The 55,301-nt window shown below is 63.9% G+C and carries 58 protein-coding genes and 2 tRNA genes (2 of these 60 running past the window's edge); 22 read left to right on the forward strand and 38 right to left on the reverse strand.

The annotated features are described in order from the left end of the window. Window positions 1–551, forward strand: the 3' portion of a protein-coding gene (gene aglM, locus SG26_RS10305; RefSeq protein ID WP_014039468.1) for a UDP-glucose 6-dehydrogenase AglM. Its footprint begins 757 nt before the window's first position; only the last 551 of its 1,308 coding nucleotides appear in the window; its start codon lies off the left edge, out of view; it ends in the stop codon at window positions 549–551. Window positions 552–556: 5 nt separating this feature from the next. Here aglM and SG26_RS10310 read toward each other — a convergent pair whose 3' ends face one another. From SG26_RS10310 to SG26_RS10340, 7 genes are all read right to left on the reverse strand, one after another. Beyond that, the gene (locus SG26_RS10310) at window positions 557–1,051 is read right to left on the reverse strand and encodes a hypothetical protein (RefSeq protein ID WP_050037524.1); all 495 of its coding nucleotides are present in this window, start codon (window positions 1,049–1,051) and stop codon (window positions 557–559) included. Continuing rightward, entirely contained in the window at window positions 1,044–1,517 is a 474-nt protein-coding gene (locus SG26_RS10315) for a hypothetical protein (RefSeq protein ID WP_050037525.1), read from the reverse strand. Before SG26_RS10315 ends, SG26_RS10310 begins: the two co-directional genes overlap by 8 nt. A 69-nt stretch (window positions 1,518–1,586) precedes the next feature. Continuing rightward, window positions 1,587–3,920 carry an STT3 domain-containing protein gene (locus SG26_RS10320; protein ID WP_050037526.1) on the reverse strand — a complete coding sequence of 778 codons (2,334 nt, stop codon included), beginning with the start codon at window positions 3,918–3,920 and terminating at the stop codon, window positions 1,587–1,589. Between the two features lie 48 nt (window positions 3,921–3,968). After that, window positions 3,969–4,964 (reverse strand): NAD(P)-dependent oxidoreductase, encoded by a 996-nt coding sequence (locus tag SG26_RS10325; RefSeq protein WP_014039472.1) that lies wholly within the window; start codon window positions 4,962–4,964, stop codon window positions 3,969–3,971. Further along, entirely contained in the window at window positions 4,957–5,889 is a 933-nt protein-coding gene (locus tag SG26_RS10330; RefSeq protein WP_050037527.1) for an NAD(P)-dependent oxidoreductase, read from the reverse strand. The genes SG26_RS10325 and SG26_RS10330 overlap by 8 nt, the downstream gene beginning before the upstream one ends. Window positions 5,890–5,891: 2 nt before the next feature. Further along, entirely contained in the window at window positions 5,892–7,064 is a 1,173-nt protein-coding gene (locus SG26_RS10335; RefSeq protein WP_050037528.1) for an NAD-dependent epimerase/dehydratase family protein, read from the reverse strand. Window positions 7,065–7,187: 123 nt separating this feature from the next. Beyond that, the gene (locus tag SG26_RS10340; RefSeq protein WP_014039475.1) at window positions 7,188–7,649 is read right to left on the reverse strand and encodes a GDP-mannose mannosyl hydrolase; all 462 of its coding nucleotides are present in this window, start codon (window positions 7,647–7,649) and stop codon (window positions 7,188–7,190) included. Window positions 7,650–7,745: 96 nt separating this feature from the next. On the opposite strand from SG26_RS10340, the gene SG26_RS10345 reads away from it, so the two are divergent. Then, a tRNA-Pro gene (locus SG26_RS10345) sits at window positions 7,746–7,818 on the forward strand. 193 nt (window positions 7,819–8,011) lie between these two features. Here the strand turns inward: SG26_RS10345 and SG26_RS10350 are convergent. Then, a complete protein-coding gene (locus SG26_RS10350; protein WP_050037529.1) occupies window positions 8,012–9,532 on the reverse strand; it encodes a hypothetical protein in 1,521 nt (506 codons plus the stop codon). A gap of 122 nt (window positions 9,533–9,654) precedes the next feature. Here SG26_RS10350 and trmY point away from each other — a divergent pair, with 122 nt between their 5' ends. Then, a complete protein-coding gene (gene trmY, locus SG26_RS10355; RefSeq protein ID WP_050037530.1) occupies window positions 9,655–10,251 on the forward strand; it encodes a tRNA (pseudouridine(54)-N(1))-methyltransferase TrmY in 597 nt (198 codons plus the stop codon). A 127-nt stretch (window positions 10,252–10,378) separates the two neighbouring features. Continuing rightward, window positions 10,379–12,475, forward strand: a complete 2,097-nt coding sequence (locus SG26_RS10360; protein ID WP_050037531.1) for a hypothetical protein — start codon at window positions 10,379–10,381, stop codon at window positions 12,473–12,475. 15 nt (window positions 12,476–12,490) lie between these two features. Here SG26_RS10360 and SG26_RS21955 read toward each other — a convergent pair whose 3' ends face one another. Continuing rightward, entirely contained in the window at window positions 12,491–12,616 is a 126-nt protein-coding gene (locus tag SG26_RS21955; protein ID WP_255355512.1) for a hypothetical protein, read from the reverse strand. A gap of 94 nt (window positions 12,617–12,710) precedes the next feature. Between SG26_RS21955 and SG26_RS10365 the strand changes: the two genes are divergently transcribed. From SG26_RS10365 to tgtA, 3 genes are all read left to right on the forward strand, one after another. Further along, window positions 12,711–13,256, forward strand: coding sequence for an NUDIX hydrolase (locus SG26_RS10365; protein ID WP_050037532.1), 546 nt, complete (start codon window positions 12,711–12,713; stop codon window positions 13,254–13,256). Window positions 13,257–13,300: 44 nt separating this feature from the next. Then, window positions 13,301–13,558, forward strand: coding sequence for a hypothetical protein (locus SG26_RS10370; protein WP_050037533.1), 258 nt, complete (start codon window positions 13,301–13,303; stop codon window positions 13,556–13,558). 111 nt (window positions 13,559–13,669) lie between these two features. Next, on the forward strand, window positions 13,670–15,142 hold the full coding sequence (gene tgtA, locus SG26_RS10375; RefSeq protein WP_014039481.1) for a tRNA guanosine(15) transglycosylase TgtA: 1,473 nt from the start codon (window positions 13,670–13,672) through the stop codon (window positions 15,140–15,142). Window positions 15,143–15,169: 27 nt separating this feature from the next. Here the strand turns inward: tgtA and SG26_RS10380 are convergent, their stop codons facing one another. Together SG26_RS10380 and SG26_RS10385 are read right to left on the reverse strand one after the other, a co-directional pair. Then, a complete protein-coding gene (locus SG26_RS10380; RefSeq protein WP_014039482.1) occupies window positions 15,170–16,045 on the reverse strand; it encodes an NAD(P)-dependent oxidoreductase in 876 nt (291 codons plus the stop codon). A gap of 75 nt (window positions 16,046–16,120) precedes the next feature. Further along, window positions 16,121–17,266, reverse strand: a complete 1,146-nt coding sequence (locus SG26_RS10385; RefSeq protein WP_174878662.1) for an alginate lyase family protein — start codon at window positions 17,264–17,266, stop codon at window positions 16,121–16,123. A gap of 372 nt (window positions 17,267–17,638) precedes the next feature. On the opposite strand from SG26_RS10385, the gene arcS reads away from it, so the two are divergent. From arcS to SG26_RS10400, 3 genes are all read left to right on the forward strand, one after another. After that, complete coding sequence (gene arcS, locus SG26_RS10390) at window positions 17,639–19,426, forward strand: archaeosine synthase subunit alpha (RefSeq protein WP_014039484.1); 1,788 nt, start codon at window positions 17,639–17,641, stop codon at window positions 19,424–19,426. 62 nt (window positions 19,427–19,488) lie between these two features. Beyond that, on the forward strand, window positions 19,489–19,896 hold the full coding sequence (locus tag SG26_RS10395) for a VanZ family protein (RefSeq protein ID WP_014039485.1): 408 nt from the start codon (window positions 19,489–19,491) through the stop codon (window positions 19,894–19,896). Window positions 19,897–19,934: 38 nt separating this feature from the next. Continuing rightward, window positions 19,935–21,011, forward strand: coding sequence for an archaeosine biosynthesis radical SAM protein RaSEA (locus tag SG26_RS10400; protein ID WP_014039486.1), 1,077 nt, complete (start codon window positions 19,935–19,937; stop codon window positions 21,009–21,011). A 272-nt stretch (window positions 21,012–21,283) separates the two neighbouring features. On the opposite strand, the gene SG26_RS10405 is transcribed toward SG26_RS10400, so the two are convergent. Next, window positions 21,284–22,012, reverse strand: a complete 729-nt coding sequence (locus tag SG26_RS10405) for a TOBE domain-containing protein (RefSeq protein WP_050037534.1) — start codon at window positions 22,010–22,012, stop codon at window positions 21,284–21,286. A gap of 119 nt (window positions 22,013–22,131) precedes the next feature. Here SG26_RS10405 and SG26_RS10410 point away from each other — a divergent pair, with 119 nt between their 5' ends. Genes SG26_RS10410 through SG26_RS10420 form a run of 3 tightly spaced genes read left to right on the forward strand, consistent with a single transcriptional unit; the run spans window position 22,132 to window position 24,697 of the window. After that, window positions 22,132–23,175 (forward strand): substrate-binding domain-containing protein, encoded by a 1,044-nt coding sequence (locus tag SG26_RS10410; protein WP_014039488.1) that lies wholly within the window; start codon window positions 22,132–22,134, stop codon window positions 23,173–23,175. A gap of 5 nt (window positions 23,176–23,180) precedes the next feature. Continuing rightward, a complete protein-coding gene (locus SG26_RS10415) occupies window positions 23,181–23,885 on the forward strand; it encodes an ABC transporter permease (protein ID WP_014039489.1) in 705 nt (234 codons plus the stop codon). Next, window positions 23,882–24,697 carry a phosphate ABC transporter ATP-binding protein gene (locus SG26_RS10420; protein ID WP_050037535.1) on the forward strand — a complete coding sequence of 272 codons (816 nt, stop codon included), beginning with the start codon at window positions 23,882–23,884 and terminating at the stop codon, window positions 24,695–24,697. The genes SG26_RS10415 and SG26_RS10420 overlap by 4 nt, the downstream gene beginning before the upstream one ends. Before the next feature lie 195 nt (window positions 24,698–24,892). Here SG26_RS10420 and purQ read toward each other — a convergent pair whose 3' ends face one another. From purQ to SG26_RS10435, 3 genes are read right to left on the reverse strand one after another with little or no spacing between them, the layout of a single operon-like run. Continuing rightward, window positions 24,893–25,570, reverse strand: coding sequence for a phosphoribosylformylglycinamidine synthase I (gene purQ / locus SG26_RS10425; RefSeq protein ID WP_050037536.1), 678 nt, complete (start codon window positions 25,568–25,570; stop codon window positions 24,893–24,895). 55 nt (window positions 25,571–25,625) lie between these two features. Beyond that, entirely contained in the window at window positions 25,626–25,880 is a 255-nt protein-coding gene (gene purS / locus SG26_RS10430; protein WP_014039492.1) for a phosphoribosylformylglycinamidine synthase subunit PurS, read from the reverse strand. A 51-nt stretch (window positions 25,881–25,931) separates the two neighbouring features. Further along, on the reverse strand, window positions 25,932–26,324 hold the full coding sequence (locus SG26_RS10435) for a GAF domain-containing protein (protein ID WP_023843121.1): 393 nt from the start codon (window positions 26,322–26,324) through the stop codon (window positions 25,932–25,934). Window positions 26,325–26,469: 145 nt separating this feature from the next. On the opposite strand from SG26_RS10435, the gene SG26_RS10440 reads away from it, so the two are divergent. Continuing rightward, on the forward strand, window positions 26,470–27,453 hold the full coding sequence (locus tag SG26_RS10440; RefSeq protein WP_014039494.1) for a formyltetrahydrofolate deformylase: 984 nt from the start codon (window positions 26,470–26,472) through the stop codon (window positions 27,451–27,453). Window positions 27,454–27,477: 24 nt separating this feature from the next. Here the strand turns inward: SG26_RS10440 and SG26_RS10445 are convergent, their stop codons facing one another. Beyond that, the gene (locus SG26_RS10445; protein WP_014039495.1) at window positions 27,478–28,512 is read right to left on the reverse strand and encodes a phosphoribosylaminoimidazolesuccinocarboxamide synthase; all 1,035 of its coding nucleotides are present in this window, start codon (window positions 28,510–28,512) and stop codon (window positions 27,478–27,480) included. A gap of 151 nt (window positions 28,513–28,663) precedes the next feature. Between SG26_RS10445 and SG26_RS10450 the strand changes: the two genes are divergently transcribed. Together SG26_RS10450 and cofH are read left to right on the forward strand one after the other, a co-directional pair. Further along, the gene (locus tag SG26_RS10450; protein WP_050038269.1) at window positions 28,664–29,680 is read left to right on the forward strand and encodes a sodium:calcium antiporter; all 1,017 of its coding nucleotides are present in this window, start codon (window positions 28,664–28,666) and stop codon (window positions 29,678–29,680) included. Between the two features lie 112 nt (window positions 29,681–29,792). Next, window positions 29,793–31,145 carry a 7,8-didemethyl-8-hydroxy-5-deazariboflavin synthase subunit CofH gene (cofH, locus tag SG26_RS10455; RefSeq protein WP_050037537.1) on the forward strand — a complete coding sequence of 451 codons (1,353 nt, stop codon included), beginning with the start codon at window positions 29,793–29,795 and terminating at the stop codon, window positions 31,143–31,145. 202 nt (window positions 31,146–31,347) lie between these two features. Here cofH and cofG read toward each other — a convergent pair whose 3' ends face one another. The 5 genes from cofG to SG26_RS10480 all read right to left on the reverse strand — a co-directional run bounded on the left by cofG (window position 31,348) and on the right by SG26_RS10480 (window position 36,083). Then, entirely contained in the window at window positions 31,348–32,454 is a 1,107-nt protein-coding gene (gene cofG, locus SG26_RS10460) for a 7,8-didemethyl-8-hydroxy-5-deazariboflavin synthase subunit CofG (protein ID WP_014039498.1), read from the reverse strand. A gap of 33 nt (window positions 32,455–32,487) precedes the next feature. After that, a complete protein-coding gene (gene cofC / locus SG26_RS10465; protein WP_014039499.1) occupies window positions 32,488–33,111 on the reverse strand; it encodes a 2-phospho-L-lactate guanylyltransferase in 624 nt (207 codons plus the stop codon). After that, window positions 33,111–33,887, reverse strand: coding sequence for a hypothetical protein (locus SG26_RS10470; RefSeq protein ID WP_050037538.1), 777 nt, complete (start codon window positions 33,885–33,887; stop codon window positions 33,111–33,113). The genes cofC and SG26_RS10470 overlap by 1 nt, the downstream gene beginning before the upstream one ends. Then, window positions 33,865–35,046 (reverse strand): tubulin/FtsZ family protein, encoded by a 1,182-nt coding sequence (locus SG26_RS10475; RefSeq protein WP_005536054.1) that lies wholly within the window; start codon window positions 35,044–35,046, stop codon window positions 33,865–33,867. The genes SG26_RS10470 and SG26_RS10475 overlap by 23 nt, the downstream gene beginning before the upstream one ends. 137 nt (window positions 35,047–35,183) lie before the next feature. Further along, window positions 35,184–36,083: a complex I NDUFA9 subunit family protein gene (locus SG26_RS10480; RefSeq protein ID WP_050007445.1), complete on the reverse strand. Its 900-nt coding sequence runs from the start codon at window positions 36,081–36,083 to the stop codon at window positions 35,184–35,186. Window positions 36,084–36,222: 139 nt separating this feature from the next. Here SG26_RS10480 and tmk point away from each other — a divergent pair, with 139 nt between their 5' ends. Beyond that, the gene (gene tmk, locus SG26_RS10485; protein ID WP_050037539.1) at window positions 36,223–36,810 is read left to right on the forward strand and encodes a dTMP kinase; all 588 of its coding nucleotides are present in this window, start codon (window positions 36,223–36,225) and stop codon (window positions 36,808–36,810) included. Here tmk and SG26_RS10490 read toward each other — a convergent pair. Together SG26_RS10490 and SG26_RS10495 are read right to left on the reverse strand one after the other, a co-directional pair. After that, on the reverse strand, window positions 36,807–37,127 hold the full coding sequence (locus SG26_RS10490; protein ID WP_014039503.1) for a hypothetical protein: 321 nt from the start codon (window positions 37,125–37,127) through the stop codon (window positions 36,807–36,809). The two genes, tmk and SG26_RS10490, sit on opposite strands and share 4 nt — an antisense overlap. Window positions 37,128–37,179: 52 nt before the next feature. Further along, window positions 37,180–37,410, reverse strand: coding sequence for an Lrp/AsnC family transcriptional regulator (locus SG26_RS10495; RefSeq protein WP_008310913.1), 231 nt, complete (start codon window positions 37,408–37,410; stop codon window positions 37,180–37,182). Window positions 37,411–37,550: 140 nt separating this feature from the next. Between SG26_RS10495 and SG26_RS10500 the strand changes: the two genes are divergently transcribed. Continuing rightward, on the forward strand, window positions 37,551–38,237 hold the full coding sequence (locus SG26_RS10500; RefSeq protein ID WP_050037540.1) for a TrkA family potassium uptake protein: 687 nt from the start codon (window positions 37,551–37,553) through the stop codon (window positions 38,235–38,237). A 2-nt stretch (window positions 38,238–38,239) separates the two neighbouring features. Continuing rightward, window positions 38,240–38,470 carry an Lrp/AsnC family transcriptional regulator gene (locus SG26_RS10505; protein WP_004593869.1) on the forward strand — a complete coding sequence of 77 codons (231 nt, stop codon included), beginning with the start codon at window positions 38,240–38,242 and terminating at the stop codon, window positions 38,468–38,470. Window positions 38,471–38,509: 39 nt separating this feature from the next. On the opposite strand, the gene SG26_RS10510 is transcribed toward SG26_RS10505, so the two are convergent. From SG26_RS10510 to SG26_RS10575, 14 genes are all read right to left on the reverse strand, one after another. Then, the gene (locus SG26_RS10510) at window positions 38,510–39,022 is read right to left on the reverse strand and encodes a DUF5813 family protein (RefSeq protein ID WP_050037541.1); all 513 of its coding nucleotides are present in this window, start codon (window positions 39,020–39,022) and stop codon (window positions 38,510–38,512) included. A gap of 215 nt (window positions 39,023–39,237) precedes the next feature. After that, a tRNA-Leu gene (locus SG26_RS10515) sits at window positions 39,238–39,322 on the reverse strand. A 148-nt stretch (window positions 39,323–39,470) separates the two neighbouring features. Further along, the gene (locus SG26_RS10520) at window positions 39,471–39,995 is read right to left on the reverse strand and encodes a hypothetical protein (RefSeq protein WP_050037542.1); all 525 of its coding nucleotides are present in this window, start codon (window positions 39,993–39,995) and stop codon (window positions 39,471–39,473) included. A 37-nt stretch (window positions 39,996–40,032) separates the two neighbouring features. After that, window positions 40,033–40,440 (reverse strand): hypothetical protein, encoded by a 408-nt coding sequence (locus SG26_RS10525; RefSeq protein ID WP_050037543.1) that lies wholly within the window; start codon window positions 40,438–40,440, stop codon window positions 40,033–40,035. Then, window positions 40,433–41,770, reverse strand: a complete 1,338-nt coding sequence (locus SG26_RS10530) for an ABC transporter ATP-binding protein (protein WP_044951665.1) — start codon at window positions 41,768–41,770, stop codon at window positions 40,433–40,435. The genes SG26_RS10525 and SG26_RS10530 overlap by 8 nt, the downstream gene beginning before the upstream one ends. Further along, window positions 41,763–42,983: an ABC transporter ATP-binding protein gene (locus SG26_RS10535; protein WP_050037544.1), complete on the reverse strand. Its 1,221-nt coding sequence runs from the start codon at window positions 42,981–42,983 to the stop codon at window positions 41,763–41,765. Before SG26_RS10535 ends, SG26_RS10530 begins: the two co-directional genes overlap by 8 nt. Then, window positions 42,980–44,437, reverse strand: coding sequence for an ABC transporter permease (locus SG26_RS10540; RefSeq protein WP_079891631.1), 1,458 nt, complete (start codon window positions 44,435–44,437; stop codon window positions 42,980–42,982). The genes SG26_RS10535 and SG26_RS10540 overlap by 4 nt, the downstream gene beginning before the upstream one ends. Further along, window positions 44,437–45,477 carry an ABC transporter permease gene (locus SG26_RS10545; RefSeq protein WP_014039512.1) on the reverse strand — a complete coding sequence of 347 codons (1,041 nt, stop codon included), beginning with the start codon at window positions 45,475–45,477 and terminating at the stop codon, window positions 44,437–44,439. The genes SG26_RS10540 and SG26_RS10545 overlap by 1 nt, the downstream gene beginning before the upstream one ends. 111 nt (window positions 45,478–45,588) lie before the next feature. Continuing rightward, the gene (locus SG26_RS10550; protein WP_050037545.1) at window positions 45,589–47,439 is read right to left on the reverse strand and encodes an ABC transporter substrate-binding protein; all 1,851 of its coding nucleotides are present in this window, start codon (window positions 47,437–47,439) and stop codon (window positions 45,589–45,591) included. Window positions 47,440–47,707: 268 nt separating this feature from the next. After that, a complete protein-coding gene (locus SG26_RS10555; RefSeq protein WP_014039514.1) occupies window positions 47,708–48,049 on the reverse strand; it encodes a hypothetical protein in 342 nt (113 codons plus the stop codon). 57 nt (window positions 48,050–48,106) lie between these two features. Beyond that, window positions 48,107–48,892: an MOSC domain-containing protein gene (locus tag SG26_RS10560; RefSeq protein ID WP_014039515.1), complete on the reverse strand. Its 786-nt coding sequence runs from the start codon at window positions 48,890–48,892 to the stop codon at window positions 48,107–48,109. A gap of 39 nt (window positions 48,893–48,931) precedes the next feature. After that, entirely contained in the window at window positions 48,932–49,480 is a 549-nt protein-coding gene (locus SG26_RS10565) for a peptidylprolyl isomerase (protein ID WP_014039516.1), read from the reverse strand. A gap of 166 nt (window positions 49,481–49,646) precedes the next feature. Then, window positions 49,647–50,579, reverse strand: a complete 933-nt coding sequence (locus SG26_RS10570; protein ID WP_014039517.1) for an alpha/beta fold hydrolase — start codon at window positions 50,577–50,579, stop codon at window positions 49,647–49,649. A 57-nt stretch (window positions 50,580–50,636) separates the two neighbouring features. Next, window positions 50,637–51,722 (reverse strand): anthranilate phosphoribosyltransferase, encoded by a 1,086-nt coding sequence (locus SG26_RS10575; RefSeq protein ID WP_014039518.1) that lies wholly within the window; start codon window positions 51,720–51,722, stop codon window positions 50,637–50,639. A 109-nt stretch (window positions 51,723–51,831) separates the two neighbouring features. On the opposite strand from SG26_RS10575, the gene SG26_RS10580 reads away from it, so the two are divergent. From SG26_RS10580 to mptA, 3 genes are all read left to right on the forward strand, one after another. Continuing rightward, a complete protein-coding gene (locus tag SG26_RS10580; protein ID WP_014039519.1) occupies window positions 51,832–52,869 on the forward strand; it encodes an AsnC family transcriptional regulator in 1,038 nt (345 codons plus the stop codon). 72 nt (window positions 52,870–52,941) lie between these two features. Beyond that, window positions 52,942–53,541: a response regulator gene (locus tag SG26_RS10585; RefSeq protein WP_023843125.1), complete on the forward strand. Its 600-nt coding sequence runs from the start codon at window positions 52,942–52,944 to the stop codon at window positions 53,539–53,541. Between the two features lie 97 nt (window positions 53,542–53,638). Then, entirely contained in the window at window positions 53,639–54,577 is a 939-nt protein-coding gene (mptA, locus tag SG26_RS10590) for a GTP cyclohydrolase MptA (RefSeq protein WP_050037546.1), read from the forward strand. 210 nt (window positions 54,578–54,787) lie between these two features. Here mptA and SG26_RS10595 read toward each other — a convergent pair whose 3' ends face one another. Continuing rightward, window positions 54,788–55,301: the 3' portion of a TrmB family transcriptional regulator gene (locus tag SG26_RS10595; RefSeq protein WP_008310877.1), read on the reverse strand. The gene runs 293 nt beyond the window's last position; the window shows 514 of its 807 coding nt (coding positions 294–807); its start codon lies beyond the right edge, outside the window; the stop codon is at window positions 54,788–54,790.

Here is a 55,301-nt window from a genome sequence, read left to right on the forward strand (position 1 = left end):
GACTCGACGACCGCATCGGCGAACAGTTCCTCCGGAGCGGGGTGGGATGGGGCGGCAGTTGCTTCCCGAAGGACACGGATGCCATCATCGCCGCGGCACGGGAACAGGGCTACGACCCTGCTGTTCTTTCTGCGGCCGTAGAACTGAACGACGACCAGCCCAAGCGCCTCCTCTCCCTACTTGACGACCACGTCGACGTGTCCGGCAAACGCATCGCCGTTCTCGGCCTGGCGTTCAAACCCGGAACGGACGATATCCGGAACACGCGCGCGGTTCCGGTCATCGAGGGACTCAAAGAACGTGGCGCGGAAATCGTCGCCTACGACCCCGTTGCCACCGAGAATATGCGCGAACGCTATCCCGACATCGAGTACGCCGACTCGGCCGCAACCGCTCTCGCGGGGGCATCAGGCGCTGTTGTCGTCACTGACTGGGACGAGTTCGCAGCGCTCGACGCTGCGTTCGACGAGATGGCAGACTCCGTCGTCGTTGACGGTCGACGCATCATCGAGCGGCGCGACGGCATCACCTACGAAGGATTGACCTGGTAGCGCAGTCAGTTACCTGCCTGTATTTGCCTGTCGATGACGGCTACCGTGCCGGCAGCGAGTAGCGCCACAACGAGCACGGTCGGGTCCGAAGACACGTACAGGCTCGGTGTCGGCGGCCGCCAGTTCGTGAACGGATACAGCCAGGCGCTCGCTCGCCCGTCGGCGTACACTCGCATCCCATCGAGCAGCAGCGACGTGAGGCCGCCGAACGTCACGAGTCCGAACACGCGCCGCCAGTGGCGTCTCTCGAATGCGACGGTGATGACACCGGCCAGTAGCAGAACTCCGCCAAGTGTGGAGAGTGGATCGTACGAAAACGGGAGTCCAAGTATAGATTCGACCGTTTTCTCCTCAAGGACGATTTCTAGTTTTATCAGATCGGGAATCGCCGCACCGCCCATCCCAACGATGACCCAGCGCTGATCGAGCCAGTCGATGCGCCAACTCGCGACCGTCAAAAGGATGTATGGTACGAGCAGGTGAGTCAGCAGGTCAGCCATTGCGTGCCTCCATCGTCCACGTCTCTCGGTCAATTCGCCAATACCGGAAGAACAGGAGCAGGAATCCGAGTGCGCCGACAGCCGAGGCACCGTACTTGTAGAACTCCGCCCACCGACTGCTGTTGACGACTTCGACGCGCTCGGCTGCTATCGTCTGATTCGATTCAAGCGTTCCGTACACCTGAACGACGCCACCGGGTTCGACGGCCGCTTCCGTCCCAGTGACCCTGAGCGTTATTGCCGTCCCGTCGCTTTCGGCCCTGATTGCCATTCCGCCATCGCCGGTCTCTGTCACTGTTCCAAACACCATGAGGTGCTGTCCGACGTACGACTCGTACCCGGTCGAAAGGTCCGCAGCATCTGGATACGGGGACCGCTGCTCTTCTGTAACTGCCGCGTGGACGAACAGTCCACCGAGTATCAGACACAGCACAAGTACGATGACGGCACGAACCCAGACGCGCACACTCTCTGTTCTTTCGGTGGGTACAATGGTCGTTTCGCTTCAGAACCACAGCGTGTCTGTCTCCGAAAATCACTCGATAGTGACGTTGCCGCCGTCGTACACTGTCCGTTCTGTGACTTCGACAGTCGTTTCACTTCCGCTATCGGTCGTCACGGTGTACGTCCCGGGGTTTGCGACGGTAACAGTGAACTCACCGTTGCGGTCGGCTGTCGTCTGGCGCTCGTAGTCGACCTCTCTGTCCGAGACAGCGACTGTCGTTACGACCGAGACGGTCGAATTCGGGGCTGCAGTCCCCCGAATCTCCCCACCGGGAACGACCGCGAACGCCTTGTGGCTCCCGTCTTCGCTCGTGAAGAGCGGCCGGTAGCGGGCCAGTCCGTCCACATCTCCGTTCTGGCTTCCGAAGTGCTGGTGTAGTCGAGCGTACATCGTGCTCGGTTCCTCCAGTTCCATCTCTGTCGTTACGACGTATCCGACTCGACCGGAAATCCGATTGTGGGCCTCGTCGGGGTCCGTCGCTGCGAGAAACGGCCCGTACGTCTGGCGAGCGTAGCCGTAGCTCTGTGACTCGCCGTTGACGAAGTAGTTGTACATACGGTTCTGTCCCCAGCGGCTGAGGACGTAGTTTTCGGGGTATTCGAGCCCGCGATCGGCGGCGTCTGCCTCGATTGCAGTCGCCGCGTCGTATGTCCCGTCCTCGACGAGCACCTGACTCGTCTTCACCGGCACCTGCACCATCCCGAGGGCCCCGAACAACAGGAACAGTACGACCAGCGATGCAACTGCCCGGCTGTCGGGAACGAGTACGTCTCGAAGGTCGCTGTCGCCAGTCGTCAGCACCGGTCGGGCGAGATCGACCCACGAGGCGGCCCAGACGAACGCGAGGCCGGCGAACAGCGCGAGAAACGGGGCCAGTTCCCCGACGAAGCGGACCTGAATCACGGAAAGAGCTAGCAGTACCCAGGCATAGCTACTGGCCACGAGCCAGCCGCTCCGGTCGTTCCGAGCGAGGTCGATGCCCCACACCATCGCCGGGAGTGCCAGGAACAGTGTCAGGCCGAGCAGGAACAGGAAGCCGAAGGCGTCTGCGCTGAACAGTCCGTACGTCTCGGCGATCGCGTCGGACCGAAACAGCGTATCGAGCCGCCTGTCGAACGTGGCCCACTGTTCTGTGAAGCCGAAACGAAAGACGAGGATGGTGACGATGCCAAGCCCGAGATCGACCACAGCCAGTTGTCTGGCAGTGCCACCGAATCGTCTGGCCGCTTCTGCTGTCGCGATGACGACGACAGTGCCCAGCGTCAGCAGTGCTGGCGTGCTAGCGACGAGCGCAGTCTGCCAGCCGGTGACAGTATGAACACTCCAGGCGAGTATCGCGCCGAGGCTAACGCCGGCAAGGACCGGCGCGTTCCTGACCAGTGCCGACCGGTCGTTTGAGCCATCCAGCAGTGTCTGTCCAAGCACCACCAGACAGACCGGCAGGACAAGCAATGGCCCGGCTTCCCACGCAAGTACCTGTCCGGCAATCCCGACACCGATACCGACCGCGGCGATCCACGGCTGTGGTCGACAAAGCGACGTTCGGTTCGTGGCCGTCGTTAGCGCGACCACGAGTGCAAGCGCGGTGAGTCCCAGCCAGGGATAGTCGAAGGCGTGGTGATCTGCGAAACCCAGGCTCGTCCGAAAGGCGTGGCCGGGAATAAATGCCAGGAAGAGGACCGATGCGAGACCGACACGCCGATCGCTGGACACCCGCACCGCGAGTAGATAGAGCAGGACGCCCGTGACGAGTGCCGACACGACCGGATACCAGGCGAGAACGTGGCCAATAACTGCTTTGCTCCCGCCGAAGAGGCTGGCGACCCACCAGAGCGTCGCGATCGTGAGTGGCTCCCCGTTGGTTACTACATCCGGAATCACGGAGAGCGCTCCGAAATCGGCCGCGCCGCCGGCGTTGGCCGCGACCTGTTCGACGTGATACCTGTAGTAATACGGATCGTTACTCGACAAGACGATGTCGTCGCCGCGGTAGATCGACCCGATGACGTACGTTCGGGCGACAAACACGACCGCTAGAGCAGCGACGAGCAGGCCAGTTGCTCGCGCGTCGAAATCAAACCGCAGCGCGTCACCGAGAGCCGTCCCGCTCTCGCTGTCGCTGCCGACCCCGGATTTGCCGTCGAGTGCGGCCCGCACGGCGTCGGGATCAGCGACGCGGTACTCGTCACCGTCTTTCTCGACGATGCCCGCGGAGACGAGTTCACCGAACTGGCCCGAATCGATGGGAATGTCGTCAAACGTCCAGCCGTCCTGTTCGTCGTCGACGGCCAGAACCGCCGCTGTCGCGTCTCGTAGCTCGGGCCGGTCATCGAGTACCGCTCCCGCCCCGGGCGTATCGCTCATGTATCTTCTCTTTCCGGTCTGGCGAATAAATCCATCGGGACTCGCCGTCTACGTGTTTGCCGACTCTAGCGCCGCTCGAATCGCCGATTCTACGTCGTGTTCCGGCGTCCAGCCCAGTACGTCCGTCGTTCGGCCGGTGTCGACCGGGAACGAATCGACGAGCGTCTCGTCGTCGCCACGCGGGTTCTCGACCAGTTCCACGTCGGCATCAATGTCGGCGGCCGAGGCGGCGATATCCTCGACGAGTTTGGCGACGGTGTGAACGCCCGGGTCTTCGTCGCTGGCGATCTCGTATTTCTCGACGCCGGTCTCGCCGCGGTCCAGTTGCTCCAGTAGCCGTTCGCAACTGTCGACGTACGCCCGGGCCACGTCCTTGACGTGAATGAAGTTCCGGGACTGCGTCCCTGGCTCGTAGACGGTCAGCGTCTCGCCGGCGAGCGCGCGGTTCACGAAGAAGTTGATGACAGTCCCCTTTGAGACGGTTTGACCGTCTATCTCGTGACTGCCGTAGAGGTTCGAGATCATGAACTGGTGGGCCGGGAACGTGCCGTCGGCGTACGTCTCGATGTCACGCTCGTTGAGCAGTTTCGTCCGCCCGTACCAGTTCAGCGGGTCTCGGGGGTGGTCGACTGTAATCGGGAACTCCTGTGGGTCGCCGATGACGGCCATCGAGAACGGGAAAATCAGCGCTGCGCCAGTCTTCCGACAGAACCAGGCGACGTTGTCGGTTCCCTGGACGTTGACCTCGTAGGCAAGGTCCTGTTTCTCCTCACAGTCGTCAACTCCCGACACCGCGGCGAGGTGCATCACAACGTCGGCCCCGTCTAGCGCCGCCTCCAGACGGTCTCGGTTCCGGATGTCGACGTGTTCGATGTCGACATCGCCGACTGACCGCACGGTACCGCGATAGAAGTTGTCGATGGCAGTTATCTCCCAGTCGGGGTGGGCCTGCTGTAGCTCGTAGATGACGCGGCTGCCGATGTAGCCCGCACCGCCGGTGACGGCGATGTGAGGTGTGTTGTCTGTGGGTTCTGTCTCAGGCATTGGTGGTGAATTTCTCCGCGAGGTCGCGGACGCCCTCGCGGAGCGTCCACGATGGTTCGAAGCCGGTCCCGCTCAGTCGGTCGAAGTTGACGTGATACGACGGACCGGGATGCTCGTCTTCGAGGTAGGTCACGTCGACTGGAGCGACCTCGTCCGCGACGATGTCTGCAATCTCCGAAATCTGGTAATTCGATTCCATCGACCCGACGTTGTACACCGGTTCGTCCCAGGACTTGGGATCGCACACCGCCTCCGCGTAGGCGCGGGCAGCGTCCTGAACGTGGATGAACGGCCGCCAGTTCGAGCCGTCGCCGTAGACAGTGAGCGGGCGGTCGGTGAGCGCGCGGAACACGAAGTAGTTCACGACGAGGTTGAACCGGATGCCCGGCGAGTGGCCGAAGTTGGTAGCCATTCGCAGGGCGGTGCCAGTCATATCGAACTCCTCGCAGTACTCCTGCAGTAGCGTCTCGGACTGCAGTTTCGTCTCTGCGTAAGGGTTGATGGGATCCGGGTCGACCGTCTCGTCGATGTCGGTGCTGGTCGCGCGGCCGTAGACGTTACACGAAGAGGCGAAGACGACGTGGTCGACGCCGAGTTTGCCGGCCGCGGTCAGGACGTTCTCGGTGCCGTCGTAGTTGATGGCGAACGTCTCGTCGCGGCGTTCGTGGGTGCTCGATGCGCCCGTGATAGCCGCGAGGTGGATGACGCGGTCGACGCCGCGCATGGCGCTCTCCACGTCGCCGTACTCGCGGATATCGCCACGGCGGAACGCGAGGCCGTCGCCGAGCGTCCCCAGCAGCGCCCGCGGCGACCCCGAGGACAGGTCGTCGAAGACGACGATGTCGTCGACGCGGTCGTCCTCTCGGAGCAGTGGAATCAGCGCGCTGCCGATGTAGCCACAGGCCCCGGTGACCAGCACGTCCATCGTCAGTCCTCGCTCAGGACGCCCGGCAGGAACCGGTCCTCGTGGGCTTCGATGGTGTCGGCGTACCGCGTCAGCGTCTCGAAGATGTCGCCGACGCCGTCCTCGAAGGACTGGGACTGGCCGCCGATGAGGTCGTCGTAGCGGTCGTTCTCGATCTCCATCTTGTGGGTCTCGTCCTCGTCGCGGGGGTTCTCGAAGTGCTCGACGTCGACGTCGAGGTCGTACTCGCCGCCCACGTCGGCAATCGTCTCGGCGATTTCGACGATGCTGATGGCGCGCGTGACCTGATTGTACACCGTCAGTCCGTCAGGACGTTCGTCAGGGTCGGTCAGCGCCACTTCAGCCAGCCCTTCGACGGCGTCCTCTAGCGAGATGAACGGCTTGCGCTGTTCGCCCTTGCCGTAGACGGTGACGGGGTAGCCCGCGACGGCCTGCGCACAGAAGCGGTGCGTGACCGTGCCGAAGTAGTAATCGAAGTCGAAGCGGGTCTTGAGCCGGTCGTCCTCGCGGGTCTCCTCGGTCTCTGTCCCGTAGACGATGGCCGTGCGAACGTCCGAAATCGGGATGTCGAACTGCGTGTGGGCCAGGCGCATGTTCTGTGCGTCGAAGCCCTTCGTCGCGTGGTACCAGCTCCCGCCCATGTTGGGGAACGGCACGTCGTCGCGCTCGCTCTGGTTCTCCATCGCCGCACCGCCCTCCGGAATCGGGAACTCCGGCGCGCCGTAGACGCCCGTCGTCGTCGTCTCGACGAAGTGGGTGTCAGTGAGGTCGTGTTCCTCGAGCCCCCACAGGAGGTTCCGCGTCGCCTGGAGGTTGTTGTGCTGGGTGTAGTTCGCCCGCTCGCCGTTGATCTGGGAGTACGGCGCGGAGGGCTGGGCGGCGGTGTGGACGACGACCTCGGGTTCGTGGACCGTCAGCAGTTCGTCGACGAAGGACTTCTCGGCGAGGTCGCCCTCGACGAAGGAGAGGTTCGTCAGCCCGTGGACCTCGCGAGCCGCGTCGAGGCGTTCGTCGATACTGGCGACCGGTGTCGCGCTCGTCGCGCCGACGTCCTCGACCCACTCTCTTCGGGCGAAGTTGTCGACAAGCAGCACTCGGTCGTCCGTTCGGTCCGCGATTCGCAGTGCGGCCGGCCACCCGACGTAGCCGTCGCCGCCAGTGATGAGGATGGTCATAGTTACTCAGTTAGTGAGTAACTGCGACGCGTAATCAATCTTCTGTTCAGTTGCCTGCTAGTCTCGTACAGCCTGACTACTCATGAAACACGTATTCGTCCTCAAAACAGCACTGTTCACCCGCTACTGGGTGATATCGAACTGCTCGAAGTATTCCGTGACGTACTGGTTCGCGTCTGCCGGAACCTCTGTGACGATGCGATACGAGTCGTGCTGGTCGTCGAGTGCTATTTCGGCCCCGTTGTCGGGGACGGCTCGATACACAATTGGTACCGTGTGCCGGGAGTCGACGCCATCAACTGAAGAAACGTCCCAGAAGTGTTCGCTGACACCGAGCTGTTCCGTCGCAACCGATGTGAGGCCAAGCTCCTCTCGGGCGATGCGCGCCGCCGCGTCGTCCAGTCGCTCCCCCTTGCAGAGGCGACTCCCCGGCCAGAACCACTCGCCTTTGGCTGGCTCGTTCTGACGTCGTGTGAGTACGATTCCGTCCTCGTACTCGACGACGAGGTCGACACAGGGCTGGGGCATGTTGTCGAGACAGGTGGCGAACGTCTCCGTCGGAATGCGTTCGTCGTGGCGGTCCATACCTCCCGCTTGCGGGCCGCCGGTGAAACCGCTCCGCTTCTCGCTGTTTCGCAACCGTTAAAACTGCCCCTGTCTTCTATCCGATTGCTATCGCACGGGCCGGTGGGGTAGCCTGGTATCCTTCGGCCTTCGGGTGGCCGTAACCGCGATTCGAATTCGCGCCGGCCCATTTCTATCGCAACGCAATCACGAGGAGCGACAGCGACGAGTGTCCGTTGTGAGGAAATGGCTCCGAGAATTCGAGCAGGGAAGTCGCAGCGCGAACGAAATGAGCGACCGTCTTCCCGTGTTCGACATTCGCGCCGGCCCCATTTTTCGACTTCCTACTGAGGAGCAACAGAACCGTCTCTCCGCATCGACTGTCACCCACCGCTCTGGCCCCGGGTGACTTCGTACGCCTGCCCGCGGAACCGGAACCGCCGACGACTTGTATCGTACCCGAGTACGCCGTCCACAGCATGCTCGTCGGTTTCGACGACGACGCGGCTCACATCGTCGGTCAGGAACGGGATGGCGTTGCGAAGCCCGCCGTCGGACATAGCGAACCGACCGTGTGCCATCACCTGTTCGGCAATGACCCGCTCGCTCGCGTTGTCAGTGCGAGTCAGCGTGAACGTCGCGTCGGCCGGCCGTTCGCCGTCGCCGTGGCGGTCGGTCGTCACCCTAACGGTATCGCCGTCGCGCGCCGTCGGCACGCCGTCAGTCGGGGTCACTGCAGCACGGTCACCGACTAGCGCAACCAGAGCAGCACTCTCGTTCGTCGCGTGGCCGTAGCCAGCAACGATGGCGTACTCGCCGCCGCCGAGATAGCCCTGTGTGAGACCATCACAATGGCAGTCGCCGGTACCACAACCGACAGCTGGTCCGTTAAACGCCCGGAGGCCCCACTGCTCCTGACTGCCCGGTTTTAGGAGCCGACAGTCGGCGGTGTGGGCTGCTGGTGCGACGTGAAACCACTCGCCGTCGACGAGCTTGTAGAGGTCCCAGTGGCCGCATTGCAGTCGCTCGTGGCTGTTGTTGACCATCTCGAAGCCGACTTGCGTATCTAGTTCCGCGCGTTCGGTACTGGGCCGAACAAAGGCTGGGGTCGTCCTGTCGGCGTCGTGGAACCACTGGACGTCGCCGTCGCCGGGAAGCGCCGGAAGCGAGCGGCCGGCGAACCGGGAATCGGTTTCCGGACCGGGACTTCGCGTGTCCCAGACGGAGACCGAGAGGGACCCGGCCTGACCGCGGAACTCGTAGGTGCCGGTCGGCCGCCCGGACTGGCCCGGTTCGCCGACGAGGGCGTACTCCAGCTTGACCCGTTCACCGGGATTTAGCCGGTACGTCTCTGGCATCCACGGGCCGACGTCGTCGACGCGCCAGTATCCCTCGTCTGTTCGGCCGAGTGAGGGCACTTCGTCGGCGAGGTCGTTGTTGTCCGTGGGTGCGAGATGGAGGCGCGCTTCGTGGTCGTAGCCGCTGGGTTGGCGGCTGTGTGTCTGTCCGACTCCTGGAATCCACTTGACCCTGAACGTGTTCTCGAACTCGTTGCTGTTCTGGAGCCAGCCCCGAAGCGTGGCCGGATGGTCGTCGGTCGCCGTCTGGTCGAACCAGAGCCCGACTCGCGCCCTGTCGACGGTGTGGAGCCCTGGCGAACTGAGGGCGTAGGTTCGCGGCCCGGTTTCCAGTTCGATGACGGTCGTCGGATTCTCGGGTCGGGGCGGGTCTCCGCTATCTGTCGGCGTCTCTGTCCCGCTGTCGTTCGCGTCGGTTGGTGACTGTGTCGGGCGTGGTGCGGGCGTTACGTCTGCGGTCTCGTCTGAGCCGAGGGTGCCGAACGAACAGCCGGCGAGTCCGGCCAGCACACCCGGGACCGACGCGAGGAGGGCACGTCTGCGCATAGTCCGCGATTCGTCGCACCCGGTAAACCCTTTCTGGACGCTCAGACGGCGTTTGTAGCGTCTTTCGTATCGGTACTGACAGCAGTCGACGGACGTAAATCGCCGTGGAGTGACGACTCAGTATGCGCCAGTTCGTCATCATCGGCCACGACGCCCCGACGACGCCGGAGTTCTCTCTCGACGACCTGGCCGGCGCGGCCGGCCGGCTCGACGTGCTCTGTCGGTGTGTCACCAGCGCGTTCTTCCTGAGCCACGCCATCCGTGAGGACGTGCGGGTCCACCTGGTTCTGGCGGACGAATACACCGTCACGTTTGCGGGGAGTGACCTCCGGCGGCTGAACCCGGACGAGCGGTCCACGGCGGCGCTGATCCGCAAGGCGCTGGAAGAGCGTGAGGAAGCTATCGGCCACATCCCAGTCGAAACCTCGCCGGGCGTGTCGCTCACGCGACGGGGGTTCGAGGGGACGCTCGACGACGCGGCTCGCCGTGGAACCGTCGTCCAGTTGCACGAGGACGGCGACCCCATCGTCGACGTTGCACCGCCGTCGGACCCGGTGTTCGTCCTCTCGGACCATCACGACTTCCGGGACGAGGAAGCGACGCTGCTGGCCGACCGCGCGGACGAGCGCGTCTCGCTCGGGCCGAAGGCCCTCCACGCTGACCACTCGATCACGGTCGCGCACAACTACCTCGATACGGACGGGTTCGAGCAGTACTGACGGGGCACACTGGGTGACTGCCAGAAGGGTTTTGCTCCGCGGTTCGCTGAATAGTGTATGGATTATTGGGCTCGGAGACAGCGGCCGGTTGCGCTGTCGGACGACGCATCGACGCGACGAGGTATCGATGACTGACCGGGGCGCGCTGTCCCGCCGTGCGGTTCTGCAGACGGTCGCCGGAGCCGGCCTCGCGTCCGTCGCCGGCTGTTCGGCGTTCGAAGGCGGGAGCGACGACGCGGCCTCGACAGTCGAGGGCGAACGGGCCGAAGAACTCGCGCGCCGGTTCGCGCCGACGCTGTACTTCGATCAGGCGGAGCCGTGGTTCCCGACGGACCCGCGTCCGTACACCAGCGAACAGGACGGGGAAACCGTCGTCGACGGGTTCGACGCGTTCAACGGGTATCACGAGCGGATGACTGACGGGGAGCCGCCGGACCCGACGGCGTTCTACAACGTTGTCGAGTACGAGCGCTCGCCACTGGCTGTCGTCCAGTTCTGGTTCTACTCGGCGTTCGACCAGTTCACGACGAACTTCCACTGGCACGACTGGGAGGTCCTGCATGTGTTCGTCGACACGGGGACGGGCGACCCGCAACTGTACGTCGCCAGCTCGCACTCCCGGAAGGTACCCAACAACGAGTTCCTCGACCCCGACCCGGAGATGGTCCCACGCATCCTCTCGGAACTGGGGTCACACTCTAGCGCGCTGTCGGTCAACGACGCTCGCGACCGGTTCACCCGGCTGCCGGAGGGTGACCGGTTCGCGGACATCACGAACAGCGCCGTCGAAACCATCGAAGACCTCGCGGAGATCCCCGTCGCTTACGGGCTCCCGCGCGACGAGGGGTCCCGGCTCCCCTACCTCGTTCCGGAGTACGAGGGCGCGCCGCTGTACGAACACGAGCGGCTCCCGTCGGTCAGCCGCGAGGACCTCATTTCGGAGTCGCTCACGATCCGTTCGTTCGACAGTCTCACCCAACCACCGACGGACCTGCCGACGCGGGAGACGGGGCTCGTCTTCCAGCACACTGACCGCGGCGAGGCCGACCCGGACATCGAGTACGATCTCGTGCCGAGCAGCGAACTGGAGCACATCGCCGATTTCACCGGCCCGCAGTTGAGCTTCGAGTTCGCCGTCCCCCAGTTCGCCGAGGACGTCGTCTCGGGCCACATCACGACGACGGGCGCACCCTGGAACCAGCCGCGATACGAGAACCCCGCCGCGGACATCTCCGAGCCCAACCACCGGGCGGCGCTGGCTGAACGATACGACGCCATCGGGGCACCGGCGGAGATACGGACCGTCGTTGCCAGCCTCTCGGAAGCCGTCTCGAACGACGACGCACCGGAAGACGAGGGACTGACGACCGAGGACACTGCCGTCGAGTCCGTCGCCCTGCTAGAGAGCGACCCCGAGGCCGTCCCGACGTTCGCGGGGCTGGCCGTGGTCCAGGACGTGCCCGAAGGCGACCACCGGTTCACCGTCAACGGGGCCGGCGTCGCACCACACAGCGAGACGGTGTCGGTCCACGACTCGGAGTCGGCTGACGGGCCGACGCGAGCCGGAGTCGATGGAGAACTCCCCCTGGTCGCCCGCGAGAACGCGACCCGCCTCGAAGTCGATCCGTCGGGAGCCGACAGCGACCTCACCGACTTGGCCGTCGAGGACGACTTCGCGGGCCGGCTGTACGACGCCCCGCTCTCGGAGCCCGATGCCGTCTACGTCCACGGCGGCGGCGCGTACACGACGGAAGTCCGGGATAGCGACGACGAGATCGGTGCGTTCCGCGTCAACCCGGACCCCGAAGCCGAGACTGCCGCAACAATCGACGAACCCCGAACTGGAAAGGCGTCGCTGGCGTCGTTCCTCGCCGATATTGCCGAGGAGACGCGGCAGGCGGTCGCCGACCAGGTGGACGACGATGACGGGACAGAGAACGGAAACAGCGGCAGCGGTGGCTCCGAGAACGCTATCCAGGGCCTCGAACGGTCACTCGCCGCTGTCGTCGAGGCCGCCAAGCGGGCGACGGAACGCGCCGAGGCCGGTGACCGCGGGAACGCTGACAAACAACTCCAGGCCGTCGCCGACCGACTCCAGCGCGTCGCGACCAGAATCGAGGACGCCAACGACGACCTTTCGGACCCGCTGTCGAATGCAGCCCGGCGGCGGCTCGACCAGGCCGAGCGGCGGACCGAGCAGGCGCAGGCCGCCGACAAACTGTAAGTTCTTCCCCTGCGCTCAGAGCCCGCCCCAGCGGGCTAGCGCGCCGGCGACGAGCACCAGTCCCCCGGCGATGAACGTTCCGGGGACCGGGAGGACGAACAACACGACACCGAGCAGGAGGCCGAACGTCGATATTCTCATTCCAACTACACATAGCACACCACGTCGTATCCGTCTGGTGCCTGTATATTCGTGGACCCGTGCCGGTTTTGCCAGTGGGGGCCACACTGCCGATATGGACGAGGAACTCACCTGGGAAACGCTCGGTGCCGAAACCGCCTACGCCTGTCCGGGATTCGATGTCGTCCGCGAGGACGTGCGCCTGCCCGACGGAACCGAGGAGGAGTTCGACTACGTGCAACACGGCGAGAGCGTCATCGTGCTCCCGTTTACCGCCGACGGCGACGTGGTCGTCATTGAGGAGTGGCGACAGCCGGTTCGACGGGTCAACCGCGGCCTGCCGGCCGGGACGATGGAGGACGGAGACGACGACCCGACCGTCGCCGCCGCCCGCGAACTCCACGAGGAGACGGGCTACGAGGCCGACACGCTCGACCATCTCTACACGGGCGAACCGGCCAACGGCAACACCGATTACGTATTCCACTACTACGTCGCACGCGGGTGTGCGGCCACGGCCGACCAGGACCTCGACCACAACGAATCGATCCGGGTCGACACTGCTGATTTCGACTCGCTAGTCCAGTCGGTGCGCGACGGGACGCTCCGTGACAGTCGGTCTGCCGTCGGTATCATGTACTATGCCCTGTTCGAGCGCTGAACTGACGACAGTTTGAAAACCTGCGGAGTGGTAACGTCTGACATATGGCCTCGATTGCACTCGGTGAACAGACGGAACGCCGGCTGGATAAACTGCGCGCGGCCGTCCGCCGTCGGACCGGCCGGCCGGTTTCGCGGGCGGAGTTGCTCGAACGGCTTGTCGAGGACGCGTACGGGTCCCGTGACGAGGTGGTCGATATGTTCCGGACGTCACAGGCGTACGTCGCCGACGAGGACTCCGGGACCGTCCACCGACCCGAACGGAAACTGGTTCCCGGCGGGGCGGACCGACCCGACGAATAGCGGCGCTGTGCCGGCCGGCGCGTCGCTCTGTCCACTGCTGCCCCCGATTTCGAACGGTTGCGCTCACGGGGGAACACAACCCTTAGGCGCGCTGACCGACGACGACGTGTAATGACGAATTTCGAGGTCCGCCAGTACGACGCCGCGGGCCGGCTGGGCGAGCTAACGGTGCCACGGGCCGGCGTCACCGTCGAGACGCCGACTATCCTTCCAGTGGTCAACCCACACGTCCAGACGGTCGCGCCGGCGACGCTGGCATCGGAGTTCGGCGCGGAGATCCTCATCACGAACAGCTACATCCTGCATGGCTCTGACGATCTCCGTGAGCCGGTGCTGGAGCAGGGCCTCCACGACTTGCTTGGGTTCGATGGGGCTATCATGACTGACTCGGGGTCCTTCCAGCTCGCCGAATACGGCGACATCGACGTGACTACCGAGGAGATTCTGGAGTTCCAGCACGAAATCGGCTCTGACATCGGGACGCCGGTAGATATCCCGACGCCGCCGGACGTGGACCGCGAGCGGGCGACCGAGGAACTCAACACGACCCAGAAGCGGCTCGAACACGCTGCCACCGTCGACACCGGCGAGATGCTCGTCAGCGCACCGGTTCAGGGTGCGACGTACCCGGACCTACGAGAGCGGGCCGCCGCAGACGCCGTCTCTACCGGACTGGACGTGTTTCCGCTGGGGGCCGTCGTCCCGTTGATGAACGAATACCGCTATGCCGATCTCGCCGACGTCGTCGCGGCCTGCAAGCGCGGGCTGGGGGAGGTCGGCCCGGTCCACCTGTTCGGTGCGGGCCACCCGATGATGTTTGCGATGGCAGCGGCGCTGGGCTGTGACCTGTTCGACTCGGCGGCGTATGCGCTGTACGCTCGCGACGACCGCTATCTCACGGTTCAGGGGACAGAACTGCTGTCCGAACTGACATACTTCCCGTGTCACTGCCCAGTCTGTACCGACCACACGCCGGCAGAACTCGACGCGATGGACGCCGACCAGCGCGAGGAGCTGCTCGCCAGACACAACCTGCATGTCACCTACGGCGAAATCCGGACGGTCAAGCAGGCGATCCGCTCGGGCAATCTCATGGAACTGGTCGACAGTCGCGCCCGCGGCCACCCGGCCATGCTCGACGGCTACCGCGCGCTGCTGGACCACGCTGAGCAACTCGAACGGACTGACCCCGTTTCGAAGGACGCTTTCTTCTACACCTCGAACGAAAGCGCTCGCCGGCCCGAGGTCCGCCGCCATCAGAACCGACTGGAGCGCCTCCCAGTCGAGGGCGACGAGGTGCTGCTGACCGAAGGCAGTTCCAGCGCACAGTACGACGAGACCTGGGGCGTCCGTCCCCCGTTTGGCCCGTATCCGCGCGAACTCGCCGACACATACCCCCTGACCGCGGAGGTCCCTGACCGGACCGACCGGGCGGCCTACGAGGCCGCAGCAGACGGTGTTCGGCGGCTGGTCGAACTCCATCCCGACGTGTCCTTCACGCTGGTCCACGACGACTGGCCGGCGACGGCGCTCGACCGTGTTCCCGACGGCGTCCGCCTGCGCGACTTGCACGCCCGCGACTGACGGCGCAGTTGTCTCGGCCGCTGCCGGTCAGACTGTCGGCACGGCCACGTTCTCGTCGGCCGCCTCGCGCCAGGAACGGGTCGGCTCCCAGCCCAGCAGTTCCGTGGCCTTGGCCGTCGAATACGCCGCAGCGTCTCCTTCGACCGTGCAATCGTCCGGGACAGTACCGTACTGCTCGCGCATGAGTTCGACCAGCGGCCGGCCCAGCGCGTTGTCGGGGCCGACGCAGTTGAACGCCTCGTGGCCCGAAACCTCGCCCGCGAGCGCGGCCTCAACGAGGTCGACCACGTCTCGCACGTCCACGTAGGACCAGTAGTTGCCTGCGCCGGCCGCGAGGTCGTTGACGTACCCCTCGTCCCGACAGGGGTACTCTCCGGGAATCTGTATCCAGGAGGGGCGAATCGACGCCACAGCGATGCCGTCCCGGCGGGCGATTGTCTTCCCGATTTCCTCGGTGACGACCTTCGAGAGCCCGTAGTCGTCCTCCGGCCTAAGCGCGTGCTGTTCCGTAATCGGGAGTTCGTCAGGAACCGGTGTCTCTTCGGCGAAAAAGAAGCCGTACGCGCCATCCGAGGAGCCCTGCACCACGTCAGCGCCGACGCGGCCGGCCGCCGAGAGCACGTTGTGTGCCGCCAGCGTGTTGTTCCGGAACAGGTCTACCCCCGGGTGGTTCCCGGCGACCGGAATCGCCGCCCAGTGGACCACTGCATCCGGGTCGATGGCGGTGAGCGCGTCGAACACGCCCCCGGCGTCCGTCAGGTCAAGCGCTCGGTACCCGACGGCCGGATGCCCCCCATCGTCGGGGAGGCGGCGGTCGAGCACTGTCACGTCATGCGGTCCGGCGAGGCGGTCGACGATCCAGCGCCCGGAACTCCCACGGCCGCCGGTTACGACAACATCCATACCTGCACTGTGGCTGCTGGCATCCAAAGCGTGGTGGTGTGGTTGCGTTTCCGTGACTGGTGTCCGATTGACTCGCTACAGGTCAAGCCGGAACCGCTCACCGTGCGTGAACGTCGTCCAGCCGAGGATGCGCTCGTCGCGATGCGGTCGGTCGGGGTTATCGATTGCCGCCTGCTGGGCCGAGACGTACGTCGGGACGTTCTTCACCGGCTGGCCGCTCTGTTTGAGCGTTTCCAGATAGGTGTCTTTCTCGTAGTACGAGTAGGCCACCTCGTACAGCGAGGACGCAGCCTCCTGCTTTCTGGCGGGGAAGCCGTCGTTGTTGACGAACCGATCAGGGGCTCCCTCGCCCATCGCTTCCCAGGCCTCCGGGTCAGCCACGTACGGTGCGTGGGCGTCAAGAATACGTTCGATGGCACCCCTGTCACCGTCGAACTTCTGGTACTCGTACAGTGTGGGGCCGCTGAGTTTGTCGGCGTAGAGTCGGCTGAGTTCCGCGGCGGTGACCAGTGCCTTCGCCGCGTACAGCGAGTACGCCAGACTCGACGCACGAATAATCTCGTTTTCCAGCAGGCCGTCCTCGCGGAGTTGGTTGAAGCCGGTCTCGCGGTTCCGTTGGATGGCATCACGGAAGCGATCCCAATCCCGGAGATACACTGACCCGGCGGCGTGGGTCATCTCCTGCCAGTTGAAGATGTTCTGTTGCCCCATCTCGGTCGGAATGTTATGACCGACATCGTCTAGGAACGTTCGGACCCACTCCTGCAGGTCGGCCTCCGTGCCGACGCCGTCGTCGGTCCACGCCTCGTGGCCGCGAACGAGTTCCGCGCCCCACCACATTTTCGGGAGCGTAATGAACTGCTCGATGCTGTTCGTTTTCACAGGGGCCATATAGGTCTCCGAGCTCAGGAACCAGTGGTCCAGCAGTTCGACGGCTTTCTCGGCGTATTGATCCGCACCGGTGTACTGGTAGGCGAGGCCAAGATCCCGTATTCTGTCCCCTGTCCTGATGGCGGCAACGTAGTCCTTGCGCGCTCCGGGGTCCTCGGGGCCTTTCGTTTTGAACTCGTGGCCGTCGCCGTTGTCCGTGACGCTCTCGGGATCCGCTGCCATCGCGTCGCGGACATCGTCCATGAAGGCTTCGTGGGCCCCTGTCCACGGGCTGTCTCCGTTCTCGACACGGGACTGTATTGCATCCAGTGTATCGAGATGGACGAACATTGCGGGCCCGCTTTCCACTGTTGACTCGGCGACCTGTTCCGTCGGTGTCGGCTCCGTCTCGTGTGACGCGGCCCTCGCGTCCGAGTCCCCTGAGGAGAGGCCGGTCGAACAGCCCGCCAGCGCTACGGCTGTCCCCGAGAGGGCGAGCAACACGTCTCGTCGTGTCTGTCGCTGCACGAACGGTCAGTCGTCCCCTATAGATTTAGTTAGGGCCCAGCTAATCAGCGGATAGCGACCTGTCCGCGATAATCATGGCCACATAACTGTCGACTGGGACGAAGTATGGAGCGTTTGAACGTACCTTCGGTCGCCACCGAGGCCGGTGCTGGTACAAAGGCAAGATAGTTGGTCGCGCGTGGCTGACGCCATTGCATGACCGACTACTTCGAGATCCACGAGCGCGACAGCGCCGCGCGAGTGGGTGAGTTACGCCTCGCCGACTCCGTGACGACGCCGGCGCTGGTCGACGACGTGGACACAGAAACGCCGGGCGACTGCCGGCACGTCCTCGACGACGCCGGAAGCCGCTGGCCCACCGAGCAAGACGCCCCCGATGGCGACGACTCGCTGCTCACTGTCCTGCCCCACCGCGGACTCCCCGCTGGCACGCCGGACGAAGTCGCCGAGGCCTTCGCCGTCGACTATCCCGACGTGTCGTTCCCGAGCGCGGCCGTCGTCTCGCCCGATACCGCGACCGACCACGGCAGTGACGCCTACGTACTCGCCGGCGCGCCCGGCTACGTCGGGCACGCGTCGGCGTTCGTCGACGCCGTCACGACCGTCCGGGAGGCTATCCCCGCCGACACCGCGCTCTACCTGCCTGGCGTCGCCACGCCGCGAAACGTCGCGACGCTCGTCTACGCCGGCGTGGACCTCGTGGACCCCGACCGCGCCGTCGTCCGCGGGACTGAGGGTCGGTATCTCACGACCGACGAGGCGTATTTCCTCGAAGACCTCGACGAACTCCCGTGTGCCTGTCCAGCCTGCCAGAAACCGCGTGAGCAGTTCGACCGCGAGGACTGCGTCGAACACAACGTCAACGCCCTCGCTGCGGAACTCCGCCGCGTCCGCCGCCGCATCCGTGACGGTAGGCTTCGGGACTACGTCGAGGGACAGGCCAGACAGGACAACTGGCTCACCGCGACGTTCCGGCAACTGGACCAGCGGTACAGCTACCTGGAGGAGCGCACGCCGCTCATCCGGCGGGCCGACCTCTCGGCAGCCAGTGACGACTCGCTGCGCCGCGTCGAAATCCAGCGCTTCGCCGAGCGCGTCACCGACCGCTACGTGCCGCGCTTCGACGACCGCCCGCTTGTGCTGGTCCCCTGCTCCGCGCGCAAACCCTACAGCGACTCCCAGAGCCACAAGCAGTACCACGACGCGATCAAGTGGCGCGCCCACGTCGTCTCGATGACCTCGCCCATCGGCGTCGTGCCCCAGGAACTCGAACTCACCTACCCCGCCCAGCACTACGACTCCGTGGTGACGGGCAACTGGACCGCCACCGAAATCGAGTTCGTCAGCCGCGTGCTTGAACGGTATTTAGAAGGCACCGACTACCCGAAAATTATTGCCCACGTACCCGGCGAAGGCTACCGCGACATCTGCGAGCGCGTGGCCGACTCGCTGGGCCGGGAGTTCACCTACACAGTCACCGACCACCCGACCACGGCGGATTCGCTGGGGAACCTCGCTGCCGAACTGGAAGGCTGGGACCGCTATCCGAAGCGGGAGCGCGAACACAACACCATCCGCGCCGTCGCGGACTACCAGTTCGGCGAGGGCGCGGGCGACGAACTGTTCGACGATCTGTCGACGCAGGGCCGGTATCCGCAACTGCGCGCCGACGACGCCGACGGCGAACAGCTGGCGGCGCTGGCCCAGCAGTACGGGGTCCTCTCGCTGACCACCGCCGGGGCGCGCCGCTGGGTCGAGAGTGACGTTCACACCAAAACGGTCGAAATCGAGCCGTTCGTCCCCCACGGTTCGGTGCTTGCACCGGGAATCACGGACGCAAGCGACGATATCCGCGTCGGTGACGACGTGGTGATTCAGGGCGACGCGGCCTTCGGTGTTGGCCGCGCCCAGATGAGCGGCCCGGAAATGCAGTCCTCGACGCGGGGCATCGCCGTCCAGATGCGCCATACCGAAGAGCAGTAGCACCACTGACCGACGCTGCATCTGACCGTCCGACTTATCTGCCGAACGGGAGAACCGCCAGTATGGACTGGTCGGGATCCCGCCGCTACCTGCCCGCTGTCGGGTTTTCGCTGTTATTACTCGTCACCTCGCTTCTCCCGGTTCCTGAAGGGGCGGGCGAGCAGGTCCCAGCACTCCTCGGTTTTAGGCTGGACAAGTGGGTTCACGCGGCGAGTTACGGGCTACTGGCGGCACTGCTCGCGTGGGGTCGACAGGCCCGCGATGTGACCACAGTTGTGGCACTCGTGACCGTCTCCGTCTGCTACGGGGCGGGAGTCGAACTGCTACAGGGGCTCGTCCCGTCACGCGGTGTGAGCGGTACTGACTTCGTGGCCAACGCTGTCGGGGCCGTTTTGGCCGGACTGGCGTGGCTCGTGGCCCACCGCTCCGGCGCACTTTCGGACCGAACCGACCCACGATCCCGGCAGTAACGAAGCGGCTTTACGCGCTCATCGGCTACCTCGCCGCAATGAGCAAGCCCAGTCCCGAAGTCTACGAGGAGGGCAAGGGCATGGACGCCCACAACTCCGTGATGCGTGACATCAGGTCGCGCAACGACTCGACCTACGACCCTCGTGAGCCGACCCGCGTGTGGCTCGACGAGGACAACACGCCGGACGGCGTCTACCAGAGCCTGACCATCATCCTGAACACCGGCGGCTGCCGGTGGGCGCGTGCCGGCGGCTGTACGATGTGTGGCTACGTCGCCGAAAGCGTCGAGGGCGGCAGCGTCGCCCACGAGGACCTCATGGCCCAGATCCAGCACTGTCTGGACCACGAGAGCGAGAACAGCGACGACAAAAGCGGCCTCATCAAGATCTACACCTCCGGGAGCTTCCTCGACGAGCGCGAGGTGCCGGCGGAGACGCGCCGGGCCATCGCCGAAACCTTCGCGGACCGCGAGCGTATCGTCGTCGAGTCGCTGCCGGACTTCGTCGACGAGGAGACAGTCGGCGACTTCGTCGATGTGGGCCTGGAGACGGACGTAGCCGTCGGCCTCGAGACCGCAACCGACCGCGTGCGCCACGACTGCGTCAACAAGTACTTCGACTTCGCCGACTTCGAGGAAGCCTCCGAGGCGGCGCAGGCGGCCGGCGCTGGCGTCAAGGCGTATCTGCTGATGAAACCGCCGTTCCTCTCGGAAGCCGAGGCCGTCGAGGACATGAAGCGGTCCGTACGGCGCTGTGCGGCCGTCGAGGGCTGTCACACTGTGTCGATGAACCCCTGTAACGTCCAGCGCTACACGATGGTCGAGGAACTGTACCACGACGGCGGCTACCGACCGCCGTGGCTCTGGTCGGTCGCCGACGTGCTGGAGGCGACCGCTGACGAGGATGTCATCGTCGTCTCAGACCCCGTCGGCCACGGCAGTGACCGTGGCCCGCACAACTGCGGCGAGTGTGACGACAAGGTCCAGCGCGCTATCAAAGACTTCGACCTCCGGCAGGACCCGTCGGTGTTCGAGCAGGTGAGTTGCGAGTGCGAGGCGACGTGGGACGCCGTCATCGAACGTGAGAAGAGTTACTCGCTTCCGCTCGCTCGATAGGCCCTTCGACCCGGAGAACCCGTGTGACGGCCTGCCGACCAACGTTTATCCGTCTTTCGCGCCTAAGACTGTTCGATATGACCCCGAACGGTGACCAGGACAGGCGCAGTTTCAATACACGCGGGACGGTCGCGGAATGTGACCTGTGTGGCGAACGGCGACAGTGTATCGACGACGATGGGATGGTTGCCTGTAGTGCCTGCCAGTCCGAGCTGCTGCCGTCTAACTGGGGTCTCTGAGGCGTCCCTTCGAAGTCACCGTGTTTCACTCGCTTACGACGACTCATCCGGCCCCGACTGTTCGATAGCGGGAATGACGCCGACGGTCGCGGTTGCCTTGAACGAGGCGACGAGTTCCGCGCCCGTGGTGATGTCGAGTTTGTCGAGGCTCGTATCGGTCACCACCGCCGACAGCGTCGTGTCCGGGTCGACTGCCAATGCGATCAGCGCGATAGAGGCACCTTCGTCGATACGCTCGACGGTGCCCGCAAACTGGTTCCGCGCGCTCGTTCCCGCCGGTTCGGGCGCAGCGGGCGGTGCGTTCAGCGTCACCGTGTCGGCGCGGATGCCGACTTCTACGGTGTCGCCGGCTTCGGCGTCGGTGTCGACGATGGCCCGGACCGTTCCCGGCGGCGTCTCGACGGTCGCCAGTTCGCCGTCGCGGTCCACGATGGTCCCTCGGAGGACCGTCTCCGCTGTCGTCGCCACGCCGTCGAACTCGGCTTGCAGGCGCTGAAAGCGGGCCAGCAGTTGCTCGGCGGTGTCCGTGAGCTCGCTGCCGCCGCCACCGCTGCCGCCGCGACTGCGGTCGACTAGCGGGCCGAAGGCGTCCTCCAGTTCGACGATTCGGCGCTGGGCGTGGGCGTAGGACCGGCCGAGCGCGTCAGCAGCGGCGTTCAGCGACCCGTGGGCGGCGACCGCCTGCAAGAGCGTCCGGTCGCGGGCAGTCAGCGCCACGTCGCCCTGCCCCAGTTGCACTTCGACGTCCGCGGTCGCGTCCATACCGCCACATGACCGTGCCGTCACAAAGGCGTTGCCGCGCGGAACCTATGAGCCCGCTGAGGCCAGTGTGACAGACATCACCATCAACAATTAAGAACCCTGCCGCCGTCGTTGTGTCCATGTCGATGCAACGCCGACGCTTCCTCGCATCACTTGGTGCCGCCTCCGTCGTCGGACTCGCTGGTTGCGCCGGCGAGAGCAACACCAGCGAATCAACGGCGGCACAGACAGACGGTGGAGGGAACGGACAGTCCGGTGGGTCGCAGACTGGCTCGGGCCAGATCGGTGACGGCGAACTGGTCCTTGCCACAACGACGAGTACCTACGACACGGGGCTTCTCGACGCACTCCATCCCGTGTTTGAGGAGAACTACGGCGTGACGATGAAGACCATCCCGAAGGGGACCGGCGCGAGTCTCCGGACGGCACGGGATGGCGACGCCGACGTGATCCTCGTCCACGCCCGCAACGCCGAGGACAAGTTCATGCAGGACGGCTTCGGCGTCAACCGCCGGGACGTGATGTTCAACGACTTCGTCATCGTCGGCCCGGAGGACGATCCGGCGGGCATCAACGGGATGGGTAGCGCCACCGAGGCGTTCACCACCATCGCCGAGAGCGAGTCGACGTTCGTCTCGCGGGGCGACGATTCCGGGACGAACAAGAAGGAACTCATCATCTGGGATGAGGCCGGCACGGACCCAAGCGGCGAGTGGTATCGCGCTGTCGGCAAGGGGATGGGCGATACACTTGTGCAGGCGAGCCAGACCGGTGCGTACACGCTCGCCGACCGCGGGACCTACCTCTCGATGCAAACAGAAATCGACCTCGTGATTCACGTTCAGGGACCATTGAAGGACGGCCCGGTCATCCTCAAGAACCCCTACGGCGTGATGGCGGTCAATCCCGCGAAATACGACGACGTGAACTACGAGGCGGCGATGGCCTACATCGGCTTCCTGACGAGCCCGACCGGCCAGTCGATGATCGCCGACTACACCGCCAACGGCTCGCAGTTGTTCTTCCCCAACGCCATCGCCGAGGAGCCGAACTTCGGCCAGTACGTCCCGCAGGGGTACACGGCACAGCAGGCCAGCAGCCTCTCACCGCGCGACAAGGAGTATCTCTACTGGGTCGACGAGCAGGTGCCGGCGGACTACTGACCCCGATGATTCCACTGCAAGCACAGCTCCCGGACGGCGGCTGGACGTACGTCGTGAGCATCGTCACCGTCTCGCTGTACGTCAGCTTGACTGCTGTCGGCCTGAGCACGCTGTTTAGCCTGCCCGTCGCGCTGGGTATCGGCTTCACCGATTTCCGCGGGAAGCGGTTGGTCACAGCCGTCGTCAACACCGGCATGGGGTTCCCGAGCGTCGTCGTCGGGCTAGTCGTCCTCATCCTTCTGTCAAACAGCGGCCCGCTGGGGAGCCTCGACCTCGCGTTCACCCCGCGGGCGATGATACTCTCCCAGTTCATCCTCGCGACGCCGGTCCTGCTGAGCGTCAGCCTCTCGGCGGTCGAGGGCGTCGACCAGTCGGTCCGCGACGCGGCCTACGCGATGGGCGGAACCAGAGTCGACGTTGGGCTGGCGGTCATCAAGGAGGCCCGTTTCGGCATCGTTACCGCCATTCTTGCCGGGTTCGGCCGGGCCATCAGCGAGGTCGGATCGATACTCATCGTCGGCGGCAACATCGTCTACAGCGACGGACAGTCCTACACTCGGACACTGACGACGGCGATAACAGTCGAGGCACGGCAGGGGCGCTACGAGGTCGGTCTGGTTCTCGGCGTAATACTCCTCGCGCTCGTGCTGGCCGTCAACGGACTGGGATCGTGGCTCAGGAATCAGGGCCGGGGTGAGCGCTCGGTATGACGCTCTCCGTGACCGAGGTAAATGCTGGGTTCGGCGGCTCGACCGTCTTCCAGAACGTCTCGCTGGCGGTCGAACCGGGGGAAGTCGTCACCGTCGTCGGTCCCTCCGGCACCGGCAAGACGACGCTGCTGCGCCTGCTTGCGACCTTTCGCCGACCCGACGATGGAACGGTCGCATGGGACGGCGACGATATCTGGGCGATGGCCGACGACGAACGATTGAGTATCCGCCGGCAGGTGAGTATGGTGTTTCAGGAGCCGAGCCTCTTCAACGCGCCCGTCCATCGGAACGTCTCCTACGGCCTGCGCGTCAGAGAACCCTGGCGAGCCCGAGTTCGCCGGAGTCTCGGCGAACTCGTCGGCTCGTCACGGCCCGCCGATACCGTTATGGCCGCGCTCGAAACGGTCGGACTTGCGGAATCGGTCGACCAGAACGCGCTCTCGCTGTCCGGCGGCGAGGCCCAGCGTGTCGCGTTCGCGCGGGCACTCGCCGTTGACCCGGCGGTCATGCTGCTGGACGAACCCACATCGAACCTCGACCCGTACAACACGGCGCTGCTGGAAAACGCTATCGAGCGGGCGCGGGACCGCGGCGTCGGCGTCGTCGTCGCCACCCACGACATGCACCAGGCGAAACGCATCTCGGACCACATGGCCTTCCTTCACGACGGCGAACTGGTCGAGACCGGCCCGCCCGAGCAGTTGTTCGAGGACCCAACCGACGCCCGGACGGCACGGTTCCTCGACGGCGAACTGCTCGTCGGTGACCGGGAAGGGTCGCGTGTACCGCAGCCGCCGGCAGCGGACCCATAACTGGCGATTTCACTTACACTCCGGTAAGCGTGCGCTTATACGGCTTGACCCACAAAGCTGGACTAGGGACCGCCGGACTATGTCACACGCTCCGCTGGTCCCTTCCCCTTTGAAACGATCTCCGTAGCGGTGCGACTACGCGTCCGGTTCAGATCTTCTGTGAAACCACCGCAATGAAAGCCGAAGCTGCCGGTGTTACTCGGCGAAGCCCGTGAGCACGCCCTGGCCATCGGTCCGGGCCAGGTCCGAAAGCGTCGCCCGCTCGGGATGGGGCATCATGACGGCGACGTGGTCGTCCTCACCGGTGACGCCGGCCACACTGTGTTTCGAGCCGTTCGGGTTCGCCTCGGGGGACACATTGCCGTCCTCGTCGCAGTACTTGAACAGGATACGGTCTTCGGCTTCGAGTTCGTCCAAGCGGTCGTCGGAGATTTCATAGCGACCCTCGCCGTGGGCGATGGGGAGTTCGACGACCTCGCCGTCCTCGTACTGGCTGGTCCAGGGCGTGTCGGCGTTCTCGACGCGCAGGTGGACGTGTTCACACTGGAACCGGGCGCTCTCGTTGGTCGTGAACGCGCCGGGGGTCAGCGACGACTCACAGCCGATCTGTGCGCCGTTACAGATGCCAAGCACTGGCGTGCCTTCGCTCGCTGCCTCACGAACTTCGGCCATGATGGGCGAGCGGGCGGCCATCGCACCGGCACGGAGGTAATCGCCGTAGGAGAAACCGCCGGGGAGGACGACGCCGTCGACATCCTCGGGGAGGCCGTCCTCGTGCCAGACGAGTTCAGCGTCGAAGCCGAGCGACTCCAGAGCCTGCACGGAGTCGCGGTCGCAGTTCGAGCCGCCGAACTGGATGACGGCGATGGTCACGCGGGCCCCCTCCGTGAGACAGTACTGACCATTGCCGTCAGTTTCGAGGCGATGGTCATTCTGCCTGTGCCACCTCGATGTCGTAGTCGTGGATGGTGGGGTTCGCCAGGAGCCGCTCGGCCATCTCCTCGGCGCGCTCGGCCGCGTCCTCGGCGCTGTCGGCGTCGAGGTCCAGCTCGAACACGTCCGCCGAGCGGAGGTCGTTCAGGTCGAAACCGAGGCGTTCTAGGGAGCGCTGTGTCGTCTCGGCTTCGGGGTCGAGGACGCCCCGCTTGAGCCGGACGGTGACGGTCGCGGTAAAGGCAGTCATTACTGGCAAGCGAGCGGGCAGCGGAGAAAACGCTTGTGTTCTCCCGGCAGGTCACGTCCCGGCGCTGACCGGCGTCCAGTCGGACGGCTGGTCGGTCAGCCCTTTGACCCGGATGTCGAGGTCGCCCGCGTCAGCGTGCAGATACCGGTGGGGACTCGCGTGTAGCCGCTGGCGTACGTCGAGATCGGTCCGAGTGTAGCGCCGCGGCTCGCCGTCGGTACAGTACACTGCGCCGATAGCCCGCCCCTCCTTGTCCGTGATTCGCACGCCGGCGTAAGACCTGCTGTCGAGCCGTTTCAGTGCGTCAACTTCGGCGAAGCGAGGGTCCTCGTGGGTGGCCTCGGCGACCATCGCCTCGCCCGAGAGAATCGTGTGGGTGCAGATGGAGTCCTCGCGGGAGCGCGTCGACCGTCTCCACACGCTCGTCGGAATCCGGCTGGGCACAGAGTACGGTCGGCGAATCACTCATCACGGCCATATATACACGGAGCGACACACAAAGCGTTGGTGTCCACGCTAGGTGGAAAACGAAGGCTTTTGCCGAGGGACTGCCGACTCTGGGTCAAATGAATCACGACGCTGTCCGGAGGTGGGAATCGTGACGCGCGGTCTGACCGAGATTACGGTCGTCGGCGAGGACGATACGGGCCTCATCGCCGAAGTGACCTCGCTCCTGTTCGAGCGCAGCATCAACATCGAGGACCTCGACCAGGCCGTTCGGGAGGGCGTCTTCCGGATGACCATGCGCGTCGACACGTCCGAGATGGTGACGACGGAGGAGAAGCTCCGCGAGGACCTCACCGAACTCGGCGACGAACTCGGCGTCGACGTGCAGGTCCGGTTCCCGTCCGACCGCGAGACCCAGACCATCGCCGTCCTCGTGACGAAGGAGTCCCACTGTCTAGAGGCGCTATTCGAGGCCTGGGCCAACGGCGACCTCGGGGCCGACATCGAGGTGGTCATCGGGAACCACGACGACCTCGAACCGCTGGCGGCCAAGTACGACGTCCCGTTCCACGACATCGGCGACGAGAAGGGGACGCCGGACGAGGACCAACTGCTCGACCTGCTCGCGCAGTACGACGCCGACCTCATCGCGCTGGCCCGGTATATGCGCATCCTCTCGCCGGACGTCGTCTTCCGCTACGAGAGCCGCATCATCAACGTCCACCCGAGCCTGCTGCCCGCCTTCCCCGGCGCGTCGGCGTACATGCAGGCCATCGAGGAGGGCGTCCGCATCGCCGGCGTCACCGCCCATTACGTGACGACGGACCTGGACCAAGGGCCGATCATCACCCAGCGCGCGTTCAACGTCCCCGACGACGCCACCGAAGAGGAACTCCAGCAGATCGGCCAGCCGCTGGAAGCCGAAGCGCTCATCGAGGCCATCAAACTCCACCTCAACGACGAGGTGAACGTCCACCGTGGCCGGACGAAGCTTCGGGACCCCGAGGAGACCTCGGCCCAACTCGGCGCACCGGAGAAACTCGACCAGCTGAACCCCGACCGTCCCATCGACGGCCTCGGCGAGTTCGTCGCCGAGGACGACGGTGAGATCGAGGCTGACGACTGAAAACGCGCTGTACTTTCAAACAGCTCAGAGTTCGCCAGCGGCGCTAACGGCTTCGTCGAGCGACGGCGCGTCGAACACGTCGCCACCAATGTAGGCGTTCGTGCCGGCACAGTAGAGGTCGCGAGCGACCTGGATTACGTCCTCATCGAGCGGTTCTGGCGACTCCGCACAGAGCGATTTCCAGTCGGCGACGCTCTCCGCGTCGGCCTGCTCTTTGGCCTCGCTCACGGCTTCGACCCACTCGGGCTGGGTGCGCTTGTGGTACTGTCGGATGACCTCCTTCGAGACCTGCTGGCCCCCGTAGGAGAAGCGGTTCTCGTCGAACGTGCCGACCACGTCGGCCACGCGTATCTCCCCGTCGTAGTACAGGCACTCGATTTTCCCGTCCTCGTGGACCAGATCGGCCTCGGCGGCCTGCTGGGTGACGATGTGGTTGACCGCCCGAGCCAGTTCTTCGAGGCGGTCGATGCTGGCCGTGCCGGCGATCCGGTCGGCTGCCTCCCGGTCGAGATACCGGTCCTGCTCTTCGTATTTCGTCGAGAACTCCACGATGGGCTCGTCGAGGTCGACGACCTCTTCGGGCCAGGTGTCGTAGTCGAGCCCGTGGTCGGCGGGCTCGGTCCGGGACCGTAGCGACGACCCGACGCCGACGCGGTTCCGGAAGACGATCTCCAGGGGAATGAGGTAGTTCTCGTCGGCAGCCCCGTGGTATGCGTCGTAGTCGTAGCGCCCGTCCTCGAAGGGGAGGTCCGGGACCTGCGTGAGTTCGATGACCATCTCCTCGGGGGCGGCGTCGGCCGACAGCGCCTCGCCGAGGTCCAGCACCTCGTCGCTGTCGGGGAGCCTGACGCCCTCGTAGTGTGTCGGGACGTGGTTCTCCTCCAGCAGTTGGAAGTTGTACGCGCCCATCGTACACAGCGACGCGCCCTTGTCGGGGATCCGGTCCGGCATCTTGCCCCAGTCGAACACGGAGTAGTCGTCCGTGAACACGAACGCGCCGCGGCCGAGGTCTTCGGCCGTCGCCGGTTCGTCCACGCGGAATTCCTTGACGCTCGTCATTGTGCCCGCCTTTCGGGCCGGGGACAAAGACGTTTCTCATACTGTCGGCTGTAACTATTGTGAGATGTTCGCGGTGGCGAAATTCGTCACAGACAGTATCACTCGCGCTCGGAAGGCAACGTTTTCCGTCGGGCTGTCGACTGACCTCCTGATGGCTACCAGTCTGTTGGTCGAGGCTGCGATCATCGTCGCCGCGACGGCAGCGATCTGGAAAGGGAGCGACTGGCTCGAATCCGCGAGCGAACGGCTCGCGACGTACTACGGCCTCCCGGAAGTCGTTCAGGGCGCAATCATCGTCGCCGTCGGATCGAGCTTCCCGGAGGTCGCGGCGGTCGTGCTCTCGGCGCTGGACGGGTCGATGTCTCTCGGTGTGGGCGCAATCGTCGGCTCGGCGATTTTCAATATTCTCATCATCCCCGCAGTCGCGGGCATCGCCACGGACGACGAACTCGAATCGAGTCGGACGCTCGTCTACAAGGAGGCGCAGTTCTACATGCTCGCCGTCTCAGTCCTGCTCATCACGATGGCGCTCGCGGTCATCTACTATCCCGGCGAGGCGACGCTCACGGGCGTCATCACGCGGCCGCTGGCGGCGATTCCGCTCGCGCTCTACGGCCTGTACGTCTTCATCCAGTACCAGGACACGGCCGACCACGACCCGGGGGAAGACTGGACCGCCGGTATCTCTGTCGGGCGGCAGTGGCTCTTTCTCTTGCTCGGCCTCGCGGTTATTCTCGTGGCGGTGGAGAGCTTGGTCCACTCCGTCAAAGTCATCGGCCGGGCCGCCGGCGTGCAGGAGTTTCTGCTCGGCGTGACGATTCTGGCGGCGGCGACGAGTCTCCCCGACACGCTCGTCAGTGTCAGAGCGGCCCGCGACGACCGCGGAGTCACGTCGCTCGCGAACGTCCTCGGCTCGAACACGTTCGACCTGCTCGTCGCCATCCCGCTCGGCGTCTTCATCGCCGGCGCGTGGACCGTCGATTTCGCGATGGCCGTGCCGATGTTCGGTGTCCTGACCGGGGCGACGATTCTCCTGTTCACCGCCCTCCGGACCGACCTCGTGTTGAGCGAACTCGAATCCTATGCGCTGCTCGGCGCCTACGCGGTATTCGTCGCCTGGATCGTCATCGAGACTGCGGGCTGGGTCGGCGGCGTATTGCCGACCTGATCTCTCTTCCGGAACTGCAGCCGCTTGCGTCCCGAAACACGGGGACCTGTCGACCTTGTGGACCATGTGCGTACCCATACGTTTTTGACCGTTCTTTCCCTCCTGTCCAGCAATGCCGGACGTCCCAGAGACCGTCGGTACGCCGGACGGCTCCGTCGAGTTCGAGCACCGTCCGACGACTGCCCAGTCGTTCGAGAACGCGCTCGCCAAGGCGAGAAACGGGACGCGACTGACAGTCGACGACGCAGTCGAACTCCTCACGACGGGCACCGACCGGGACGGCATCGACCACTACCGGAAAGAGCAGGTACTCGAAGCGGCTGACCGACGCCGGGCGGAGGTCGTCGGAGACGAGGTCACCTTCGTCGCGAACCTCAACAACAACGTCACGACGGCCTGTAACACCGGCTGTCTGTTCTGTAACTTCAAGGACCGCTCCGAGCAGTTCCGCAGCGACTACCAGGAGGACCACGGCGGCTTCACGAAGACGCCGAGTGAATCCCGCGAAATCGTACGGGACGCCCTCGACCGCGGCATCTACGAGGTCTGTTCGGTATCGGGGCTCCATCCCGCGCTCGCGCTGGACGACGAGCACCGGGAGATACTGGAGACGAGCGACCGCGGCGACCTGAACTACCGATCGCCCGACAAGTACGAGAAAGACCCGGCCACCTACTGTGAACAGATTCGGGCGATGAACGTCGGCGACGTCCACCTCCACTCGATGACGCCGGAGGAAGCCTATCACGCCCGCCGCGGCACCGACTGGTCCTACAAGGAGGTGTACGGTCGCCTCCAAGACGCTGGCCTCGACAGCGTGCCCGGTACCGCCGCCGAGATTCTCGTTGACGAGGTCCGGGACGTCATCTGTCCGGGCAAGATCGGGACCGACGAGTGGCTCGAAGCGATGGAGGCGGCCGCGTCGGTCGGCCTCGACATGACCTCGACGATGATGTACGGCCACGTCGAGAACGAGCGCCACCGCGCGCTGCACCTGCAGCGCATCCGCGACCTGCAGGACCGGACCGGCGCGATCACGGAGTTCGTCCCGCTGTCCTTTGTCCACGAGGAGACGCCGCTGTACGAGCGCGGGATGGTCGACGGCGGCGCGTCCATCGACGAGGACGAACTGCTGATCGCCGTCTCACGGCTCTTCCTCGACAACGTCGACCACATCCAGTCCTCGTGGGTCAAATACGGCGACACGCAAGGGCTGAAGATGCTCACCTGCGGCGCGGACGATTTCATGGGAACCATCCTCTCCGAGGAGATCACCAAGCGCGCCGGCGGCGACTACGGCGAGTTCCGGTCGTTCCAGGAGTACGCCGACATGATCACCGCCATCGGCCGGACACCGGTCGAGCGGTCGACGGACTACGAACAGCGCCGCGTCATCGACCCCGACGCCGACGTGCTCGGCCCGCAACTCGGGCCACAGGCTGACGGAACGCCGTTGCTCGACTGAAGTAGTGGACCACGGCTGGGCACTGGCCGTGGTCGACGTGGTAGAGTATTCTGCCTGGCACTGCTGTCAGAGGCACGTCCAGGCATGATATGTATTGGTGTGCCAGTACATGTGTAGCTACGGCCTAGTCGACTAGGTGAGTAGTGTCCAGGATCCGTTCTGACCGTGACGGCTGTTCATGCGCAGAGGCCAGTGGGCGGGATCACACGCTCGCCGGATTCACGCCACGGTCCAGTATCGACCGGAACCGTTCGCCGTCGTCGTCCTCAGCCTCGATAGCCGCCTCGATGGGCTCCGAGAGCCAGCCGTCATCGACGAACCGGTCGTAGACGGGCAGCCGCTCTGTCAGGGGCACCTCGGCGGCGTCGGCGACGGCCGTCAGTTCCTGCAGCGCGGGCCACTCGTACTCGGGGTTGATGTGGTCCACAGTCACTGGGGAGACGCCGCCCAGGTCGTCGATACCGCAGTCGGTCAGGTCCCGGGCGGGCGCGAGGTTCGGCGGAACCTGTACCGACACCTCCTCGGGAAGCGCTGCGCGAGCCATCGCCGTTACCCGGCGCATCGTCGCCAGGTCGGGAGAGCCGCCCTGCCAGCGCTCGTTCTCGACGACGGGCTGGACGATGACCTCCTGGATGTGGTCGTAGCGCTCGTGCAGTTCACGGATGGCGAGCAGGCTCTCGGCGCGGTGGTGCCAGTCCTCGCCGATGCCGACGAGGATGCCCGTCGTGAACGGCACACCGAGTTCGCCGGCCACGCGGAGGGTGTTCAGCCGCTGGCCGGGGTTTTTCGCCCGCGGACCGCCGTGAGCCTGCACCTCAGTGGTCGTCTCCAGCATGACGCCCATCGAGGCGTTCAGGTCGGCGACGTGGGCCATCTGTTCGCGCGTCTGGTCGCCCGGATTCGCGTGCGGGAGCAACCCCTCTTCCAGGGCGATTTCGCAGGCCTCCCGGAGGTACTCGTGGATGGAGTCGTGGCCCCACTCGGCGAGCTGGTCGTGGACGGCGGTGTAGCGGTCGTCCGGGTCGTCGCCGAAGGTGAACAGGGCCTCGGTACAGCCGGCGTCGGCCCCGCGGCGACAGGTCTCGCGGATCTCCTCGCGGTCCATCAGCTCCGCCTGCCCCGGCGGGTCGTAGTACGTGCAGTAGGTGCAGGTGTATCGGCAGGCGGTCGTCAGCGGCAGGAACACGTTCCGGCAGTAGGACAGCGCCGACGCGGCCTCGACGTCCCCGGGCATCACCGACAGCAGTCGCTCGATGTCGGCGTCCGGGATCTCGATGTCGATATCGTGCGCGTCCGTGCCGGGTATCACGTCCCGGGGTGTGCACCCCACGAACAAAAACCTTCACTCGCGGCTCACGGTGACACGGCCGTCTGTGAGCGACAGACTGAAACCGGCGTCAATGAGCCAGTCCGCGGCCGCGCCGTCGCTGTGTAGCAGCACTTCAGCGAGGTCGCCCGGTTCGTCGATGTCGGTCGCGAGCCGCCGAGAGTCAACTTCGGTAACGCTGGCTCCCACGTCCCGGGCAATCTGCCGGTGGTCACGTATCGACGCGCCGTGGTAGTCGACCCTGAACTCGGGGTGGCGACAGACGAAGGCGTTCGTCCCGCCGCCCAGACCCGGGGCCAGCACGACGTCGGCGTCGGGGGCGAGCAGTCGCTCGATACTTTTCGGCGTTACGAGCGGCAAATCCGCCATCACGACGGCAAGTGCGCCATCGCCGTCAGTCACTATCGACGCGAGCAGGTCGTTGACGAGCGGGTCGAGCCCGCGGTCGTCGACAGTGAGCGGTGCGGCACAGTCGAGCGGTGCCGTCGAGATAACGTCGGGTTCGTGGCCCGCCGCTGTCACTGCGTCGACGACGTCTGCAAGCATCGCTTCGGTAAAATCACGGCGCTCGTCGGGAGAAAGAACGGACGCAAGTCGCGTTTTGGGGTCAGACCCCGAGACGGGGACGACGAGACGCATTACAGCTTGGAGTACTCGTCCTCACTCATCTGGGTGTACGCGTAGTAGCCGCCACCGACCAGCAACAGGAGGACGATGAGTCCGCCGCCGACCAGCAGGAGCGTTCGCTGGGTCTGAGCGCTTTGCTGGGCCTGCTGTGCCTGACTTTCGGCCTCCTCGGCGAGGTCCTGGGCGTTCTGGAAGTTCCCGTTCTCGTAGGAGGAGATAGCGCTACTGACTAGGTCCTCGGCGTCTTCGTCCCCACCGGCTTCGTCGATTGCGGCCTGCGCGTCGTCGATTGCCTGTCTCGCTGACTGGCTCTCTTCAGTGTAGTGACGGGCGGTGTCGTTGCGGAACTCGTCCTCGTTGCTCCCGCTGATACGACTGAGAGAGGCGACCTGATAGTTCTGTGCCGGGTCGTACGTGTAGTTCGAGATGGCCGGCGTCGTGCCGACGAGCTCGACGCGAACCTGGTCCCCGTTATTGTCGATCTCCAGGTCCTGCTCGAAGGACTGGTCGCCGTAGGTTTCCTGGCTCACCTGGCTACCCGCACGCAACACAGTGACCGTCCAGCTAACGTCCTGGAGTTCGGTCGAGCCGGCGAGCGTCCACTCGTTCGGTGCGTCGGTGAACGGGTCGTCAATCGTGTACGTCACCGACACCTCTTCCTCGACGGCTGTCTCGCTCGGGACTCCCTCGGCAGAGACAGAGAACGCACTCGCTGTGCCGGCGGTCGCGAGCAGCGCGACAACACAGAGGAGTGCGGCGGTCTTGTTAGAACAGCGGATCAAGTTCATCTTCGTCGTCTTCGACTAAGTCCTCTAAGTTATCTTCGCTTTGGTTACGGATATCGTCGATATTGTCCTGGGCCTCGATGGCGACCTGCTGGAGTTCCTTGATGCGGGGAACGTTGTGGACGCCGGCCAGCAGGATGGACGCGGCCACTTTCGGGGCGTTGGTCGGATAGTCGCCACCGCGGACCTCCATCGAACCGGTCTGCTCCTCGAGCCACTTCCGGCCGCGCTCTATTCCCTTTCGATTCAGGTGCTCTGGCGGCCCTGCCATCACAAGCAAGGCACGCTCTGCACCTTCAATCTCACAGGGAAGTGTTAGCCGCCCGAGCGCGGCTTTCCGGACGAGCGACGTGATACGGTTCGTCGTGTTCGCCGTGTCCATCCCGTCGTCAGACGAGTCGTCGCCCTTGAACCGCGAGAGCAGGCCGCCGCCGCCGGAGGAGACCTCGACGTCCTCGGAGGCGTAGCCGACGGTGGACACGCCGCCGCCGTCGAGCGTGTTGATGATCTCGGAGGAGTCGACGACGCTTTCGGCGACGTTATCGCCGGCCTCGATCTCGCCGGCACCGAACAGCACGCCGAAGCGCCGGACGATCTCCTCGTTGATGTGGTCGTAGCCGCCCTCGACGGACTCGCCGGTCTGTCGCCAGGCGTCGTTGTCGAACACCATCAGATTGTCCACCTCGCGCACGAACGTCTGGAACGACCGAGCGGCGTTGAGGGTGTAGATGCCACCCTCGTCGCTGCCCGGCAGGACGCCCAGGCCGTACACCGGTTCGGTGTAGATGCGCTTGAGGTGTTTCGCGACGACCGGCGACCCGCCCGACCCCGTCCCGCCGCCGAGACCGGCGACGATGAGGAAGGCGTCGACTTCGTGAACAGGGATGTTGTCGATAGCGCCCTGTACCTCGTCGATGTCCTCTTCGGCGATTTCCGCGCCGAGTTCGTTGTCTGCGCCCACGCCGTGGCCCTTAACGCGGGCCTGGCCGATGAGCACTCGATTCTCTTCCGGAATGTGTTCTAGCCCAAGCAGGTCTGCTTTCGCTGTATTGACCGCAACAGCCGAGCGGACGATTCCCGAGCCGGTCTCCTTGTCGTACTCGAGGAATTTGTCCACAATTTTGCCCCCGGCCTGCCCGAAGCCGATCATCGCCAGTTTCATTATATAGTTCTCCGCTTAAAGGGTCAAAGAGCGATAGCGAGTATAAGTGTTTTGCCCGGATCTCAGCCCTGAAAGCCAGGATTGAAAATCAATACTATCCAACACAACACTCTTTAGGGGATGGCTACTGCCGGCGCTTATCCGCTGAGGTATCCGCTGAGTGTCGTTAGAGAGTCACTACTGACTCCGAACGCGTCGATTTCGTTCGTTGTCGGAGTGTTATCGAATTTGAGTGAGCGGTACTGGTCGGCACCCATCGGGAACCCGACGCTCCCCAGCACAGAGAGACCGACCTTCGCCAGCGGCATCGGGAGCGGGACGATGCTTACCGACGACCCGTCGGCATCATACACCTGATTGGTCACGTCTCTGAGCGTCAGCACTTCCGGCCCACCGATTTCGTAGGTCTCGCCGACGTGTTCTTCGGATTCGATACTGTTGACGAGCATCGGCACGAGGTCACCGACCCAGATGGGCTGGAACTTGGTTTGCTTTCCGCCGCCGGGGAGCGGGTACAGCGGGACGCCCGGCGCGAACATCCCCTTGAGGCGCTTCGTGAAGGAGACGAACTCTCCGCCCTCGCCGAAGACGACCGACGGCCGGAAGATGGTCCAGTCCAGCGAAGACTCCGTAACGACCTGCTCGGCCCGACCCTTCGACCGGATGTAATGCGTGTCGCCATTGGGGTCCGCACCCAGCGCACTCAACTGGACGAACCGGTCGACGTCGTGTTCTTCGGCGGCTTGCACGCTGTTTTCGGTCCCGCCGAGGTGGATGCGTTCGTGCATCTCGTCGCCGCCGTCCGGCTTGAACAGGGGCGACAGTGCGACCAGGAAATACACCGCGTCCTGGCCCTCGAACGCGCTCTCGATGCTGTCGTACTCCGTGACATCCCCGGCAACAGTTTCGACACCGCTGGGAAGCGTCGCATCTTCCGGTGACCGGGACAACGCAGTGACGGTGTGTCCCTGGTCGTCGAGTTCGCGGCACAGGTGTTGCCCGATGAATCCAGTCCCGCCGACGACAAGTACATTCATAGACTCCAGTACGGTCGGTAGAACCGTAAAGGTGGGCGTGTTTGTTCGGCTGACCGGTCCGCAGTCCGGCCACTTGTGTCAGCCTACGGATGCACTGTCCGGTCGGGGCGCTTACGTCCCCCCACACGGATTGTGAGGTATGCTCGTCACGCTCGAAGGATTGGACGGGAGCGGCAAGACGACTGTGTGGGAACGGCTCCAGAGCGACGACACTGTCCCCAGCGAGGCTGTGTTCACGCGCGAACCGACCGACACCTGGTACGGGGACGCCGTCCAGCGCTCTATCGACGACGACGACGCGGACTCGCTGGCCGAACTGTTCCTCTACACGGCCGACCACGCCGCACATCTCTCGAACACGGTCCGACCGGCGCTCAACGAGGACCGACTTGTCGTCTCCGACCGCTACAGCGACTCGCGGTACGCGTATCAGGGTGCGACACTCGAAGCTAGTGAGACGTTCGACGACCCGCTGTCGTACGTCCGGGAGGTCCACGCCCCCTGGACCCGTCCGCCGGACCGGACCGTGTATCTCGACCTCGATCCCGAAACCGCCGCACAGCGCAGCGGCGCGACGAACAAGTTCGAAACTGCTGACTATCTTTCGACGGTTCGTGACAACTACGAGCGACTCATCGACGCCGACCCGGAGCGGTTCGTACGCGTCGACGCGACCGCTGACCCGGACACCGTGTACGAACGCGTCCGAGCGGCGGTTCTCGATTAGTCCATCGACGCCGGCAGTTCGACCTCGTCGGGGGCAGGCATCCAAAAGTAATCGAACGTGATCCCGATAGCGAGCGGAATAACGACCGTCATGAGGATGACAGCCGTCTGACTCCCGAGATCCGCACCGAGTTTGAATACACCGCTCAATACGATGAGGATGACGACCATGACTACCGGACAGAGGAGCAGCGAGTAGACGATACTTCCCCACCGCGTGTGCAAACGGACGCGGAAAAAGCGCGTCATGAGCGCCGTCACAGCACTGTTGACCAGCACGATGACGAGCAGGCCGATAATACCGGCGACACTGACCATGTTCGACGTAGGGCGGCAAGTCCCTTTGCCGTGTCGGAACAACGTGACTCGCTCACTCTAAGCAGATGTACGTGCGCGTGTCAGCGACGCCGTTGAGATCACGGACGTGACCTGCGACCGACTGCATGATATCGTACACCTCCGTCCCGGTCGCTTCGGCGATGATATCGTACTGCCCGGCGACGATGTGTGCTTCGGTGATGCCCTCGGCGTCGCGAACTGCCGCAAGGAGTTCTTCGGATTTCCCGGCAGCGGTCTTGATCATAATGAACGCGCTAACCATGTTGTGGTGTGTCGTGTCATAGCACGAAAAAGCTTCCGTCAGGGGACAACAACGGCTTTGTTGTTTGATATCGTGGTCAAGGCGTCCGGTGGTTCCACCGGGTGGGTACTTTTATTCACCCCCGTCCCATAGGAGCGTGTATGCGATTCGTTATCGTGGGTGCAGGTCGTGTCGGACTGCGGACGGCTCGCGTCCTGCAAGAGAGTGGCCACGAAGTTGTCCTCATCGAGCGCGATGAGAACGCGGTCGAGCGCGCGCGGACGGCTGGCTTCGAGGTGATCGCGGGTGACGGCGCTATCGAGGAGACACTCGGTGGCGCCGACCTCGAAGCCGCCGACGCGCTCGGCGCGCTCACCGGCGACTTGAACGACAACTTCGTCGCCTGTATGATCGCCAAGGAACACGGCTGTCGAACCGTTATGCGCATCGACGAGGACTACCGCGAGGAGATCTACCGACGCTACGCCTCCGACGTCGACGAGGTCATCTACCCCGAACGGCTGGGCGCTATCGCCGCGAAGAACGCGCTGCTGGGCGGGAACATCCGCGCAGTCGCCGACATCGCACAGAACCTCCAGCTCGTGGAGTTCACCATCCAGAAGCAATCGCCGATGGAGGGGTACTCACTGTCGGAGTTGGAGCTTCCGTCGAATTCCCGACTGATGGCGCACGGGAAAGGCGAAGCCCCGCTCGCCATTCCCGACCCGGACGAAACACTGGAGGCCGGTGACCGGGTCGTGATACTGGCCGACTTCGGGACGCTCTCTGACGTTCGTAGTATCGTTGTCGGTGAATCAGAACGCGCGACTGCGCTTGGAGGTGCCTGAACATGGTCATTGCCTACGTGATGGTCAAAGCCCACACTGGTGACGCGGACCGTCTGAAGGATGACATCGAAGCCGTCGACGGCGTTGTCGAGGCCCACATCGTCGCTGGTGACGTCGACTTTATCGCAAAAGTGAACGTGGAGACGCCCGCCGAAGTCAAGGATGTCGCAGCGACACACATCCAGGAAATCCAGGGTGTCGAAACGACACAGACCTATATCGCGATGGACTGAGGCTGGCTGTTACCCTGTTTCCATGCTCGACACGTACAGCTACAGCGGTGTCCCGCCGCGAGACCCCTCGCTCCCGCCGGTACTCGCCGAATCGAGCAGGTCAGCCACGACGCCAACGTAGTCGTAGCCGGGAATGACGCCCTCGACGTACGTCCCTTCGACGTACTCGACGAAGGTCTTGGCAACGTCTGCGGCTTGCCGTTCGCCGCCCATCGTGTACTCGAACGTGACGACGACCTGTTCGCCGTCCTCGACGACGCTGTAATCGTCCAGTTCGACAGATGTCCGGGTCGCTTTCGGCGCGTCCTCGAGCCGCCGCTCCAGCGTCTCGAACCAGCCGTCGATGACGGCGTCACCGACCTCGTCGCTTGTCGCGGCCTGTAGTGTCGGCGCTCTGACCGTCACCTCGTAGGTCGTCCGCCACTTTTCGCCCTCAGTTGCAGTCACGCGGCCGTCGAAGTTCGTCGTCTCGACAGCGTAGCTATCCCCAGCCGAGACGAGCGCATCGTGTCGGTCGAACGCTTCGGCAACGTCATCTGGCACATCAGTCATTACGCCGGTATAGGCCACAGACGTGCAAAAACGCGTCGTGTCCGGTTCGTCTCCGTTCGAATTGCCATCAAAACGGTTCACACGCTCTCACATTGTTCGAGCGGATTCATGTGAGGGATGGGATTCGAACCCGATGCACATCCTCACTTCGTTCGAATTTCCGTGATTCGAATCCCACGATGACATTCGTTGCTCACGGATTGTTCGCAACAGAATGCGAGGGATGGGATTCGAACCCACGGACCCCTACGGGAGCGGGTCTTAAGCCCACCGCCTTTGGCCAAGCTCGGCTACCCTCGCGCAGATTGAACTCTGCGGGGGCTAGTGAATGGTCCTTTCGGTCTCGGACTGCGAGGTGTCCTATCGCGTCCCACCACAGTCAGGTCGGCGGAACTCGATAGCGACCGTGACACACTGGTTCAGCTGTCACTTCTCCTCTGACGTCCGTCTACTCCTCGACCGGGAGCCTGTCGGTCGGAAGGAACTTCGTCCGGTCGGCGTGGTCGAACGTTGCGACCGGCGTCCCGTCCAGTTTCCTGAGCAACGTCTGGAACGTCGCACCGTCGTTCGCGGCGGTAACCGTGTTCCCGGCATCCTGGAGTTTGTACGCGCCAGCGATGAACAGCGAGGCGGCGTCCGGATCGAAGTACTCGACGGCCAGAAACACCTGCTCCCCGACCGTCCGCCGGTACACGTCGTACGCTTCGAGTGGGTTCGATTCGACCAGCCGCGTCACTTCCTCGGCCTTGTTACCCGGAATAACGAACACGAGTTCGAGTCCGTCACCGTCGTCGACTGTCTGCAGGCCCGCGTCCCCGGCCGGGACGACGACGGCCTCGCGGCCGTTAGCGCGCCGCTGGTCAGCCAGCGCCTGTGTCTCTTCCAGCGTCTGTTTCCACGATGCTTTGCGGTCGTCCGAACCGGCGGCAAGCCGTTCGAGGTCGTCTGTCCCTTCGCCACCTGTCTTAACCATATCCTGTCGTTACGCCCGCGGGAGGTAAATGGTGGTGTCACTGGACGCCGAAGACGACCTCCATGCTCAGTGAAAGCCCGAGGACGAACAGACTCGCTACGAATAGCTTCACCGGCGGTGAGAGCCGGTCTTCGGGCGGGGCGAGCGAGTCGAGTGGCGGCACGACGCGGGCCAACACCGACTCGAACGGCGTCCGCTCCCGCGCTGACACGCCGAACGACACGCCGGACTCATCAGACTCGTCGGAATCGAGGGACGGCGCGCGCCACAGGGTGATCGATGCGTAGCCGAACAGCGCGAAGCCGATAAAAAACAGCACGAACTTCACCGTCAGCCAGCCACCGCCACGGAACGGCGAGAGCACGCCACCGATAAGCGTTGCTGTGAGTGTGACGCCGAGGGCGTACCACAGCAGATCGAGTACCTTCCCCGCCAGGTTATCCATCGTGCGTGTCGTAGCCACGGCGACGCAGTTCTTCGCCGGGAGCGTCGTGGTCCGTCGCGTGCCGGTGACAGAAGCTCGTCCGTCTGTCGTCGACATCGTAGTACTGCGGCGTTTCGGTGTCACACCGACTGCCGAACGCTTCCTTGAGGTAGGCCCGTGCAGCGTCGGGGTCTCCATCACTGAGATACGTCACAGCCTGTTCGACGTGCTCCCGCACGTCCGGCGGGAGGTCCACGTCGCTGAACTCCTCCTCGACGATCTCATCCCCGTCGGCCAACGCGGTATCGAACCCGAGCCGTTCCTTGAGCCGCTCACCGATCGACTGTTCCGCGCGGGACCGCTCGCGAATGACATCACGGAACTCTCGAATCCGGTCCCACACTTCGTCGCTAGCGTCTATGTCTTCGGGCCGAATCCGGACGGGGCACCGCGTTGCGAAGGGACACCCCTCCGGCGGGTCCCGTGGACTCGGCGGTGAGCCAGGCAGGGTAATCCGGTCCGCTTGAGCCGTCGGATCCGGTTCCGGAATTGCGGACAGCAGTGCGCGCGTGTAGGGGTTTTCCGGGTTCTGGAACAGCTGTTCCGTCGGCCCGACTTCCATGAGGTTCCCGAGATACATCACCCCGACGCGGTCACAGATGTGCCGGACCACGCTCAGGTCGTGCGCGATGAAGAGGTACGTGAGACCGAACTCCTCCTGAAGTTCCTCCAGCAGATTGAGTATCTGGGCCTGGACGGACACGTCGAGTGCCGACACGGGTTCGTCGAGGACGACGAACTCCGGTTCGAGCGCGAGTGCCCGAGCGATGCCGATACGCTGTCGCTGCCCGCCGGAGAACTGGTGGGGATACCGGTAGTAGTGCTCCGGCATGAGCCCGACCTCGTCGAGCAGTGTCCGTACCTTCTCCCGACGCTCGCGGGCCGTCCCCTGTTCGTGGACGTCCAGCGGCTCGCGGATGATCTCGCCGACAGTCATCCGGTCGTTGAGGCTCGATTCGGGGTCCTGAAACACCATCTGGGCGTTGCGGCGCCACTGCTTGAGGTCGCCGCCGCTGAGTTCGGTTATATCGGTTCCATCGAAGGAGACCGTCCCGGACGTGGCCGTCTCCAGTTGGATGAGCGTCCGACCGAGAGTCGTCTTGCCACAACCGGATTCACCGACCAGCCCGAACGTCTCGCCGCGCGCGATCTCGAAGTTCACGCCGTCGACGGCTTTCACCGGGTCCCCACCGAACAGCCCACCGCCTTCGTAGTACGTCTTCAGGTCCTGCACATCGAGTAACGTCTCGCCGGTCTGGTGTGACACAGTATCGACGATTGACTCACTCATCTGTGTCACCTCCCTCCAGCTGTCCGCCGGTGTCTCCGGCACTGTGGCCGTGGCCACCGTCAGCCCGGGCATCGCTGTCTTCGGACCCGGCCGGGCCGGTATCCTCACCGGCTTTTCGGCGCTCAGCCGGCCAGTCGTCCGCCGACAGCGCTTCGCTTGCCTCGGCGCCCGTCTGGTCTGCGTTCTCTTCGTGGTGTGTCACAGTGTCGTCGGTAGGCATATCTTCGGGATACAGGAGACAGGCGGCGGTGTGGTCTGCTGATTCGCCGACCTCCACATGGGCGGGATGGACCCGCTCACACTCGTCGAAGCCCTTCGGACATCGGCTGACGAACCGGCAGTACGACGCCGATTCGTGTGGCGTCGGCACGTCCCCTTCGATAGTGGGCAGCCGATCCGTACTGGGGTTCCGACCGGGAATACTCTGCAGTAGTCCCTGCGTGTATGGGTGGTGTGGGTTCGCGAACAGTTCCTCTACGGGTGCTTTCTCGACGACTTCGCCGGCGTACATCACGGCGACGCGGTCGGCAACCTCCGCGATGACGCCCATGTCGTGCGTAATGAACATGATACCGATGTCACGCTCCGTCTGAATTTCCTGTAGCAGGTCCAGAATCTGGGCCTGAATGGTGACATCGAGTGCTGTCGTCGGCTCATCACAGATGAGCAGGTCGGGGTCACAGGCTAGTGCCATCGCGATGACGGCTCGCTGGCGCATCCCGCCGGAGAACTCGTGGGGGAACTCGTCGACACGCCGTGCCGCGTCGGGGATACCGACTGCACGCAGCAGTTCGATGGCTTCCGACTTGGCTTCGGTGCCTTCCATACCGCGGTGGAGCTCCAGCGCCTCGATGATCTGGTTCCCGACAGTGTACACCGGGTTGAGCGAGCTCAGCGGGTCCTGAAACACCATCGCGATGTCCCCGCCACGAACTGACCGATACTGCTTTTCGGAAAGCGTCGTCAGCTCTCTCCCGTCTAATCGGATAGACGACTCCTCGCGGATTTCGCCCGGACTGTCGACCAGTCCCATTATCGAGCGTGCGGTGACGCTCTTGCCAGAGCCGGATTCGCCGACGATACCGAGCGTCTCGCCGCGCTCGATGTCGAACGAAACGCCGTCGACAGCGCGGATCTCCTCTCGGTCGCTGTGGAACACGGTTCGGAGGTTGTCAACGGCCAGCAGCGGCTCGCCGTCGTCGGTGTGGCTCATCCGCCACCACCTCCGGCGGCCGCGCCAGTCGCACCGCCTTCGGCACCCTCGCTCTGTGGGTCGATAGCGTCACGAATCCCGTCGCTGAATGCGTTGAAGCCGGTGACAACCAGCGTAATCAGGATACCCGGGATGAGCGAGATGTGCCAGGACTGACTGGCGATGTACTGTTGTCCGATGTTGATCGCCCGCCCCCACTCAGGAGTCGGGGCGGTGATCCCGAGTCCGAGGAACGAGAGTGCAGAGACGGAAATAATCACGCCACCGAGCGTCAGGGAGGCGTAAACCAGGAGATAACCGAGGATATACGGTGCCATATGTTTCCGCATAATCACAGTGGGTCGCTGGCCGTAACTCTTTGCCGCGTCGACCCACTCCTGTTCACCGACCTGTAGTGCAGGGCCACGGACCGCTCGCCACAGCCCCGGCCAGCGTATCAACGCGAACAGGAGGATGAACAGCATGGCCCCGCTGTATAGCTCTGCTATCCAGTGGTTCCTGAACACCACCGTCGCAAGAATCACCAGCAGCAATGCTGGCATTGCCTGGACGGAGTCGCTGGTCAGCACCACGATGAGGTCAGTCACCCCCTTGTAGTAGGCGGTAACTAATGCCAGCGTCGTTGCGATAAAGCCCGCAATCGCCATCGACCCGAGCCCGATGAACAGTGACACCCGTGCGCCGAACGCGAGGAAGGTGAACAGGTCCTTGCCGCTGACGAGCGTTCCGACAGGGTGGAACCGCCCGAAGTCGTCGTAACTCCAGACTCCGACGTTGCTGTCCCCGCTACCGCGGGAAGCGGAACCGAGGTTCGCTTCACCGATGGTAATTGTTTCGACCGTCTCCGTGTCCTCGTCGTAGTACTTCATATCGTGGGAGTACGGTCCCTCGATATTCTCTTCGGCCGTGGTTGGGCCGACAACGGGCGCGAACGCGGCCATCGTGACGAAGAAGACGACGACAGTGAGCCCGAACAGGCCCCAGTAGTGGCTTCGGAGTCGGTCGATGACGTCGTCAGTCGGCGTCCAGTCAGCAGCGCGGTAGTGCCGACGGAAAAGGACGTAGCCGTACCACAGCCAGCCTAGCAACGCTGCAACGTATGCATACACAAGCAGGAAGCGGATGAGCCACGCGTATTTCGGCTCAAGGCCGAGGAAGGTCCCCTGCCAGGCGCTCCCGTCGTAATACCCTCGGTTGGGTACCAGTTCCCGGCTCAACAGATGCGGCAGTTCGCTGAAGAAGGCTGACGCACTGGCGAACGCCTCGGCGCCGGGTGCTCCCGGGAGCAACCCGAGTCCGGCGCCTATCGCGCCAAGCAGCCCATCGAGGTATGTCGGTCCTTCAAGCAGCAACAGGATACAGAGTCCTGCTCCCCACAGTAGTGCCGGTCTGGGGTGTGCCCTGAGTCGGTCCTTCAACGGCTGATCGATGTCATCGGTGAGTTCTGTTTCCATCATCCGTCGTACCCCACACGCGGGTCGATAATCGTGTACGCGAAGTCCTGTACGATATTCAGGCCGACAATAAGGAGGATGAACAGGTACATCAGCGTCCCGACAAGCGGGAGGTCACCCTGCTTTGCCGCCTTGACGAACAGCAGGCCGATACCGTTGATAGAGAAGACAGTCTCGACGAGCACTGATCCGCCGATCAGGATGAACGCTTCCGCAGTGATGACCGGCACGAGCGGAATCAGGGCGTTCCGGAAGATGTGCTTCCACACCAGCACTCGCGGTGAGACGCCTTTGGCCTTGGCCGTTTCGACGTACTTCGAGTTGATTGTCTCAAGGACGGCGGTTCGGCCGATACGCATCTCTGTGCCCATCGACGCGGACCCGAGCACCAGTGCGGGCGGCAGTATCTGTTTTGTCGCTTTCGCCAGATTGGTCCATGCCTGCCCGGGATCAGTTATCAATCTCGTCGGGCTCCTGAGCACGGCGAGGTTCGGAGAGGTCACGACATTGGTCTCCACGATGAAGCTGGTCCAGCTGAACCCGAACAGCTGCTCTGTCTGTGAAAGCACCGTAACCAGAATCACCGCAAGCCAGAAGTTCGGCATCGCTCGCCAGACAATTCCACCGAAGGAGGCGAAGTAGTCAGAGAACGTATTGGGATTCAGGCCGGCGTAGAAGCCGAGTGGAATTCCGATTCCGAGGGCGATCAGGACCGCCCAGAACCCGAGCCAGATCGTCCGTGGGGCATAGCTGATGATGAGGTCGATGGCCGGCGTTCCGGAGTTGACGACCCACGATTGGCCCAGATCAAACAGGAACAGATTACCCATGAAATCGAAGTACTGCTCCCAGAGGGGCTCGTTCAATCCCAATCGTTGCTCGATCTGTCGAATCGCACGCGCATCGCCTTGCGGTCCGAGGATCGCTGCCGCGGGGCTAAGCGGCCCCAGCCGGATGATTGCAAACGTTACTGTCGTCCCGAAAATGATAACGGGGATTGACAGAGCCACACGCTTGAACAGGTATGTGAAGCGGCTCATGGCTTGTCTTGTCTCGGTTGTACGGGTATTTGTGAGTTCATAATCTTTGAGGGCTGCGAACTTGGTACCGTCACCGGGTATGACGGAAACGAAACGCTAGCGGGAGCGGGACTACTCTCTCTCTCCGAGAGACACAGTGTTCATCTTCTGGCGGCTCGGCCCCATCCCAGCCGGCGGGGTAAAGTCGACGTGGTCGTACCAGAACAGCTCCCTCAGTTCGTGATACACCGGCAGCATTGCGACGTCTTCCCAGTTCGCGTTCTCCAGTTTGATGTACGCTTCGTTCCGGGCGGCCTGAGCTTCTTCTGTCGGTGCCGGGTTGTCGCTGAGCGACTGGTATGCCTCCTCTGCCTGCTGTGCGGCGTCGCCGTTCTCCGGCTGCCAGTTGACGTAGGAAATCGGGAAGTCGAGGCTCGTATCGGTCTGTGGCGGGTTCAGCAGCTGGAGGAAGTTGTCCGGGGCGGGCCAGTCGGCGACCCAGCCAAGCGAGTACATCTCTAGCTCGCCGTTGCGGCCACGTTCGAGCAGCGTGTTGAACGGCGCCTGATTGACTTCGAGGTCGATGTAGACGCTCTGAAGCTGGTCCCGGAGGATGCTTGCCGTTTCGCTCCAGACACCGGACTCGTAGATTGTCAGCTCGACGGCGACACGCTCGTTTTCGCCGTAGCCGGCCTCCTCCATCACCGAGCGGGCCTCCCCGAGCTGGCTGTCGTCGTAGCCGTACGGGTACTCGTTTTCGGCGCGGTCGTTGTAGTTCTGGGCACCGCCGGGGAAGATCGACTTCGGCGTGAAATTGTACGCGGGCTCGCCGCGCTGCTTGAAGACCTGCTCGACAACGGTGTGCTGGTTCATCGCGTACGCGACCGCCTGACGGACCGGCTTTGGCACGTTGGCCATGTTAAATCCGAGGTAGAACACACCGATGGTCGACACACCGGAGTAGTTGGCCGTCGCGCCGTTACGCAACTCGCCGTAGGTCCCGATCTGACGGCCTTGGTCGTCTTCTTCCTCGACAGATACCTTCCCGGGGTCGTACTGCGCCGTGGGCAACTCGAAGATGTCGGCATTGCGGTTCATCGCGTAGTTGTAATTGGCCGAGTCGCTCTCGATGACCGAAAAGTGGACGCCGTCGATGCTTGGGCTTTCGCCATAATAGTCGTCGTACGCGCCGACTCTGGCCTCAGTTCCGGAGTCCCACGTATCGAACTCGAAGGGGCCGTTCCCGACAGGGTTCGAACTGGAGAACTCGGCCTGAGTCATCTCGCCGTCGTACCCTTCGATGTCGCCGACCATGCCCTCGGGAACCGGTGAGAAGGAGGAGTACGCGAGCATCTCCAGCGTGGAGGCGAACGGCGCGTCTAGCTGGATTTCGAGCGTCGTTTCGTCAACGGCCGTGACGCCGAGTGTCCCGGGCTCGTACACTTCCTGTTCTTCGCCGTCGACCGTCTCGGTCGTCGTTTCGTGTGTGACGCCCAGCGAGTCCAGAACGAAGTAGGCACGACTGGAGTTGTCAGATGCAGTCAGCCGCTCGAACGCGTAGACGAAGTCACTGGCGGTTACGGTGTCCCCGTTGTGGAACGTCGCGTCCTTCAACTGGAACGTATAGGTCGTGAAGTCGTCGGATACCTCGTAATCCGCAGCCATAAGTCCCTCTACAGCGGGCTGCGCGTCGGGATAGTTCATCAGCGGATCGAACATCTGCTGGATGACGATCCCCGACTGGGTGTCGGTCGCCTCAATCGGGTCCATCGTCGTCATCGTCCCCGTATTGACTCGCCAGAGGTCACCGTCCTCTTTCAGGTCGGTCCCGACATCGCCCCCACTGCTGTCCGTCGAGTCCATACCGTCTCCGGTCCCCGCCTCGTCCTCAGTTCCGTCACTATCACTATCACTTGAACATCCTGCCAGTGCTGCGGCGGCCGCAGCACTGCCCGTCGCTTTCAGAAACGATCGACGCTCCATGCTACTTGAACGTGGCATATTGATACCCAAATTGCCCCCCATAAATAGAAGTTATGTCATACAGTAGCTTGAAATATTAAACTGCTTGCATCAAGAAATTCAGTTTATTATCTATAGTAATCTTACATGATATATCCTGTGGTGGCTGATTTCTGGGGGCGGAGATTCACCCCCGCAGAACCGAGTTCTCGGTGTCGCTGACCGCGCGCACAGGATACCGCCGTGGACTGATAGGTGGCAGTAACGGCTGTCGCTATCAGAAACTGCGCTACCAGTCGACGGAGAGTGACCCGTCGCCGTTCGGGTCTGGGGCGATCTCTTCGTTCGTTCGCCGGTCGATGACGTGGATGATGCCCCGGTCTTTCTTCGCCGGGCAGGCCTCCGCGGCCGCGACATTGTGATCGAGGTCCTCCTCGTCGATGAAGTAAGTCTCGGGCTTGGCGATGCCGGTGTCGAGGTCGAGCGTCCAGTTGCGCGACTTCTCGGCGCACTTGCCCGCGCCGAAGCACTTGTTGGCCTCGAAGATGATCTTGTAGGGCTTCTCCTCGACCGGGGGACCGTCCTGTTCGCCGAACTCGCTCGGGTCGACGTGGTCGTCCGCGTCTGCCATTACGCCCCGTTCGAGGCGGACCGCCTTTCGATTGTCGGTCTCGGCCGCGTTCGCCCGCTACGTCTCATCCGTCGACACGACCTCGACGAGGTCCCCGACGGCGAGGTCCGCACCGCGGTCGCCCTCGGGAACGCGGGCGATGAGCATCAGGGTGTAGAAGTGATCGAAGGCGTCCCGGTCAGCCCACTCCGGAAACGTCTCTCGCCGGCGTTCGATGAACCGCTCCCGGAACTCCGGGGTTTCCCTACCGGTGTCAGGGTCCCGCTGGGGGACGACACAGCGACCGCAAGGTGTCACCCCTTCGAAGCGGACGCCGCCGGCCCGGAAGGCAGGAGCGTCCGTACCGACGAAGCGGTCCTCCCAGAACGCCGGAACGCCGCCGATTTCGACGTTCGCGCGGAGCCGCCGTCGCAGCCCTTCGACGGTCACGTCGTCGAACCACGATGCCACGGTCTCAAGCGTCGCAGTGCTGATGACCGACGGGCCCATCTCCCGCCGGTCGACGTATCCGAGCGTCTCGTCGCGCTCGACGGTCAGGTCCACGTCGAAAAACGCGCTGAGCCATTCGGCTGCTCGGGCGCGGTCATCCGCATCCCGGAGTTCGAACGACACGCTATCGCCGTCAGTGGTGACCGACAGCGTTCCCGTTCCGGTGTCGTAGCTGGTGTCGATGTCGTGGACGCGGTCGGTCCGCTTCCCGTTGACCACGTCGCCGTCGGCGTCGAACATGGCGAACTCGCGGTCGTGCGCCAGCGTCCCGCCCGGGCGGATCGATACAGAGTCGCAGTCCATGCCGTCCAGTGCCTTGACGGGGTAGACGGTGAGTCGCTCGACGTGTGCCACTATCGGTTGCTCGCTCGGAACAACGAAAACGTTGTGTGGTTACCGGTGAATCTCGACGGATTCGAGCAGCATCTCCTCGGTCGGCGCGTCGTTGCGGTCGGTGTCGACGCTGCCGATGGATTCGACGACCTCCATCCCGTCGATGACTTTCCCGAAGACGGCGTGTTTGCCGTCGAGGTGGGGCTGGGCGTCGAGCGTGATGAAGAACTGCGAGCCGTTGGTGTTCGGGCCGCTGTTGGCCATGCTGAGGACGCCCGGGCCGTCGTGACTGAGTTCGTCGTGGAACTCGTCGTCGAAGGAGTAACCAGGGCCGCCGCGGCCGGTGCCGGTCGGGTCGCCCATCTGGATCATGAAGTCCTCGATGATGCGGTGGATGTCGATGTCGGTGTACAGTGGGTCGATGCGCTTCTCGCCGGATTCGGGGTCTTCCCACGCACCGGTCCCCGGACCGACTTCGGTCCCGTCGTAGTCGTCGGCACCCTCGGCCAGGCCGACGAAGTTCTCAACGGTGGTCGGTACGCGCTCGTCGTACAGTTCAACTTCGATCTCGCCCTCTGTCGTGTGGAGGGTCGCAGTCAGGTCACTCATACTCAATCGGAGGGAAGCCCGGCAGAAAAGCTTGCCCACTGACCGAGAGTTCAAGTACCGATACGAGGCCATCGCCGCCATGATCTGAGTAGCCGTCGCGTGGCGGGTCGCGGGAGCCCGACACGTCGCCACGCGAGCGGGAGTGTCGGCTGTTCGCTATTCCGGGCTACGGCAGGTGTGACAGTAGCAGCTTCGACACCTGCTCGGGGGCGTCGAACTGAACCCAGTGGCTCGCCGCCGGGAGCCGCTTGACTCGACAGTCCGGGACCCACTCGTCGAGGTCCTCAGTCAGGGCGAGCGAGAGCGCGTCGTCCTGAACACCCCAGATAAGGAGCGTCGACGCTGTCACCGGCTGGTCGCCGATGCCGCCTGCTGTGAGCGTCAGCTTTGCGTTCCGTCGGCCGAGTGCCCGGTAGTAGTTGACTGCGGCCGTGCGCGCGCCCGGCTGCCCGAGCGCCCGCTTGTACCGCGTCACGTCGGTATCGGTGAAGGCGTCGGGGCGGGTCGGCCCGTCAGCGAGGATGCGCTCCAGCACGGTGCAATCCTTCCAGCGGAGGCTGGCCTCGGGAAGGACGGGAAGCTGAAAGAACAGCACGTACCAGGACCGCAGAACCTGGTCGAACGAGCGGCGGAGCTCTCGCTCGTACGCCGACGGGTGGGGTGCATTCAGGACCGCTAGCTGGTCGACGATATCGGGACGGTCGATGGCGGTCTGCCAGGCGATGACGCCGCCCCAGTCGTGCCCAACAATGTGGGCCTGTTCGCGGTCGAACGCCGAAACGAGACCCGCGACGTCGGCGACCAGCTCGTCGATGTGATACGCCGCGACGCCGTTGGGCTTGTCGGAGTGATTGTACCCCCGGAGGTCCGGCGCGACCACGCGGTAGCCGGCGTCGGCGAGCGCCGGGATCTGGTGTTTCCATGCGTACCAGAACTCCGGAAAGCCGTGCAACAAGACGACGAGGTCGCCGTCCGGCGGCCCAGCGGTCACGGTGTGGAGCCTGATACCGTTGGTGTCGACCAGCTCGTGGACGCCGGGTGTTTCTGATGCGGGTACTGTCCACGCAGTGCTGTCGCGAGCGCTGGCGTGTTGTCCCATTAGAATCACTTCGCCCGCTCGGTAGAAGTGGGTTCCGCTCCGTACCCCGTCGCCGGATTAGAAGGCCCGGAGGTCGTCGAGTATCTCCGCTGCGCTGCCGTCGGCAATCGCTTCACGGGCCTGTTCGAGGCCGTCCTGAATACTGTTGGCGTCCTCGCGGGCGTAAATGCGGAGGGCGGCGTTGAGCGCGACAGCGTCGGCGAAGCCGTCCTCGCGCTCGCCGGCCAGCACGGCCTCGGTTATCGCCGCCGACTCTTCGGCTATGTCGTCGACCTGCAGGTCCTCGCTTTCGATGTCCATTCCGTACTCGCCGGTACGGATTTCGAAGTCCGCGATGTCCTCGTCGTCGGACTCCTCGCCGGTGACGGGCCATTCGGCCACGACCGTCTCGCCGGGGCGAACGTCGTCGTAGCCTTCCATTCCCTGGAAGAACAGGGCACGCTCGACGCTGCTGGTTTCAGATCGTGCGAGCGTTCGGACCATCTTCTTCGCGAAGGCCAGATGGTAGAAGCTGCCGAGATGTACGCTGGCGTTGGCCGGGTTCGCGAGCGTCTCGACGGTGTTGACGAAGGTCCGGACGCCCATGTTGTCGCGGCGCTCGAACAGGGCGTCGATGCCGGGATTGAACGCCGGCTGGTAGTAGAAGCCGAAGCCGACCTCGTCGACCATATCGGCGCTTTCGCTCGGTTCGATCTCCGTTCGGACGCCCAGTTCGTCCAGAACGTGCTTGTAGGCGTCCTGTTTCTGCGTGGGGACGCGGTCGCCGGAGTGAACGACAACGGGCGTGCCCGCGGCGGCGGCGACGACGCCCGCGGCGACGCCAAGAATCGCGGACCGACCTTTGCCGTCGTAGTTGGCCCCGCAGTCGACCGGGTCGGCGTCCGGAGCGGCTGTCTCGACCGATTCCTCGGACATCACGTCGACATAGGCAGCCAGTTCCTCTGGGGTGTTGCGCTTCCAGCGGTTGGCGAGCCAGAACGCGCCGAGCGTCGTGTGGTCGGGTTCGTCGCCGAGGATGCGTCGGAACGCCTCCCGGGCCTGCGTGCGGGACATATCGTCGGCCGATTTGTGACCGGAGCCGACGACTTCCGTCATGAGTCGTTTGAGCGGCCATTCGCCGTACTCCCGGGTCGCTTGCGCCATGGAAACGTGTTCGGGCCAGAGTTCAAAAGCCCCTGCGTTTCGTTCTCAATTTGCGGGAACTGGCTGCGGTCCCGAAAGGGATACACGACTACACTCCTAACCGAATACAATGAGTCTCCAGTCGGGCGAGTGGCGCGAGCAGATCGATGAGGTAGACGCTGCGCTCATCGACGAGTTCCAGAGTGACTTCCCGATTCAGGAACGTCCCTTCGAGGCTGTCGGTGAAGCGCTGGGGGTCTCAGCAGGGACAGCACTTGACCGGGTCAAAACGCTCCGTGATGACGGCATCTTCCGCCGCTTCGGCCCGGTTCTGAACCCGCCGGTCATCGGCTCTTCGACGCTTGCTGCTGTCAGTGCCCCGGAGGATCGGTTCGACGAGGTCGCCGAAATAATCAACGAGTACCGGCAGGTGAACCACAACTACGCTCGCGACCACGAGTGGAACATGTGGTTCGTCGTCACTGCAGGGTCCCGAAAGCGACGCGACGAGATTCTGGCCGAGATCGAGGAGCAAACCGGCTGCTCGGTGCTCGTCCTGCCGATGCTGACAGACTACTACATCGATCTGGAGTTCCCGGTCGTCAATGGGGACCGGTTCGCCCGGGAGAGTCTGGAGACAACTGACGCCAGTGCAACGCGAATAAGCGAGGACGCCGCCGTCGACCTCTCAGAACTGGACCGGCGATTATTGCTCGAAATCCAGAGTGGGTTCCCGCTCGTCGCGACGCCCTACCGGGACGTGGCGGACGCTGTCGATGCCGACGTGTCCGAAGTACTCTCGGCTATCAAGCAACTCCAGCGGACCGGCTGTATCAAGCGCATCGGCTGTGTCGTGAACCACATCGTTACCGGGTTCGACAACAACTGTATGGTCGTCTGGAACGTGCCGGACGACGCCCTCGACGAGCGGGGACAGGCAGTCGGGGAACTCCCCTACGTCACGCTCTGTTATCACCGGCCACGCCGCCCGGAGCAGGACTGGCAGTACAACCTCTTTACCATGATTCACGGGCGCGAAGCGAGCGTGGTCGACCAGAAGATAAACGAACTCGCCACCGAACACCTCCCCTACGAACACGACCGGCTCTACTCGACGGCGACGCTCAAACAGACCGGAGCGCGGTACGACGATATCGTCGGCCAGTAGGGCCTGGATAATAAGGCAGCCAGTTGGGACAGCCGGAATCCTTTTGCAATTCTGTTCTAAACATGCTAGCTAATGACAATGGGTCGGCAAGCGACAATCCTCGTCGTTGACGACGAACCAGCCGTGGCCGACGTGTACGCGGAACAGTTGCGGGACCGGTACACAGTCGAGACGGTATACAGCGGTGAGGCCGCCCTTTCGAAGCTTGATTCCGCAGTCGACGTTGTCTTGTTGGATCGGCGGATGCCGGACCTTTCCGGCGACGAGGTGCTGTCGGCGATCCGTGAGAAACGCTACGATACGCGCGTAGCCATGGTGACCGCGGTAGACCCCGACTTCGACATCATCGAGATGCCTTTCGATGACTACGTCCTCAAACCGGTGTCGAAGGAGGACCTCTTCGGGACAATCGAACAGTTGCTCCTGTACGCCGATTACGAGGAACGCCTGCGTGAGTGCTACTCGCTCACGGCGAAATACGCGGCACTGGAATCGTCGAAACCACAGGCCGTCCTCGATGAGAGCGAGGAGTTCTCCGAACTGAAGGCCGAACTCGCGGAGGTCCGGGCGGAGCTTGACGATATCACCGATTCCTTCGACGCCACTGACTTCGAGTTGCTGTTCCGGGACTTCGAGACGGGCGAATCGATGCCGGACAACACACAGCTCTGACCCGGTTCGGAGCGGGTCGTTTCTACGGTGGCGATGCTCACGGCGACCCGCCCACCCTTTCGAAAGCACTAACCGATTCTCTTCCATAGGAAGGGCAATGAGTCAGCAACTCCCGGACGTGCAGGCGTCGAGTCCGGACGTAACGGTCGGTCTCAATCGCGTCGGTGTGACGGGCGTCGAGAAACTCGTCAAACTGGGGCGTCGTGACCGCGACCCCATCGTACTCATGGCGGAGTTCGAAGTGTTCGTGGATCTGCCGTCTTGGCGCAAGGGGGCCGATATGTCCCGCAATATGGAGGTCATCGACGAGACGCTGGAAACCGCCGTGTCCGAGGAAGCCTATCGGGTCGAGGATGTCTGTGGCGACGCCGCCGAACTTCTGCTGGAGAAACACGACTACACGACGAAGGCGGAGGTCCGGATGGAAGCGGAGTACGTCACCCACGAGTCCACGCCGGCCTCCGGGATGCCGACGCAGTCGACCGCCGATATCATCGCCTCGGCGACGGCGACCGAAGACGGGACGAGCGAGGAGATCGGCGCTCGCGTCACCGGGATGACTGTCTGTCCGTGCTCCCAGGGGATGTCAGCCTCCCGTGCCCGCGAGACGCTCCAGCAACTCGACGTCGACGACGACGTCATCGAGGAGTTCCTCGAAACGAACCCGCAGGCCGGCCACTCACAGCGCGGCCACGCCACGCTCACAGTCCAGAGCGACGGCGCGCCCGAAGTCGACCTGAACGAACTCATCGAAGTCGCCCGCGACTCGATGAGCGCCCGCATCTACAACCTCGCAAAGCGGCCCGACGAGGACCACATGACCTACGAGGCCCACAAGGACGCCAAATTCGTCGAGGACTGCGTTCGTGCGCTCGCCGAGGGCGTCGTCGAGACGTTCCCGGACTTGCCGGACGATGCCGTCGTGACGATGAAACAGTCCAACGACGAGTCCATCCACCAGCACAACGCCCACGCCGAGCGTGTGGCGCAGTTGGGCGATCTGCGGCAGGAAGTTAGCGAGGACAGCGAGGACTGAGCGCAGCGAAGTACTCGGAACGTCGGAGCGGGGAGCATAGCGACCCGCGAGACAGCGGTAGTTTTTGAGCACAGCGAAGTCATCAGGACGTTGAGCGAGGAGCGCGAGACGCAACACGTCTCGGTTACGAACGGCGAAGCCGTAGGCGTAGCGACTCGCGAGATTGCGGTCGCTGTCTGTGACGCTGTTTCTAACTCTCTGCTGACCCAGCTACGGCGGGCCGACCGGCTTCGCTTCGGCCCAGTGTTCTTCAAAGGCCTGGCTGATATCGGCAGTGAAATCGGAGTCCTTCATGTCGATGACGCCGAAGGTTTCCTCGCGGCCGAGAGGGTGTGGGACCTCGATACAGACCTCGACGCCGTCGAGTAGCTCGAACGTGGTCCTGATGTTCGGGCTAGCGCGGGCGCTGTAGTTGTCGTAGTGGAAGAGGCGCTCGTAGTACTCGCGGTTGGCCTCCTCGGGAAGGCTCTCGAACAGATCCGGTCGGACGAGCAGGGACACCTCGACGCCCCGTTCCAGCGCCGCTTCGAGTTCATCGACGATCCGCTCGGTGCCGGAAAGAATGTCCACTTGCCGGGCGGGTGCCGAGCCGACCATGATGATCTCGTCGTCGGCGGCAGCCAGCCGTTCGAGCAACAGGTCAAGCGAGTCGTTGGGGCCGACGGCAGCCGTCCAGAACGGCTCCTCGACGGGGTCTGCCGACTCCAGTTGTGACGAGAGGTCG

The organism is Haloarcula sp. CBA1115, assembly GCF_000827835.1.
Taxonomy (GTDB): domain Archaea; phylum Halobacteriota; class Halobacteria; order Halobacteriales; family Haloarculaceae; genus Haloarcula; species Haloarcula hispanica.

Coding starts and splice junctions, on each gene's coding strand:
- SG26_RS10310 (WP_050037524.1), bottom strand. CDS start 1,051: ATGGCTGACCTGCTGACTCACCTGCTCGTACCATACATCCTTTTGACG.
- SG26_RS10320 (WP_050037526.1), bottom strand. CDS start 3,920: ATGAGCGATACGCCCGGGGCGGGAGCGGTACTCGATGACCGGCCCGAG.
- SG26_RS10325 (WP_014039472.1), bottom strand. CDS start 4,964: ATGCCTGAGACAGAACCCACAGACAACACACCTCACATCGCCGTCACC.
- SG26_RS10330 (WP_050037527.1), bottom strand. CDS start 5,889: ATGGACGTGCTGGTCACCGGGGCCTGTGGCTACATCGGCAGCGCGCTG.
- SG26_RS10335 (WP_050037528.1), bottom strand. CDS start 7,064: ATGACCATCCTCATCACTGGCGGCGACGGCTACGTCGGGTGGCCGGCC.
- SG26_RS10340 (WP_014039475.1), bottom strand. CDS start 7,649: ATGGACCGCCACGACGAACGCATTCCGACGGAGACGTTCGCCACCTGT.
- SG26_RS10350 (WP_050037529.1), bottom strand. CDS start 9,532: ATGCGCAGACGTGCCCTCCTCGCGTCGGTCCCGGGTGTGCTGGCCGGA.
- trmY (WP_050037530.1), top strand. CDS start 9,655: ATGCGCCAGTTCGTCATCATCGGCCACGACGCCCCGACGACGCCGGAG.
- SG26_RS10360 (WP_050037531.1), top strand. CDS start 10,379: ATGACTGACCGGGGCGCGCTGTCCCGCCGTGCGGTTCTGCAGACGGTC.
- SG26_RS21955 (WP_255355512.1), bottom strand. CDS start 12,616: ATGAGAATATCGACGTTCGGCCTCCTGCTCGGTGTCGTGTTGTTCGTC.
- SG26_RS10365 (WP_050037532.1), top strand. CDS start 12,711: ATGGACGAGGAACTCACCTGGGAAACGCTCGGTGCCGAAACCGCCTAC.
- SG26_RS10370 (WP_050037533.1), top strand. CDS start 13,301: ATGGCCTCGATTGCACTCGGTGAACAGACGGAACGCCGGCTGGATAAA.
- tgtA (WP_014039481.1), top strand. CDS start 13,670: ATGACGAATTTCGAGGTCCGCCAGTACGACGCCGCGGGCCGGCTGGGC.
- SG26_RS10380 (WP_014039482.1), bottom strand. CDS start 16,045: ATGGATGTTGTCGTAACCGGCGGCCGTGGGAGTTCCGGGCGCTGGATC.
- SG26_RS10385 (WP_174878662.1), bottom strand. CDS start 17,266: ATGTTCGTCCATCTCGATACACTGGATGCAATACAGTCCCGTGTCGAG.
- arcS (WP_014039484.1), top strand. CDS start 17,639: ATGACCGACTACTTCGAGATCCACGAGCGCGACAGCGCCGCGCGAGTG.
- SG26_RS10395 (WP_014039485.1), top strand. CDS start 19,489: ATGGACTGGTCGGGATCCCGCCGCTACCTGCCCGCTGTCGGGTTTTCG.
- SG26_RS10400 (WP_014039486.1), top strand. CDS start 19,935: ATGAGCAAGCCCAGTCCCGAAGTCTACGAGGAGGGCAAGGGCATGGAC.
- SG26_RS10405 (WP_050037534.1), bottom strand. CDS start 22,012: ATGGACGCGACCGCGGACGTCGAAGTGCAACTGGGGCAGGGCGACGTG.
- SG26_RS10410 (WP_014039488.1), top strand. CDS start 22,132: ATGTCGATGCAACGCCGACGCTTCCTCGCATCACTTGGTGCCGCCTCC.
- SG26_RS10415 (WP_014039489.1), top strand. CDS start 23,181: ATGATTCCACTGCAAGCACAGCTCCCGGACGGCGGCTGGACGTACGTC.
- SG26_RS10420 (WP_050037535.1), top strand. CDS start 23,882: ATGACGCTCTCCGTGACCGAGGTAAATGCTGGGTTCGGCGGCTCGACC.
- purS (WP_014039492.1), bottom strand. CDS start 25,880: ATGACTGCCTTTACCGCGACCGTCACCGTCCGGCTCAAGCGGGGCGTC.
- SG26_RS10445 (WP_014039495.1), bottom strand. CDS start 28,512: ATGACGAGCGTCAAGGAATTCCGCGTGGACGAACCGGCGACGGCCGAA.
- SG26_RS10450 (WP_050038269.1), top strand. CDS start 28,664: ATGGCTACCAGTCTGTTGGTCGAGGCTGCGATCATCGTCGCCGCGACG.
- cofH (WP_050037537.1), top strand. CDS start 29,793: ATGCCGGACGTCCCAGAGACCGTCGGTACGCCGGACGGCTCCGTCGAG.
- cofC (WP_014039499.1), bottom strand. CDS start 33,111: ATGCGTCTCGTCGTCCCCGTCTCGGGGTCTGACCCCAAAACGCGACTT.
- SG26_RS10470 (WP_050037538.1), bottom strand. CDS start 33,887: ATGAACTTGATCCGCTGTTCTAACAAGACCGCCGCACTCCTCTGTGTT.
- SG26_RS10475 (WP_005536054.1), bottom strand. CDS start 35,046: ATGAAACTGGCGATGATCGGCTTCGGGCAGGCCGGGGGCAAAATTGTG.
- SG26_RS10480 (WP_050007445.1), bottom strand. CDS start 36,083: ATGAATGTACTTGTCGTCGGCGGGACTGGATTCATCGGGCAACACCTG.
- tmk (WP_050037539.1), top strand. CDS start 36,223: ATGCTCGTCACGCTCGAAGGATTGGACGGGAGCGGCAAGACGACTGTG.
- SG26_RS10490 (WP_014039503.1), bottom strand. CDS start 37,127: ATGGTCAGTGTCGCCGGTATTATCGGCCTGCTCGTCATCGTGCTGGTC.
- SG26_RS10495 (WP_008310913.1), bottom strand. CDS start 37,410: ATGGTTAGCGCGTTCATTATGATCAAGACCGCTGCCGGGAAATCCGAA.
- SG26_RS10500 (WP_050037540.1), top strand. CDS start 37,551: ATGCGATTCGTTATCGTGGGTGCAGGTCGTGTCGGACTGCGGACGGCT.
- SG26_RS10505 (WP_004593869.1), top strand. CDS start 38,240: ATGGTCATTGCCTACGTGATGGTCAAAGCCCACACTGGTGACGCGGAC.
- SG26_RS10510 (WP_050037541.1), bottom strand. CDS start 39,022: ATGACTGATGTGCCAGATGACGTTGCCGAAGCGTTCGACCGACACGAT.
- SG26_RS10520 (WP_050037542.1), bottom strand. CDS start 39,995: ATGGTTAAGACAGGTGGCGAAGGGACAGACGACCTCGAACGGCTTGCC.
- SG26_RS10525 (WP_050037543.1), bottom strand. CDS start 40,440: ATGGATAACCTGGCGGGGAAGGTACTCGATCTGCTGTGGTACGCCCTC.
- SG26_RS10530 (WP_044951665.1), bottom strand. CDS start 41,770: ATGAGTGAGTCAATCGTCGATACTGTGTCACACCAGACCGGCGAGACG.
- SG26_RS10535 (WP_050037544.1), bottom strand. CDS start 42,983: ATGAGCCACACCGACGACGGCGAGCCGCTGCTGGCCGTTGACAACCTC.
- SG26_RS10540 (WP_079891631.1), bottom strand. CDS start 44,437: ATGGAAACAGAACTCACCGATGACATCGATCAGCCGTTGAAGGACCGA.
- SG26_RS10545 (WP_014039512.1), bottom strand. CDS start 45,477: ATGAGCCGCTTCACATACCTGTTCAAGCGTGTGGCTCTGTCAATCCCC.
- SG26_RS10550 (WP_050037545.1), bottom strand. CDS start 47,439: ATGGAGCGTCGATCGTTTCTGAAAGCGACGGGCAGTGCTGCGGCCGCC.
- SG26_RS10555 (WP_014039514.1), bottom strand. CDS start 48,049: ATGGCAGACGCGGACGACCACGTCGACCCGAGCGAGTTCGGCGAACAG.
- SG26_RS10565 (WP_014039516.1), bottom strand. CDS start 49,480: ATGAGTGACCTGACTGCGACCCTCCACACGACAGAGGGCGAGATCGAA.
- SG26_RS10570 (WP_014039517.1), bottom strand. CDS start 50,579: ATGGGACAACACGCCAGCGCTCGCGACAGCACTGCGTGGACAGTACCC.
- SG26_RS10575 (WP_014039518.1), bottom strand. CDS start 51,722: ATGGCGCAAGCGACCCGGGAGTACGGCGAATGGCCGCTCAAACGACTC.
- SG26_RS10580 (WP_014039519.1), top strand. CDS start 51,832: ATGAGTCTCCAGTCGGGCGAGTGGCGCGAGCAGATCGATGAGGTAGAC.
- SG26_RS10585 (WP_023843125.1), top strand. CDS start 52,942: ATGACAATGGGTCGGCAAGCGACAATCCTCGTCGTTGACGACGAACCA.
- mptA (WP_050037546.1), top strand. CDS start 53,639: ATGAGTCAGCAACTCCCGGACGTGCAGGCGTCGAGTCCGGACGTAACG.